The 45,377-nt window shown below is 67.1% G+C and carries 45 protein-coding genes; 25 read left to right on the forward strand and 20 right to left on the reverse strand.

Features of this window, described 5'->3' with window-relative positions; genetic code table 11:
* Positions 1-166 precede the first annotated feature (166 nt).
* The 6 genes from ACFHVL_RS24570 to ACFHVL_RS24595 form a co-directional block, all read right to left on the reverse strand.
* Positions 167-454: a hypothetical protein gene (locus ACFHVL_RS24570; protein WP_416630793.1), complete on the reverse strand. Its 288-nt coding sequence runs from the start codon at positions 452-454 to the stop codon at positions 167-169.
* A 225-nt stretch (positions 455-679) separates the two neighbouring features.
* Positions 680-1,327: a hypothetical protein gene (locus ACFHVL_RS24575; protein WP_416630794.1), complete on the reverse strand. Its 648-nt coding sequence runs from the start codon at positions 1,325-1,327 to the stop codon at positions 680-682.
* Between the two features lie 13 nt (positions 1,328-1,340).
* The gene (locus ACFHVL_RS24580; protein ID WP_416630795.1) at positions 1,341-2,231 is read right to left on the reverse strand and encodes a carbohydrate kinase family protein; all 891 of its coding nucleotides are present in this window, start codon (positions 2,229-2,231) and stop codon (positions 1,341-1,343) included.
* Between the two features lie 4 nt (positions 2,232-2,235).
* On the reverse strand, positions 2,236-2,670 hold the full coding sequence (locus ACFHVL_RS24585; RefSeq protein WP_416630796.1) for an NUDIX hydrolase: 435 nt from the start codon (positions 2,668-2,670) through the stop codon (positions 2,236-2,238).
* Complete coding sequence (locus tag ACFHVL_RS24590; RefSeq protein ID WP_416630797.1) at positions 2,634-3,878, reverse strand: radical SAM protein; 1,245 nt, start codon at positions 3,876-3,878, stop codon at positions 2,634-2,636. The genes ACFHVL_RS24585 and ACFHVL_RS24590 overlap by 37 nt, the downstream gene beginning before the upstream one ends.
* An 11-nt stretch (positions 3,879-3,889) precedes the next feature.
* On the reverse strand, positions 3,890-4,570 hold the full coding sequence (locus tag ACFHVL_RS24595; RefSeq protein ID WP_416630798.1) for a hypothetical protein: 681 nt from the start codon (positions 4,568-4,570) through the stop codon (positions 3,890-3,892).
* A 681-nt stretch (positions 4,571-5,251) separates the two neighbouring features.
* Here ACFHVL_RS24595 and ACFHVL_RS24600 point away from each other — a divergent pair.
* Positions 5,252-5,581 carry a hypothetical protein gene (locus tag ACFHVL_RS24600; RefSeq protein ID WP_416630799.1) on the forward strand — a complete coding sequence of 110 codons (330 nt, stop codon included), beginning with the start codon at positions 5,252-5,254 and terminating at the stop codon, positions 5,579-5,581.
* Positions 5,582-5,702: 121 nt separating this feature from the next.
* On the opposite strand, the gene ACFHVL_RS24605 is transcribed toward ACFHVL_RS24600, so the two are convergent.
* The 7 genes from ACFHVL_RS24605 to ACFHVL_RS24635 form a co-directional block, all read right to left on the reverse strand.
* The gene (locus tag ACFHVL_RS24605) at positions 5,703-6,521 is read right to left on the reverse strand and encodes an NYN domain-containing protein (protein WP_416630800.1); all 819 of its coding nucleotides are present in this window, start codon (positions 6,519-6,521) and stop codon (positions 5,703-5,705) included.
* A gap of 245 nt (positions 6,522-6,766) precedes the next feature.
* Complete coding sequence (locus tag ACFHVL_RS24610) at positions 6,767-7,243, reverse strand: PPC domain-containing DNA-binding protein (protein ID WP_416630801.1); 477 nt, start codon at positions 7,241-7,243, stop codon at positions 6,767-6,769.
* Positions 7,236-8,309, reverse strand: a complete 1,074-nt coding sequence (locus ACFHVL_RS24615) for an asparaginase (protein ID WP_416630837.1) — start codon at positions 8,307-8,309, stop codon at positions 7,236-7,238. The genes ACFHVL_RS24610 and ACFHVL_RS24615 overlap by 8 nt, the downstream gene beginning before the upstream one ends.
* A 57-nt stretch (positions 8,310-8,366) precedes the next feature.
* On the reverse strand, positions 8,367-9,962 hold the full coding sequence (locus tag ACFHVL_RS24620; protein ID WP_416630803.1) for a helix-turn-helix transcriptional regulator: 1,596 nt from the start codon (positions 9,960-9,962) through the stop codon (positions 8,367-8,369).
* Between the two features lie 440 nt (positions 9,963-10,402).
* Positions 10,403-10,777, reverse strand: a complete 375-nt coding sequence (locus ACFHVL_RS24625) for an Imm1 family immunity protein (RefSeq protein ID WP_416630804.1) — start codon at positions 10,775-10,777, stop codon at positions 10,403-10,405.
* Positions 10,764-11,630: a DddA-like double-stranded DNA deaminase toxin gene (locus ACFHVL_RS24630; protein WP_416630805.1), complete on the reverse strand. Its 867-nt coding sequence runs from the start codon at positions 11,628-11,630 to the stop codon at positions 10,764-10,766. Before ACFHVL_RS24630 ends, ACFHVL_RS24625 begins: the two co-directional genes overlap by 14 nt.
* Positions 11,631-11,887: 257 nt before the next feature.
* On the reverse strand, positions 11,888-12,442 hold the full coding sequence (locus tag ACFHVL_RS24635; protein WP_416630806.1) for a hypothetical protein: 555 nt from the start codon (positions 12,440-12,442) through the stop codon (positions 11,888-11,890).
* Positions 12,443-12,735: 293 nt separating this feature from the next.
* Here ACFHVL_RS24635 and ACFHVL_RS24640 point away from each other — a divergent pair, with 293 nt between their 5' ends.
* From ACFHVL_RS24640 to ACFHVL_RS24660, 5 genes are all read left to right on the forward strand, one after another.
* Entirely contained in the window at positions 12,736-13,110 is a 375-nt protein-coding gene (locus tag ACFHVL_RS24640) for an RNA polymerase sigma factor (protein ID WP_416630807.1), read from the forward strand.
* Positions 13,111-13,251: 141 nt separating this feature from the next.
* A complete protein-coding gene (locus ACFHVL_RS24645; RefSeq protein ID WP_416630808.1) occupies positions 13,252-14,202 on the forward strand; it encodes a hypothetical protein in 951 nt (316 codons plus the stop codon).
* Between the two features lie 1,543 nt (positions 14,203-15,745).
* The gene (locus ACFHVL_RS24650) at positions 15,746-17,587 is read left to right on the forward strand and encodes an RICIN domain-containing protein (RefSeq protein WP_416630809.1); all 1,842 of its coding nucleotides are present in this window, start codon (positions 15,746-15,748) and stop codon (positions 17,585-17,587) included.
* A 147-nt stretch (positions 17,588-17,734) separates the two neighbouring features.
* Positions 17,735-18,901, forward strand: a complete 1,167-nt coding sequence (locus ACFHVL_RS24655; protein ID WP_416630810.1) for a hypothetical protein — start codon at positions 17,735-17,737, stop codon at positions 18,899-18,901.
* A gap of 177 nt (positions 18,902-19,078) precedes the next feature.
* Entirely contained in the window at positions 19,079-19,507 is a 429-nt protein-coding gene (locus tag ACFHVL_RS24660; RefSeq protein ID WP_416630811.1) for a hypothetical protein, read from the forward strand.
* A 41-nt stretch (positions 19,508-19,548) separates the two neighbouring features.
* On the opposite strand, the gene ACFHVL_RS24665 is transcribed toward ACFHVL_RS24660, so the two are convergent.
* Together ACFHVL_RS24665 and ACFHVL_RS24670 are read right to left on the reverse strand one after the other, a co-directional pair.
* Entirely contained in the window at positions 19,549-20,079 is a 531-nt protein-coding gene (locus ACFHVL_RS24665) for a hypothetical protein (protein WP_416630812.1), read from the reverse strand.
* 81 nt (positions 20,080-20,160) lie between these two features.
* Positions 20,161-20,316 carry a hypothetical protein gene (locus tag ACFHVL_RS24670; protein ID WP_416630813.1) on the reverse strand — a complete coding sequence of 52 codons (156 nt, stop codon included), beginning with the start codon at positions 20,314-20,316 and terminating at the stop codon, positions 20,161-20,163.
* Positions 20,317-20,393: 77 nt separating this feature from the next.
* Between ACFHVL_RS24670 and ACFHVL_RS24675 the strand changes: the two genes are divergently transcribed.
* Entirely contained in the window at positions 20,394-20,921 is a 528-nt protein-coding gene (locus ACFHVL_RS24675; RefSeq protein ID WP_416630814.1) for a hypothetical protein, read from the forward strand.
* A 228-nt stretch (positions 20,922-21,149) separates the two neighbouring features.
* Here the strand turns inward: ACFHVL_RS24675 and ACFHVL_RS24680 are convergent, their stop codons facing one another.
* Positions 21,150-22,199, reverse strand: coding sequence for a DUF6545 domain-containing protein (locus tag ACFHVL_RS24680; protein ID WP_416630815.1), 1,050 nt, complete (start codon positions 22,197-22,199; stop codon positions 21,150-21,152).
* Between the two features lie 458 nt (positions 22,200-22,657).
* Between ACFHVL_RS24680 and ACFHVL_RS24685 the strand changes: the two genes are divergently transcribed.
* Entirely contained in the window at positions 22,658-25,141 is a 2,484-nt protein-coding gene (locus ACFHVL_RS24685) for an EAL domain-containing protein (RefSeq protein WP_416630816.1), read from the forward strand.
* Between the two features lie 343 nt (positions 25,142-25,484).
* Here the strand turns inward: ACFHVL_RS24685 and ACFHVL_RS24690 are convergent, their stop codons facing one another.
* The gene (locus tag ACFHVL_RS24690; protein WP_416630817.1) at positions 25,485-26,315 is read right to left on the reverse strand and encodes an SAM-dependent methyltransferase; all 831 of its coding nucleotides are present in this window, start codon (positions 26,313-26,315) and stop codon (positions 25,485-25,487) included.
* A gap of 53 nt (positions 26,316-26,368) precedes the next feature.
* Positions 26,369-26,821: a helix-turn-helix domain-containing protein gene (locus tag ACFHVL_RS24695; protein WP_416630818.1), complete on the reverse strand. Its 453-nt coding sequence runs from the start codon at positions 26,819-26,821 to the stop codon at positions 26,369-26,371.
* A gap of 361 nt (positions 26,822-27,182) precedes the next feature.
* Here ACFHVL_RS24695 and ACFHVL_RS24700 point away from each other — a divergent pair, with 361 nt between their 5' ends.
* The 10 genes from ACFHVL_RS24700 to ACFHVL_RS24745 all read left to right on the forward strand — a co-directional run bounded on the left by ACFHVL_RS24700 (position 27,183) and on the right by ACFHVL_RS24745 (position 36,039).
* Positions 27,183-27,377, forward strand: a complete 195-nt coding sequence (locus tag ACFHVL_RS24700) for a hypothetical protein (protein WP_148083807.1) — start codon at positions 27,183-27,185, stop codon at positions 27,375-27,377.
* A 582-nt stretch (positions 27,378-27,959) separates the two neighbouring features.
* Positions 27,960-28,661, forward strand: coding sequence for a DUF981 family protein (locus tag ACFHVL_RS24705; protein ID WP_416630820.1), 702 nt, complete (start codon positions 27,960-27,962; stop codon positions 28,659-28,661).
* Positions 28,662-29,176: 515 nt separating this feature from the next.
* A complete protein-coding gene (locus tag ACFHVL_RS24710) occupies positions 29,177-29,893 on the forward strand; it encodes a hypothetical protein (protein WP_416630821.1) in 717 nt (238 codons plus the stop codon).
* Positions 29,894-30,122: 229 nt separating this feature from the next.
* Positions 30,123-30,719 carry a hypothetical protein gene (locus ACFHVL_RS24715; RefSeq protein ID WP_416630822.1) on the forward strand — a complete coding sequence of 199 codons (597 nt, stop codon included), beginning with the start codon at positions 30,123-30,125 and terminating at the stop codon, positions 30,717-30,719.
* Entirely contained in the window at positions 30,713-31,579 is an 867-nt protein-coding gene (locus ACFHVL_RS24720) for a hypothetical protein (protein ID WP_416630823.1), read from the forward strand. The genes ACFHVL_RS24715 and ACFHVL_RS24720 overlap by 7 nt, the downstream gene beginning before the upstream one ends.
* On the forward strand, positions 31,576-32,253 hold the full coding sequence (locus ACFHVL_RS24725) for an SAF domain-containing protein (RefSeq protein ID WP_416630824.1): 678 nt from the start codon (positions 31,576-31,578) through the stop codon (positions 32,251-32,253). The genes ACFHVL_RS24720 and ACFHVL_RS24725 overlap by 4 nt, the downstream gene beginning before the upstream one ends.
* A 21-nt stretch (positions 32,254-32,274) precedes the next feature.
* Positions 32,275-33,009 (forward strand): hypothetical protein, encoded by a 735-nt coding sequence (locus tag ACFHVL_RS24730; RefSeq protein ID WP_416630825.1) that lies wholly within the window; start codon positions 32,275-32,277, stop codon positions 33,007-33,009.
* Positions 33,006-34,316 carry a CpaF family protein gene (locus ACFHVL_RS24735; RefSeq protein WP_416630826.1) on the forward strand — a complete coding sequence of 437 codons (1,311 nt, stop codon included), beginning with the start codon at positions 33,006-33,008 and terminating at the stop codon, positions 34,314-34,316. Before ACFHVL_RS24730 ends, ACFHVL_RS24735 begins: the two co-directional genes overlap by 4 nt.
* 2 nt (positions 34,317-34,318) lie before the next feature.
* Positions 34,319-35,170, forward strand: coding sequence for a type II secretion system F family protein (locus ACFHVL_RS24740; RefSeq protein ID WP_416630827.1), 852 nt, complete (start codon positions 34,319-34,321; stop codon positions 35,168-35,170).
* Positions 35,167-36,039, forward strand: a complete 873-nt coding sequence (locus ACFHVL_RS24745; protein WP_416630828.1) for a type II secretion system F family protein — start codon at positions 35,167-35,169, stop codon at positions 36,037-36,039. Before ACFHVL_RS24740 ends, ACFHVL_RS24745 begins: the two co-directional genes overlap by 4 nt.
* Before the next feature lie 166 nt (positions 36,040-36,205).
* On the opposite strand, the gene ACFHVL_RS24750 is transcribed toward ACFHVL_RS24745, so the two are convergent.
* A complete protein-coding gene (locus tag ACFHVL_RS24750; RefSeq protein WP_416630829.1) occupies positions 36,206-36,721 on the reverse strand; it encodes a DUF6985 domain-containing protein in 516 nt (171 codons plus the stop codon).
* A 434-nt stretch (positions 36,722-37,155) separates the two neighbouring features.
* On the opposite strand from ACFHVL_RS24750, the gene ACFHVL_RS24755 reads away from it, so the two are divergent.
* The 6 genes from ACFHVL_RS24755 to ACFHVL_RS24780 are packed head-to-tail and all read left to right on the forward strand — an operon-like array spanning position 37,156 to position 43,286.
* Complete coding sequence (locus ACFHVL_RS24755) at positions 37,156-37,356, forward strand: hypothetical protein (protein WP_416630830.1); 201 nt, start codon at positions 37,156-37,158, stop codon at positions 37,354-37,356.
* Between the two features lie 2 nt (positions 37,357-37,358).
* On the forward strand, positions 37,359-37,808 hold the full coding sequence (locus ACFHVL_RS24760) for a TadE/TadG family type IV pilus assembly protein (RefSeq protein WP_416630831.1): 450 nt from the start codon (positions 37,359-37,361) through the stop codon (positions 37,806-37,808).
* A gap of 11 nt (positions 37,809-37,819) precedes the next feature.
* Positions 37,820-38,278, forward strand: coding sequence for a hypothetical protein (locus tag ACFHVL_RS24765; RefSeq protein WP_416630838.1), 459 nt, complete (start codon positions 37,820-37,822; stop codon positions 38,276-38,278).
* A complete protein-coding gene (locus ACFHVL_RS24770; protein WP_416630832.1) occupies positions 38,275-38,718 on the forward strand; it encodes a pilus assembly protein TadG-related protein in 444 nt (147 codons plus the stop codon). The genes ACFHVL_RS24765 and ACFHVL_RS24770 overlap by 4 nt, the downstream gene beginning before the upstream one ends.
* 30 nt (positions 38,719-38,748) lie before the next feature.
* Positions 38,749-41,856: a BTAD domain-containing putative transcriptional regulator gene (locus ACFHVL_RS24775; protein WP_416630833.1), complete on the forward strand. Its 3,108-nt coding sequence runs from the start codon at positions 38,749-38,751 to the stop codon at positions 41,854-41,856.
* Positions 41,853-43,286, forward strand: coding sequence for a hypothetical protein (locus ACFHVL_RS24780; RefSeq protein WP_416630834.1), 1,434 nt, complete (start codon positions 41,853-41,855; stop codon positions 43,284-43,286). Before ACFHVL_RS24775 ends, ACFHVL_RS24780 begins: the two co-directional genes overlap by 4 nt.
* Before the next feature lie 282 nt (positions 43,287-43,568).
* Here ACFHVL_RS24780 and ACFHVL_RS24785 read toward each other — a convergent pair whose 3' ends face one another.
* Entirely contained in the window at positions 43,569-43,706 is a 138-nt protein-coding gene (locus tag ACFHVL_RS24785; RefSeq protein ID WP_416630835.1) for a hypothetical protein, read from the reverse strand.
* Between the two features lie 771 nt (positions 43,707-44,477).
* On the opposite strand from ACFHVL_RS24785, the gene ACFHVL_RS24790 reads away from it, so the two are divergent.
* The coding region (locus ACFHVL_RS24790; protein WP_416630836.1) for a tetratricopeptide repeat protein at positions 44,478-45,377 on the forward strand (900 nt) is incomplete at its 3' end.

Raw genomic sequence — 45,377 nt, forward strand, 5'->3', positions numbered from 1 at the left:
CTGACAAAATGCTCATCCCGGCACTACTCAAAGCAGTCAATTAGTGACTAACCGACTTTGCTTTGGCTCTGGGCCCGGGGCACTCACGGCCTCAGCTTTCTTATCGCCGACTGGGGTCGGTCAACTGCTCTACTGGCAGCTGGGTTTGAGTGATAGTCAACCCGGCTTACATCGATTCCCGGAATACAGGCCAGCGGTTGTAGCCAATTGACGGATCATTTGCCCGAAGGCTCCTGATGAACTCAACTTCCCGTTTGCCCACCTCAGCGTTCGAGGCAGTATCGGACTCCCAGAGGATTTCTTTTCGGATGGTGAAGTCTCGACGTTCCTCGTCAGTGAAATCTGCTTCTATGAGTCGACTGTTGGCACTTCCGTAATAATTCAACGTTCCTGTCAGGTCCTTGCCCACGTAGATTTTCCCGTTTGGGTAGGTGATCCGGTAGATGACCTTCACGAGCGCCGACCTCCGACGAGCGGACAGGTCGTCAACGTAGCTGGCGGACTGCCGGTTTCGGAACCACACGAACGGGCATCGTCCGTCGCCGTCCGCCTGCCGCCGATCCGCCCATCGGGGAGCGAGGAGCCCGGCCCCAGGGTCGCAAGGTGAAGAGCTTCGCGTGTGCAGGCACAACCCGGGCGGCGATGTACTGCGGCGGGGCCACTGGTCCGGGTTCCGGCCTCAACTCAGTAGGCCCAGCTCGGTAAGGTGGCGGACGCGTGCGGTCGCCTGGTCGGGGGTCATTCGTTTGCGGGCTGTCTCGGCGGGGTCCTCGTTGGCGGTGCCGTACTGCCACCAGGCGTGGCCGGTGTGTCGGTCGGTGACGACGAACCGGTCTTTGACCGCGGGTCCGCGGACGATCAGTGAGGTGGTGTAGGGCTGAGCCACCACCGAGTGGATCATGGTGTGGTGCAGGGTGTAGGTGTCGCCGGGCTGCTCGGTGCGGACCATGCGCGGTAGCAGTGTGGCGGGGTCGATGGTGTCGCTGATGAGGTCTTCGGTGCCGTAGAGGGTGTGGGTGTAGCTGCCGTGCAGGATGCGGCTGACGTAGCTCCACCGGTGGTTGTGGGGTCGGTCGAAGTAGCCGGGTAGGAAGATGTGCAGTCGTAGCCGCCATCCGGTTGGGTCGTCGTGGATGACGATCTTGTCGAGGATGTCGTAGTGCTCGCACAGCCGCAGCAGTTTCGGGTCGGCGAGTGCGTCGTCGATGAGCCCGCGGAGCAGGTCCCGTTCGGTGTCGAGGCGGGTGAGCAGGATGTCGCTGGTGGTGGTGACGGCGGTGAGGTCGGTCCAGTCCAGTTTGCTGATGTCGGCGAGTAGGTCGTCCATCGCTGGTTTCCCTTCAGGCGGCGGGGCGCTGTGCGAGCAGGTGGGGTGCCAGTGCGGCGGAGGTGACGCAGTGGGTGGTACCGGCTTCGCAGCCGGCGCGCAGGGCGGCGTCGGTGTCACCGCCGACGAGAAGGGCGTGGATGTAGCCGGCGGAGAAGGACGCTCCGGCGCCGTGGGTGTGGGTGACCGGTCCGGGTGGCGCTGACGTGCGGTGTCGGCGGTGTTGGGTGCGGGCGATGGCGCCGAGCCGGCCGAGCGTGACGACGGCCGCGTCCGGGCGGATCCGTTCGTACAGGTGTGTCGCGAGTTCTTCCGCGTCGTCGGCGTCGGATTCGTCGAGGCTGGTCTGCACGGCCAGCACCCGTTCCCCGTGGGCGGCGTCGGCGATGGTGTCCGCGAGGGGGTCGCCGCCGAGGTTGAGGACCAGCCCGGTGCCGTGGGCGGTGGTGATCGCGTGGGCCGCGAAGTCGGTGAGGACCTGGTAGCAGTCGATGTATCCGATGCGGGCCTTGGCGAGTGGTGTCAGGTCGGCGTGGTGTAGGTCGGCGTAGGCGTGGTGCAGGGCGGCGAACCAGGTGCGGGTGTCGTCCTCGTCGGCGATCACGGTCAGGTGCGGGGTGGGGACGTCCGGGTCGGGGTGCAGCGCGTGGCGGACTCCTGCGGTGGTCAGGGCTGCGAGCAGGTGGTGGCCAGCGGGGTCATCGCCGACCCGGTTGGTGACCAATCCGACGGTCAGGCCGGCTCGGGCGGCGGTGACGGCGGTGAGTGGACCGTCTCCCGCGACGGATGCGGCGATCGCGTTGACGACCGTGCCGCTGTTGGCGCGTGGGTAGGCGTGGACGTGGAGGAGTTGCGCGGCGGCGAGGTAGCTGACACAGGCGAGGTCGAGGAGTCGGTCCGCCACGGCGTTAGTCCCGCCAGCCGCGTTCGGAGTAGGACTCGCCCTTGGCGTAGCGGGCGAGTGCCTCGGCCGCGTAGTCGATCATCTGTTCGGGCAGGCCGGACAGGGGGAACCATCGCCAGCCGGCGCACTTGTCCGGCTCGTTGTTGACCGGTTCGCCGGTCCAGCGGGTGACCTCGAAGAAGAGCGCGGCCCGGGCGGACTCGGTGTGGTGGTGCAGCAGGTGGGCGAACCGCACGTCGGCAGGATTGATGTCGACGCCGATCTCCTCCTTCGCCTCGCGGACGAGGCCGGCGACTGCGGACTCGCCGTCCTCGCCGTGGCCGGATGGCAGGTGCCAGCGGCCGTCGCCCCAGCCGGTGTTCTGCCGCTGGCCAAGCAGGATGTCCTCGTCACGGCGCAGGATCAGGTGCAGGTCGAGCTGGGCGCGTTGCTTGCCCATGGGCTACTCCTCACATTCGATGGCGCTGTCGGCTCGGCCGGTCCGGCCGACGCTGCTGTCCAAGGGCATGGTGTGGTCATGCGTCGGCTTTCCAGAGGCGGCACACCGGCACGATGTCCGGCACCGTGCAGGAGGCCGCACCCATCACGAGTTCCTCCGCCGCCGCAGCCGTCGGTGACGTCACAGCCGCCGCAGCTTGGGCGGCTCAACACGCGTGTGAACAGGTCGAACTCGTTCGGCCCCTTGCTGATCTCGATTCGGCCGTCGATCATGTTCGCGTAGTGCAGGTCGGTGTCGAACAGGTACGAGCAGACGTAGGCGCGGCCGTCGGGGAACACCGAGATCCGGTCCAAGGTGCGGCCGATGCACCCCTGGTAGCCCTGGGCGGCGTAGTGGGCGATGCGCTCACGCCGCGCGTAGGTGGGTTGATACCAGGTGCGGGTGCGGTAGTTGGGAGCGACCTGTTCCAGGTTCTCGTAGAAGGCGATCCACTCGTGTGGTGGCATCGCCATCTCCGTCGAGGTGTGGCCGATGCCGATGGTGCTGAACACGTGGTACTTGACCAGGGACACGCCGAGGTCGTCGGCGATTTGCAGCAGCCTCAGGCTGTCGCTGGCGTTGGCCCGATTCACGGTGCAGATGATCCGTACGTCAAAGCCCCTCCGTGCGAGGGTAGCGACATTGCGTAGCGTCTCGTCGAAGGTTCCCTTTCCCCGGATGCGGTCGTGGCTGTCCGCCGACCCACCGTCGAGACTGATCTGCACGTACGAGAAGTCGTTCGGGCGCATGTCGGCGAACTTGCGCCGTGCCGGTTCCAGTCCGTTGCTGGTGGTGATGACGTGCTCGAACCCGATATCGGCGGCGGCGCGGATGATGCGGATGTAGTCCGGGTGCAGCGTCGGTTCGCCGCCCAGGATCGTCAGCTTCGAGCTGCCCATCCGCCGCCACAACCGCAGCGTCTCGATCACCTGGGCGTAGGGCATCTTCTCCGCCGAGTCGAGCCGATCGCCCATGTAGCAGTGGGCGCACCGCAACTGGCAGCGGTTGGTGATGTAGACGTAGAGGTTCCGGAACCGGCCGTACTCGATCCGGTCGATCCGTTCGGGGGTGGTGTCGTGTGCGCCGACGGGTAGCCGGGCGTGGCCGTAGGGGTCGGCCCCGAGGCCGGTTCGGCGCATCGTGGGGATGCCGACGCGGACAGGTGTCATGACGGACTCCTTCAGACAGACGAGGACTTGGTGACGACAACTGAGTGGCCGAGTTTCAGGACGGCCGCCGCCACCGCCTCCCGACAGGCGTCAGCAGCCTGCGTCGCGTCGACCCTGCGGTACGGCAGTCCCTCCTCCTGCGCGAGTGCGCGGATCCCCGGGATTCGGTCCCGGTACCGGCGTAGTCGCGCGCTGAGTACGACGGGGTCGTCGCTGCGTCGAGGGACAAGGAGGGTGTGGCATCGTCGGCAGCGGCCAGGCGACGTTTCGCTGCCGACAGCGGGCCGGTGCGGGTCACCCTGCGGGTCAGCCTCACAGGCGGGACAGACCCGGCGCCCGCGCGAGCGGGTCTCGACAGTCAGGTCGTCCGCCAGCAGCTCAACACCCACCACCGATCCACCCAATGCAGCGATCTTCGCGATCATCTGAAGCTGATTCGCGTTGCCGGGAAGGTTCTCCAGCAACACGACGCCACGATCGGCGTAGGCACCATCGACGAACGCTGCGGTCAGTAGGAGCTCGACGGTGCTGTCGCCGTACCAGCCCAGTGGATCGTCGGTGTCGAAAACCCGGGGATCGAACCGGCCCTCGCTGCGACAGCGGTAGGCGAACTCCCGCAGCCGGAAAACACTCGCACCGGCCGCAGCCAGGAACGCCGAGACGGTCGACTTTCCGGCAGCGGGTGGACCCACCAAGGCCACCAACGACAGCGGGCTAGCGGCTGGAGGAACACGGGAGCCGGTGTCCTCTCCCGGCACCGACCTGACGTCGATCACGTCTCAGCCCTCCCACCATGTCGGCTTTGGAACCCAGTCAAGGCCGGTGAGCACGTGTCGAACACCCTCGACCCCAACTTCCGACACCCGTCAACAGACGTAGCGACAAGGCGGACACCAGCAGCCGCCGACTCGCGCCGGGTGCAAACAGGAGATTCACGGCCCGCCGGACACGCTGTCCGACGTCCACGTCGATAGCCGGCGTAGCGTACGTGTCACCTTCCGCACTCGCTGTGCGGGGGATGTTCACATTCCGATCGCACCGTATGATCAGACACCACTCGGGCGTAACCGACCGTCTGTCCCGACCGCCGGGTCAGCGGCCGTAGCCGCCCCTACCGGAGTGACAGTGACCTATCAGTGTGGAAATCCGCCCCACGCAGAACCCCCGATCGATCAGGCGTTGGAGGACCTCAAAGCACGCGGATTCACTATCAGGTGGCGGGCACGGTGGTACAAGGTCACCTGCCCCTGCCGGGAGCACGCCCGACAGGTCCACCACAACCCCAAGCATCCATCTGACTACGCTACGGAATTGATGCGCTGGGCGTTCTTCCTCCCCTGTATCGTCCGAGCCGATTGGAGCCAAGGCCAGGCATGCGGGTACGCATCCACGTGCAGTTCGCACCCGCAGGACCAGACGGACAACAACTCCCCGGGCGCGAACTCGACGAGCGAGCTGAGATCCTCATGGATCAACTGCTCACCTTCGAGCAGGGTCAAGATCCAGAACTCACGAATGTTGCAACAGCGCATGATGGGATTCTCGGTGTCATCACCGCCGAGGGAACGCTGGATTGCCCAGACATAGAGATTTTGGTCGCAATCGACGTTTTCAGGAAAATCCTCGAACGCGCGATCGGAAGCACGCAAAACTTCCCCCCGGTCCGCATCAGACGGATCCTCGCCGAAGAGCTCACAGGCTGAACAGTTGTTCCCCCTGGGGCGCGGACAGGAGCCGCCTCGGCGGCTCACCGGGCGTGCAGCCCACTGTGACGGCTGGCTGTGATGGCGCTGCCACGCGGGCGAGATCGCTGCGGCCTCCGCTTCAGTCAGCGGTCGTCAGCGGTAGAGGGCTGTCGGTCGCGGGAGCCGAGCGGGACTTCGGCGTCGTCGCTGATGAATGGTGTTTGTCGCGGACGTAGATGACGCCGGGCTTGCCGCCTCCGGGGTTACGTCGCTCAGTGACGAACAAGGCGGTCGCGGTGACGAGGTCGCTGAGTTTGCCGTAGCCGTAGCTTCGCGGGTCGAAGTCGGGCCGCTGCTTGAGGATGATGTTGCCGACGTTGGCCAGGTGCGCCCAGCCGTCGTCATCCGAGGCGGCCTCGACCGCGTTGCGCAGCAGAGCGACCAGAGCCGGGTCGCTCTTGGGATGAGCTGCCACTGGGGTGGTTTTGGTCGGTGTGATGTCCTCTGGCGAGCGGGTACTGGCGTAGTTCAGGTTCTCGGTATAGACGAACTTGTCGCAGGCGGCGACGAACGGTTTCGGGGTCTTGCGTTCGCCGAAGCCGTAGACAGTGAGCCCAGATTCGCGCAGCCGTGACGCCAGGCGGGTGAAGTCGCTGTCGCTGGAGACGATGCAGAACCCGTCGAAGCGTTCGGAGTACAGCAGGTCCATCGCGTCGATGATCAACGCCGAGTCGGTGGCGTTCTTGCCTGTGGTGTAGGCGAACTGTTGGATGGGTTGGATCGACTGGGAGAGCAGCAGGTCCTTCCAGCTTCGGAGGCTGGTCCCTGTCCAGTCGCCGTAGGCGCGTTTGACGTGGGCGGTGCCGTACTTGGCGACCTCGGCCAGGAGCGCCTCGATGGTCGTCGGTTGGGCGTTGTCCGCATCGATCAACACGGCGAGCTTAGCGGCGGTGTCCATCGCGTCCTCGGTTCTGAAGTCTCTCAGGCGGGCTCTTTCCACGTAGGCCCAACGCCGTCACCCTGGCGGTTGACCCACTGGTGACTCACCGAGCCCGCCCGCAGCCGGTCCAGCACGACCTCCCGCCGGCTCCGCACATCATCTTCCCACGCGATCCCGGGAAGTCTGCGGTGGCAACGCCGCGAACAGGCTCGCCGCTCGCCCGGCTTCACGGTGGCAGACCAACAATCTACGGTCATGCTCGATCAGCTGCCGTGCCCTGCCGGTCCGAGGTGTAGTTGCGGTACGTCGTAGAGGTCGGGGTTCGGTAGCCGACGCATGGTCGGTGCGGTGACTTCGATGATGAGCATTTCGGTGAGGAACTGGACGGTCGCGTCGAGGAGGTGGCTGGTGTGGGCGGTGGCGCTGTGTTCCTTGAGTCCGGCGGTGATGTGGATGTGGGGTGTGATGGTCCCGGTGGTGTCGTCCCAGGCGATGGTGCCGCCGCCGAGGGCTTCGATGTTGGTGAGGTCGACGTGTGACCAGACGGGTGCGTCGGGGTTGTCGAGGCGTTGGCAGGTGCCGACGATCTTCGCCTCGCTGAGGCCGGCGATGAACATCGGGATGTAGCCCTGTCTGAGGTTGTGGGTGCGGCAGGCGTCGGTGAGGGCGGTGAAGAAGTCGTCGCCGTGGTCGAAGACGACGCCGATCATTCGGCCGGGGGTCAGGTCGTGGCTACGCATCCGTACGGCTCGTTCCCAACCGGTCGTCGCTGGTGGTGGTCCAGGGCCAGGTGGTGGGTTCGGTGAGTCCACCGGCTGTGGTGACCGCGGCCGTGATGTCGTGTGGTTTCGTGTCGGCGGCGAGGAGGGCGCGGAGCAGGACGCGGGCCTTGTAGGGGTGGAGCCAGCCGGCGGGGATGAGACCACGGGCGATGAGGTCCTGCTCGGAGCCAGGGAAGCCGTAGGTGCGGGTGAGGGTGGGTCCGGCGGGGGTGCGGGAGGCGAGGAGGACGGGGATTCGTCCGGCGAGGGTGGTGAGGGTGTCGACGAGGGGTTCAGGGACGTGGCCGACGCCGAATCCGGCGATGACGAGGCCGTCGCAGTGCCGGCCGATGGCGTCGAGAATGGTGGGGTCGTCGTCGAGGGTGACGGTGTGCAGGGCGACGGTCGCGGTGTCCGTCGGCTGCGGGGCGGGGATGGTCAGCCGGTGCGGCACCCGGTTCAGCATCCGTACGGTGCCTTCGAGGACGTAGCCGAGAGGGCCGGTGTCCGGGGAGCGGAAGGTGGCGCCGCTGGTGGAGTGGGTCTTGGTCACCCATCGCGCGGCGTGGATCTCGTCGGCGAAGGCGACGAGGCAGCCCTGGTCCCGCGCCTGCGGGGAGGCGGCGGTGTGGATGGCGGCGAGGATGTTCGCGGGGCCGTCGGCGCCGGCGAGGGTGGGGTTACGCATCGCGCCGGTGACGACGACCGGTTCGGGGCGGTGGTGGAGCAGGTCGAGCAGGTAGGCGGTTTCCTCGATGGTGTCGGTGCCCTGGGTGACGACGACACCGGTCGCGCCGTCGGCCAGGGCCTGCGTCGCGGCGGTGTGCAGCTCGGTGAGGTCGGCGACGGTGAGGCTCGCGCCGGGGCGGCGGCGGAAGTCCACGACGTCGACCGCGATCCGGGCGTCCGCGAGCCCGGGTACGGCGTCAACGAGCTGCTGGGCGGTCAGGGCGGGACTGACCGCGCCGCCGCCGGTGCCGCTGGTCATGGCGATGGTGCCGCCGAGGCCGAACACCACCACCCGTGGCGTGGGCGTTGCCGGGATTGAGGACACCGGGTTCCTTCCGTACGGACGCTTGTTCGTGGTGGTGTCGGGAGCCTATTACGGCAGGGAGCCGACGAATCGGCACGCCCGGTCGATGCCGTCGAGGCAGAGCAGGCGGCTGCGGGGTTCGGCGATGCCGGCCAGGCCGTGGTCGCCGAGTTCGGCGCACCGGTGGCGCAGGCGGGTCCAGTCCAGGTTCAGGTAGTCGGCGAGAGCCTGCATGCGGGAGCCGGTGGTGTCGCCGGCGATGACGGAGTGGGCCTGTACGTGTGCGGCGGCGTCGCGGTATTCGGCGATGGCGGCGCGCTGGTCGGTGACGTCGACGTGCCATACGCCGTCCGCGCGGAGCCAGGTGGCGACGATCGCCCGCTGGGGGGTGAGGACGAGGCCGGGCAGCGTGCCGTACTCGGGTTCGTCGGTGACTGCGGTGTCGATGCCGAAGGATTCCATCAACGCGATCGCCAACAGCAGGAGTATCCGTTCCGACTCGGTGGAGGTTTCCACGGCGGATCGGGGGACGCAGAACATCCTGGTCGACCGTTGGGAGCTGGAGCTGGTAGCGGACCGTTTCGCGGTCGCTTGCAGGTAGCGGAGCTTGTGGCGGAAGAGCAGCCAGGTGCTGGCCTCTTCACCGGTCTGTTCCCGTGTCCAGAAGGTGGGGGTCTCGGTGAGCCGGTCCCATTGGCGACTGATGTGGTCGGCGCAGAACGCCGAGCCGAGCCACATCCGTGACACGGTGTCCAGGTCGTCGCCGATGTCTGCGCTGACGGCGGACCGGGCGAGGCTGCTGTACTCGGCTGCGGCGGTCCGGGTGGTGTCGAGTCGGGCGTCGTCGAGCAGGAGCGACTGGTCCAGGTTCGCCACGGCCCACAGCACCGCTGCGGTGATCGCGTCGAGCTGGTAAGCGCGGGGAACGAGCAGGCGGACATCGTCTCCGGTGTCGACCAGCCGCTGGCACGCGTGCCGGGAGTCCAGCCCGAACAGCCCGTCGCTGGTGGACGTGACGGCCCGGCCAGCGACGATCCGGCGCTGGAGAGGATGCCGCCACTGTCTACCGGCATCGGTGCGGGGGATCGTCGCGACGATCCGGCCGTCATCGATCGCCGGGTAGATCTCCGCCTCGACGGACGCGCCGGGGAAATGCCGCCCGCCCGGTGCGGGAATGGTGTGATCCGCCCTGGCTGCCTGGAACGGCTCGCCGATCGTCGCCGCGATCATCGAAATGAGATCGCCGCCGGCCTGTCCGACGGGAGCTAGCCTCGGGTGGACCGACAGGGTACTGGAGCCTGGTGGGCGGTCCAGGGCTGCCTCGGCCGCCGCACCCCACCGGTCGCGCAACGCCGCTTCGGACCGCTGCGTCTGGTACTGCATCTCCAACCGGCGGTAGGCATCATAGGCGTCGAGCAGTCCACCGCCACCGTTGAGGATCGTGTCGCACTGCTGCCAGAACACCCGGTCGGCCACCTGCCGGCCGGCTTCCACGTTCGCCACGGTGCTGCGAGTACTGAAGACCCGGCGCGCGACATCCTTCTGCACGAGCCCACGCGCCGTACGCAGCTCGCGGAGCTTCCGGCCGAGCGCACGCTTCGCGTCCTGCAGGTGTCGTCGCTCGAGGGTCGCGGAGTCCTTCCTGCCGTGGTTGGCCCCGTCCACTGGATAACATCCCGTCTACCGTCGATGGTGCCTGGTGAGCTGACCGTAGTCAGCTGTGGGGCGGGATCCGGGGCTGGAGGACCCCGCCGTCTTCAGCTGTCCAGTCCTGGATCAACCTCGAGACCTCCGTTCAAGCCGCCGGTCCCGGATGTCGCGGAGCCCGTGCGCGACGGTCCCAGACGGCGGTAAGGCGGCGGAGCACTTGAGATTGGTCGCATCCACTCAACACCAGAGTGGCGATGTCGAACACCCTCGACACGGAACCTTGACAGCCCCCGGCCTGCGGTCTTCGAAACCTACGCACCGGCCATGCTGCATGACCGTCAGCATCCGCGCGATGATCGGACGCGCCGCTGAGCACCCAGCCGAGGGTGGCATTGCCGCCTACGCCTACCTCGCCGCAGCTGACGGCAGCACCTTCGACGTCAGGGCCTTGTACGTCACTGGCTGCCCGCGGTCCAGTCGAGCGACGGCTGCTGGCCGGTGCGGAGGAACTCGCGGGCGGCCTCGCAGGCGCGGTGCGGGCTGATGCGGGTGCGGTCGGGTGGCACCTCGCTCCAGTCTCCGTAGAAGTCAAAGGCGATCGACTCGGCGGCTGGATCCAGGTCCGGGTCGATGGCGTAGCGGTTGCCGCTGCCGTGGGGTTGGCCGCGGTCAAGCCAGTCGACGAAGGACCGTTCGTGGTGGCCCAAGCCGATCATGATGGCGCCGTGCCGGCCAGGTCGGTGGATCTGGACCGCGTAGGGCAGGTCCTCGGCGGCCGCTTGCGCGTGGACACGGTCGAGGACCAGGTCCAGTTCCTCAACCGTTGACACCGCGACCTCGTTGCCGCGGTGCGGCTCCTCGGCGGAGGGGCCGTCCCAGGAGACGGTGTAGCTCACGAGGCGATGCCCTCCCTGTGCCGGTGTAGACCTTCAACGGTCTGGTGGTCGCTCCGTCGGACACGTGTACCGCCAGTCGGCTGCCCTCGGGCAACATACCGGGTAGCACCTCGTCGCAGCCGACGTACTCACCTCGGCTGACGCAGGTCGGTTTGTTGACCACCAGGACCGCGTCCTTCGGTGCACCGGGCTCGCGTAGCAGCGCCGCGGCGTGTGCCTCCACGTGCTCGCGGGTGACCTGCGCCAGTGGATGCCAGTCAGGTCGGAGTCCGTCGCGGGCGCCGGGCGCCGCGCCGCTGCGGAGAAGCCCTCCTGACTGGGTGAGCGGTGTTCCGGTGAGCGGGGTGCCGTTGCCGTCGGAGAGCAGTCCGTGGGTGGGGCCCTTGCCGCCGGGGCGGCGCGGCAGCCGGCCTCCGGCGTCGTCGACCCATGGCGAGAGTGGAGACGCCTCGGCTGTGGCTGGTGTCTTGGTTGGTCCACATGTCGGGCTGATCTCACTGTGCGGCTGGCCGGAGCCGGCAATGGTGAGGCCCATCGTGCGGGCGTACCCCCTGGCCGCCTCCACTGCCTGGGCCGCGAGGTCGTCGGACTCCCGAACACGGTCGATCGCCGCGGCGACCGCGCCCAGCGCCCGCATGGCAAGCGGATGGCGACTCTCCCGTACCGTCGCGGCAAGGCGGTCGCGGCTGCTCTGGAGAGCAGCGGCCACCCGTGCGGCGCGCTGGCGTTCACGCTCGATGCCGTCGATGACAGCCCGCAGGGCGGTGCCTACGTCGGCAACGCTCACCAGAACCCGCCCTTCACCACTGCGGCGGTGAAGTGTTTCGATTAGATCTGCGTGTCTGCTGTCCTGGTAGTCCTCCCCACGCACGTGGGCATGTTCCGGGGGGTTGAGCGCGGAGGGACGGCCCGGTTTCGGTCCTCCCCACGCACGTTGGGGTGTTCCGTCGATCACCCGGTTCAAGGCGTTGGCCCGCTGGTCCCCTGAACTACCCCCTGCTCTGATGGTGCGTCAGGACGCGGAGAGTCGCCGTAGCGTTGTGATCAGCGGTGGCGGCCAAGTGCGGCGAATGCAGCTGCCATCAGTAGGTCCTGGCATACCTGGTCGGGGTCCTGCGTGCCGTCGACAGGGACGGCGCCGAGGCGCCGCCAGGTCGCGACGAATGCCTGGTAGCTGGCCATCGCGGTGGCCAGTGAGTCGTTGGCCCGGCAGACGCCGCCGCTCTGTTCGACGTCAGTCAACCGCCTCCGCATCGTGGTCTGGTCGATTTCCAGCAGCAGGCAGGCGTCGAACCGGTTTCTGAGCTCTGAGGCGTTGGCGGCCTGGCCACACAGCCACAGTGTCTGTACGCCGTCACGGTGGGCGGTGGAGATGATCTCGTCGAGTCGGTCCGGGTTCCACGTTCGCCGAAGTGGCGGCGGCGAGGAGCTGTTGTCCTGACGGCCGGGCTGCCGGTCCTGGGGACCGGCGGGGTGTGGCCAGGAGCAGGTGCTGTTGTCGTCGTCCAGGCTGATGCTGGTGTGGCCCAAGTCGGACAGCTTGTGCGCGACGGTCGACTTGCCGGCTGCAGGCACGCCGGTCACTAGGAGCACCAACACGGATCCACTTTCGCATACCCGGTCGACCTGCGGTGTACCTCGGCCGCCCCGGCGTCGCTGCCGGTAACGCTCTGGACACGAATCGGGGTACTTGTCGTCTTCGGGTGGTGCGTGGCCGCTCTTTCCTGCCGGGGAGTTCAGGGCTGATGGAAGTGGTTTCGAGAAGGAGGAGTGCAGGTGCGCCACGTGTTGCTGGGGGCGGCAGGTCCTGGGTGGACCGCGGTGTCGGTGTCGCGCTGCGGTGTGCGATCCGGTGCCTCGACCGGTGTTGCTGGTGAGCGGCGGTTCGCCGGATGAGTCTTTCGCGTGAGGTGGATGAGCAGTTCACAGCGTTTTTCCGGCGGTGGCGGGATCCGTTGCGGCGGGCGGTGGTGGCGTGGACGGGGGATCGGTTTCTCGCTGATGACGTGGTGCAGGAGGTCATGTTGGTGGTGCGTCGCTACTGGGGCCGTTACGAACGTCCGGAGGTGCTGATGTACCGGTTGGCACGTCAGCAGCTGACTCGTGAGGGTGCCCGGGTGGAGTCGTTGGAGGCGTGCCGTGGCGAGGTGGAGCGGATCCCGGCTGGCGAGGGCGGTCGGGATCTGGCCGCGCACGTGGATGTGCTGCGGGCGGTGCGGATGTTGCCGCCGCGTCAGCGGGAAGCGACGACAGACGCAGGTGTGTGATCTTGACGTCGGGGCTGTCGCCGAGATCCTCGGTATCGGTGAGTCGACGGTCAAGACTCACCGGTCGCGGGGTCTGCGCAGGCTGCAGGGGTTGTTGTCGGGACGGCTGACCGTCGTTGACCGGGCGGGAGGTGGGTTGGCGTGAGCATCGGTGATGTGGTGCGGCAGGCGGTGGACGCGGTGGACGCGCGATGGCCGGTCGGCGATGTGGAGGACGAGGCGGCCGCGTTGTTGGACCGGTACCGCCAGCGTGCCGCCGACCCGAGGGAGCGGTTGTTCATGGAGTTGCAGGCGGCGGACGCCGAACTGGGTGTGGCCGCGTACCTGTTAGGAGTTCATCTGCAGGTTCATGATCATCCGGATGCGTTGCGGTGGTTGCGGTTGGCGGCGGAGCGGGATGTGGCGGACGCTGCGGCACGGCTGGCCTTGTTGTATGAGCTGCGGTCGGTGGTGGAGGCGAACTGTGGCCGCGGCGAGGGCGGGGCGGATCTGGACGCCGCGCGGCGGTGGGCCGCCGTGGCTGCGTCGGCGGGGTATCCGGGCCAGGGCGATCGGCTGGATGATCCGGCGGCGCCGGTGTGCTGTGCGCGCGTCGAGTCGGCCGCGGCGGTCCGGGAGGCTGAGCAGATCCGTGTTGAGGCCGCGCGGGAGCGGGACCGGATGGCGCGTCAGGCGCGGGCGGATGTCCAGTTGGTGGTGGACGCCGCTCGGGCTGAGGTCGGTGAGCTGGCGCGACGGTACGCCGAACTTGAGGTGCGGTTGCTGCAGCTGAGACAGGTGGTCTACGACCTGGCGGCGATCACGCCGGCGCGGCCGCGTGGTCTCGCGTGGAGCCGAAGGCATCGGGCGGCGCGGCGGGTGGCCGCTGCACGTTCGAGTGACGATTTTTGGGAGTCGCTGCTGGATGAGGTCCGGGAGCGCGCCGTGACGGCGGGCTGTGAGCACCTGCTGCGTCCGTTGGTGGCTCGGATCATGATGATGGTCGACGAACCGTCGACATCGGCGGGGTCGCGCTCCGGTCCGGAACGCCAGCGAGGGTCGGCGAGGGGCAACCGGAGGAAACGGGTGGTGTTGCGTCCGCGGACAGGTTGAGGATCTCCCGCGCCGACGCCCATTTGTGAATGCTGATCGTATTTGAATCGCCAGCCAAAGTGTTCCGATCCTATCGGCGTGTCTCGACCAAATATCTTGCTATGCGAATCTTCCTCGTCTTGCCTAATGCAACTTGCAGCCAGCAAGGGAAGTCGCAGGTCAGCGACGATCACTGTTGGCCTGGCCTGGATGCGGTGTGTTTCTCGATGGTGAGGCGGGGTCAGGGTGGCCCGAAATGGCCTCGGAAATCACAGAAGGCGATGGTCCTTCGTGGTTTGATCCTGGCGGCCGAACATGTGGCCGTGTAGTGCGGGACGGCATCCGTTGCAGCGGATGCCGTCCCTGTGCCTTCCCCCGGTTGTGTAGAGAGGAAAGGGAACCGTGAAGTTAGCAAGTAGGTGGCCAAGATCCAAGGCGCGCGGCAAGGCCCGCCGTGGGCGGGGTGTCAACCTGGGTGACGTGGCTGCGGTCCTTGGCGGCGTGGCAGCGGTGATCTCCGCGATCGCCACAGCCCTGGCCGTGTTCCGCCAGTAGCCCAGTGGAGCGTCCGGGTGTGGAGCCGGTGCTCGGCCGACTCCACACCCCGGACGCCGAGGTCGCCCACGTACGGTTTTGATCACGCGGTGGCCGAGGCACGCCGCCTCGGTAATGGCTGAGCTGAACCCGCGACGAAAGAGGTCGATGGCTCCTGGCGGGGCTGCCCACGGGTGGCTGAACTCGGTCGAGGGTGTCGCTCGCCGTCACCGGCCAGTGTTTGGCGCCCTCATGGTGCCGGCAAAGGTCGTCCGCCTCCCGGACGCGGTCGATCCCTTCGGCGACCGCGACCAGCGTTCGCACGGCAAGCGGATGGCAACTCGCCCGCAGCGTCGCGGCACGGCGGTCTGGCTGTGGTGACGGCCAGGGCGACGGTGTGGGTGCAGCGAGCAGGTAGGGCCCTACCGCCCCGAGGAGCACGGCGGGCCAGCTGGCGGCGCCGAGGGCGGCGAGGGGACGTCTCCCATTCCCGTGGTGCCTGCGGCGACGGCGAGGATGCGGGTTCGAGGCGGAGTACGCCACCGGCGGTGAGCGCGGTGATCAAGCAGCTCGGGTCGGGGAGGCAGCCACGCGCCCGTGTCGCGGTCGCCGGCTACCGCCGCCGCGCCAGCTCCCGACCCTGACCTAGCTAGACATCGCAACTCCCTCGATCAACTCAGGGGTTGCGACGACCCCTTTGAACCCGAGCAGCCAGCTGCGTCCACATTGCACCACATTACCCGCATCCCACCAGGTCAGACCACAATTGGCGGCTGCCTTGCTGCCGCTCTCTTCGCGTGGTGGGGGTAGATCCATTCCTCGGCAAGTAGCAGGAAATCGATGCATCTGAAATTTTGCCCGTGAAGCCTTGATCCTCTCCGTAGTCGACCGATAGCTTTAGGTGCATCGGCTGAGGCGTCCACGGGGGATGCCACACGGGACGCCGTCGATTGGCGACTACCACTGTCGCTAATCTTGCTGCCGTTCCTGCCCCCTCGGCGTCATCAGACAACCACCGAGGAGGCGGCGTATGACAGATTGCAAACAGTTCTATGGGAGTGCCCGCAAACGGGTTGCGGCCAGTCTGGTACTGATCGTAATGGCTAGCGTTATCTCGGTCCTAACAGGCCAGGCGCGCGCACTTGCGGCAGGTACCGATGCGATTGCCATCGGCATCTATGACTACGATGAGTCAGACAGGCGGGTTCTTGAGGTCACCGGCACCGCTAACGGCGCGAGCGTCGCGGCCGTGACCTACCGGGTGGGTGCCAGCGGTGCCGGTGTTGACAACCAGCGTTGGATTGTGGAGTTGGAGGTGATTGTCGATGTAGACATAACTCCTGTCTACACAATTCGCAACGTTCAGACGGGAAAATGCCTAACGAAGGCTAGTGCGAATACCAACAATGCTGCTGTCACTATCCAACCATGTGCTGGAACTATAAATCAGATGTGGACGACACCGTGGGGTGGGGCATGGCAGGGAGTGGAACTTCTGAGCATGGCCGACTACCGGTGTCTTGACCTAGGTGGCGGGTCATCAGCAAACGGGGCACTGGTGCGGGTGAGCAACTGCAACGGTAGCTGGTACCAGCGATGGAAGCAGCGGTATGGAGCCTTCAACTGCGATCGATACAGCAGCCAACGTTTTCTCACGGGCCTCTGCGTCAACACAGGCAGCCAGCCTATGTTCGGCCTCTTCGGAACTTTTCGTAACCAGCAAATTTCGTTTGAGCCCGAGGCCTCCACGCTGCCGAACACCCTTGTGAACTTCATCGAACTACGCAGCCTCAACAATCAACTGTCGGACAGCGCGGTCGACGGCGTCGAGTTCGGTCTGCACGCCTCCTTCAATCCGAACGATGGCCTGCAGGAGTACTTCCCATACTGGGTGGAATGGGGCGAGCAGACAGAGGAGTATCACGGAATCAGCGGCATGCCCAACGGGAGTATCGCCGACGGTCGGCTGCACCATTACCTACTCCTCGCCAACGGTGACCGCACTCAGTGGGATGTGTTCTACGACTATAACCTCGTCGGAACTACGCGGCTCCAGGAAGGAGCACGATTCCAGAACTCGTACGCAATCACATCCGTGATCTACCCAAACGTAGTCTCTACCTCAGAGCCTTTCGAGAACCGAGTGCAGGTCTCGGACGGAAACGGTGTTTGGCGACGTCCTTACCTTGGAGAGGCAAGCCGATCCGAGCCAAAATCCTGCCACGCGCTGCCAACGGATGAGGACCTTCTATGGGACGAGTTCAACCTCCCGCCATGGTGTCTGACCACGGCGCTTGGCACGGTGACCGGCTCCAGCGGGATGGAGGTTCAGTACCTCCGAGTGGGCAAGCCGAATGCCCTGCTTATGGGACCCGTGGCCTCCGCAGCCCCGCAGGGCAGCACCAACGGAGCTGTCAACGGTGTCGACCAACGTAAGCTACGAGCCTGCCTAGAAGCTGAAACCGAACCCTGCCTCGACACCGTGCCAGGACTGCGGGAGTGCGTTGCGGCCCGCAAGATCTGCTACGCCGCCTCCCTCACCCCTACGTCTGCCCGACAAACCGCGCTCATGACTCCTAGGCAGGCACGTGACGCGGCTGGACGGCTACTCGCCACCAAGTCCGCCCTTCCCGCGATGGCAGACAGCAAGGCGAAGGCGACGACCGCCGGGGAGCTCAACATGCAGTTGCGGGAGAGGATGGAGTCCGCGGTCACCGGCAGCACCCCCGTCAACGTCGTCACGGGCCGTGCAACGACCCCTGGCCTGAGTAGCCAGGATTACGACTACGATGGCTACACGCTGATTTTTAACGCCGCGACCACTGGACTCATCTATGCGTGCCTGGGTCGGCAGTGTCCCGCTAGTGATTGACTGCGTCCTCGATGACATCTCCCCGAGCTTCAGCGTGTCGCTAGGAGTGGTTGCCTCCACCGGCCGCCGGATCAGGAGTATCCGAGCTCAGCACTTAGACGGTGCAGGACTATGCACCATTAAACGCACTACTCAGGTTAGGATCCCATGAAGCATAAGAATTGGGCTGCGCTTGCTGTCGCCTTATCTTTGATCGGTGCTATCACCCTACCCGCCGCTGCTGCCGCGCAGCCGCCGGCCGCGCTGAACTTCTTTGCAGACTCGGACCTATCCGAGGCCTGCAGGCAACAGGGCGAACTCCCAAGCCGACAGCAGGGTTGGACACGCAACCGCTTCGAACAATGCCATCGGAATGATGACGATATTAATCTATACACCGCCACTGGGGCCAAAAAAGGCGAACTCAAGTCCGTGTTCGAGATGCTGACTTTCGCGAACTACGCGGACAGGCGCATCGATGTCATCCTCAGTCTGGAAGGAGTTGAGTTCGACAGTGCGCTCTTTCGCAACGATTGGGGTTTTATCACAGTCAGCGTCGATGGTTGCACAGGTCTTTCGAATGTGACCTGCGTCGGCGAGACCTACCGGACCGACGATGTCGACGCATGGGCCGCCCGCCCTCTCCTTAACCCCATTATTATTACCTCGCCGCCGAACTCTGGTGCCACCCCCTACTACACCGTGAACATGACGATAAGCGTCAAGGTGACGGTAGAATACCGCGACGGAAGAACGGTACCGTGGCAGGGAGTGATGGCGATCAGCAACCTACGTTTCGATTCCGCAGGACAACCAATTGGTAGTGCCCCACAACATGGCTCCGTCATTCTAGACCACATCCCTACCCAGGAACTGGACGGCCGACCTGGCAGTGATCATCGGCAGGAAGCCGTCCACGTCGACGATGCGCTCCGCAATCCCGCCCGTACCTTTCCAAGCTTCATCGGCAAAGCACCGCCGGGCGCGGTAGGCGGCAGTCCCCTGCGCCGGCTGATGGGTCCCCGATCAGACGTGAACCGCGCCGAGTCCCACAAGGTCTGCATTGACGTTTGGGGTGCGAACTACAGCGCAGGCGGCCTTCAGTGCGACGAGTATCCCTACGCTAGTACCTATGAGGGGGCGGCGACCGCCACGGCCGGCATCTCATGTGGAGATGGCCGAGATCCTGACGGCAAGAACTGGCGTATCTGGCATGGTTCGGCTCGGCCTATTGACGGGACGGAGAACCAGAGAGGTGGTACCCTCTTGTCAGCCTTCTACCGCCTGAACAGGATGCTGGATTGTGACGAGTTCTATGTACAAGTGATTCGCTAGGATCCGAATGGCATGGGGCCCCGGAAGCGGATCCGGGGCCCCATGGCAGTCGCCAACCCTTCACTGTCTATAACCATATCGAACATGATCCCGGAATTTCCCCAGATGCCTGAGATTACCAGATCGTTCTTATTCCGACCCGAGTACGGATACTTTATAGTTAGAGATTGTACGCTCGTGGATCGGCCAGGATTTGAAAATGCGCTTCGCATAGCCAACTCACAGGTGGCTGCCACAAATGGTGAAGAGGTCATGGTGTCATGTGCGCAAGACATCCTCAAGGTGCGCGTACTGGTAACCGTCACGTCCCATGTCTCCGGACATCCACGATCATCGAATATTTCGTCGGTCGGCCTACGCTTTGTTCTTCCGTTTCCATCCGCACGACTGCATGTCGGAGATGCCTTCGGAAACGCACTACTTATCGACCTTCCCGCAGTCGGCAGTTACAGCGTCGATATCCATCATCGAGGGCGCGAGGAGGCCGAATTGAAACTGAGGGAGCTTAACGAACGGCTCGTCGCGATGTCGGCAGTCGACGATATGGCTCATTTGGAGCAGTTGGCTGGGATCGAACAATACGAGATCAGATTGGCAATGCGGTGACAAAATGGACTCATGATAGGCGTGCCGGCTGCACTCTGCATCTATGCTAAATTCTTACCGCGCCGCGCGCCGCCAAGTAGCAGCAAGGCGATGGCTAGCCAGCAGAGGAGCAGTGCTATGCTGACAAAGCTCGGCTTCGGCAGGGGCAAATTCGCAATACGGTCAACTGCGACACTGACGTCCTGCGCTCTCGCAGCCGAGTCCTCTGGTCTCAGTTGTTGCATGCCCGAAATTTTTTCCTTAGCCCCTAACGACCAGCACAAAGCGACGAATAGAGCAGCACTTCCGGCGGTGAACCAGTGAAGCTTCACCATCCAATCCGACGGCTGCCACACCTGCCTGGCCAACCACCACAGAGCGCCAACAGTGACTGTAACAGCTAGGATGGTTAATGAGAACAGGAACCATGCGCGCGTCACCGTGTCGTTGACGCCGGAAAACATTTCTTCAAGGTTCTGCCCTTCGCGCAAGCTGCTTGCGCGGTGACTGATCAGAACCCATCGCAACAAGACCGTGAGAATCACCACAAGGCAACAGCAGTAACCCAACACCTTAGCCCGCGTTGCTGACACTGCTCGCCCTCCTGTACATCCAAGCCGGCAGAACCGCACCGTACCATTGGGCTGAACCCCTAGTACGGCAGCCGCCATTCGCTAGTTGACCAGGGCGTAGTCGCGGTTGAGGCGGGTGCGTTGATGGAACCAGCGGGCGCGGGTCTGGTGTCGGCGTCGCCAGGTGAGCCAGTCGACGGCGTGGTCGGTGTGGGTGCCGAAAACCTCATCCATGCTGGCCACAGCCGTCTTGATCACCGAGACAAGGAGGCTGGTGCCGACTCTCGGCTGGATCGCGACGGTGCTCTCCGTCGAGCACTGCGCGACGATGGGGTGTGCTGTTTCGACTGGCCTACCTCGGCGTGACCAACGCCCTCGCTCTGCTGCGGCTGCTGCCGATGAGCGACCGCGACAAGGACGCCGAAATCCTCGCGCTCCGACACCAGATCCTGGTCCTCGAACGACATCTGCACGGCGAACGGGTCCAGTTCACGCGAGCGGATCGGGCCTGGCTGGCCGCCCTGCTGCACCCGCTACCACGAACCGTACTGAACCGTCTGCGGCTGCTGGTACGCCCGGAGACGGTGCTGCGCTGGCACCGGGACCTGATCGCCCACCGGCATGCCCGGATCTCACGGCCCCGTCGGGTCGGGCGGCCACGAACGATCCGGTCGATCCGCACGTTGGTGCTACGCCTGGCCAGCGAGAACAGCACCTGGGGATACCGCCGCATCCACGGCGAACTGCTCATCCTGGGCGTCAAGGTCGCCGCGTCCACCGTCTGGGACCGACTCACCCACCTGACCATCCACCGGCGCGACCGCCTCGGCGGCATCCTCCACGAGTACGAACGTGCCGCCTGAACTGCCCGGATGACATTTTCGGCAGGTACAACGTCGGCAGCGCCGTCGGCGGCGGAGGCGGTTCTCTATATGCAGCGATCCTGCAAGCAGGTTGATTCGTTGATATTAATCTCTGTCTGGCGGCGTTCGCGGCGGGTGCGGTCGCGGTAGTCGAGGATGTCGCGGAGCATGACGCGCCGGTGCCGGCCGCGCATCGTGTGGGGCATCTCGCCCCAGGGAGGTGCTGGGTCACCTGAGTAGGTCGATGCTTTCCTCTGTCTGTGGCCTGGGAGTTGGGTTGATGGTCAACACGTAGGGGGAGCTGGTGAGTGCTTGCGCTGTGCGCGCGAGGTGGGCTGCGATCGTGTCCAGGTCGGTTGTGGTGGTGGGCACGAGGGTGCCGGGTGGGGTGTGATGGGGTGGTGCGCCGATGGCGCGGGAGTCGAGGGCCGCGCGTACAGCAGTGGCTGCGGCGATCGCGTCGATTTCGGCTTCGGAGAGGCACGCGCGTCTCGCGCGGTGTCGAGCTTGATTGAGGATCGCCGGGTCGATGTAGGCGCTCAACCGGCGGAGTCCGTCGAGAATCTCGATGGTTCTTCTGTGGTAGGCATGCGGAAGACGCGTCAGGGGGATGGGGTCGTCGAGTGGAAAGCCTTCGTGCCATACGGGTGCGCTCAACCCGGTTGGCAGCGTGGTGGGTGTGCTGTGGTGGAGCGCGAGCCAGAGTGGACGCATCTGCCAGTGGTACTGGCAGCGGGTCCACCATCGGGCCAGACGGGCGCGGAGGCCGCTGCCAAGGTCTCCGGTCGGGTGGGCGGACGTGGGCGGTGGTTCCTTGAATGGGGACGGTGTTTCGGAGCGTGATCGTGCCCGGGTGAGACGGGCAGAGAGGATGTCGGCGGCTTGTTCGGCCTCGTGTTCTTCGGTCAGGTCGCCGGCGTGGTTGTCGGCGAGCCGTACCCCTCGGTGACCGAGGATGATGTGGGCAAGTTCGTGAAGGATTGTCTGGTTTCGTGCTAGCGGAGACAACGCTATATCGACAAAGATGAGGTCGGTGGTTGTCGAGTCCATCCATACGCCTGGTGCTTCATGCGCGGGGATGGTCAGGGGCACGATGGTGATGGGTCGCGCCCGGGCGGATCCGATGGCGTGGCACCACGCGTCAACGGTGTACGGCGGAGGCGGCGGAGGCAGGTGCAGCCGGCGTAGGCGTCGTTCAAGGCGACGCCGCTGGTGCCAACCGCCGCTCGGAACTGGCTGCGTGTGCACCTGGTCTCCGGATTTCCGAGTTGGTGCCACCTGGATGATGCTGGTGGTACGTTCAGCCGCTGACCGGCGGGTGCGCCGCAGCTGCCGTGGGCGAGGTCATCCGATCATCATGCCGTTCATCGACGCCGGTCGGCTACTGGTTCCAGGGTTGTTGCCGGAGCAGGCAGCGGGAGGCCATCCTGCCGGCCATGCTTCTCACCTGCTGTCCGGGCTGGTCATCGTGATGTCCGAACCAGATGTGCGCAGGCCGGTCCAGGTCGAGATGTACCCAGAGCCGAGATTGCCTGATTGCACTAATTGCTAACTATGTCTGATGTGGGGTTGGATTCGACGGCCGTATTGCCTAGCTTCGGGCTGAGAGCGCGTGAGAGGAGGTGAGCATGAACGGTAAGGGCTACGACTGGAACTGACCGCCGTCGTTGGCTGTTAACCTGGGCTGCCGGAACCGGGCGGAGCTCCCGACAGGTGCGACGGGATTGGCAGCAGGCATGGGACGACAGGACCGCCGGCTATGGGCACTGACGCTTGCCGTATGCGTACTCGCCGGCTCCTCGGTAGCGCTTGCGGTCACCCGGCTTGCGCTGCCGAACGCTAACCTGTGGATGTACCCCGTCACGGCAGCCACGCTGATCGCGGTCGGTAACGCATGCTCGGTGGAGGTGCCGGTCCGGTCGGGGGTGCGGTTGACCCTCGCTCCGACAGCGATCTTCGTCAGCGCTGTCGTGCTGCCGGCACCGTGGCTCGTCCTGGCCACCGTGGTGGGTGTCAGTATCGCGAAGATAATCACCCGGTATCCGACGAGCGCGGCGGTACACAAGGCTATCCACAACACGGCGAAGGACACGGTCGCGGCTACGGCGGTGGGTGCTGCTGTCGGGGTTGCAGGAGTTCATCCTGATTTGGGAAGCGAGGTTCTGCCTGCGACAGTGCCGTCCTATCTGGTGGCATTGGCGTTGTCCGTTCTGGCGTTGGTGCTGGTGGAAGAGACAGTGACCACGACGACGGTGTCCGTCGCCACCGGCAGAGCGTGGCGTGCCGTCGCTGGTACGGCAGTGGATTTGAGGCTCGCGGTCGTGCTGGCCGAGTTCGTGGTGGCGGCGGTCTCGATCGCCTTGGTCAAGGTGGATCTGCGGCTCATGATCGCAATGCCGCTGGCGATGCTGCTGGTCTACGCGGTTTACAACCATCGCATGTGGTTGCGAGCGGAGCGGGAAATCTGGCAGCGGCTTGCGGGTGTCACGGATACGCTCAACACTGCGGATCCGACGGGTGTGTTGCACACGGCGGTTCGCGGAGCCGTCGGGTTGTTCGGGGCTCGGCAGGCTGAGGTGGAGGTCACCCTGCCCGCCGCGGGCCGACGTCTCGTCCGAGCGTGTCCGACTTGCGTGTGCTTCGATGGCCCGCCTGACGGTGTGCCTCCGCTGGAACGCGCCGATGTCGTGCAGCCCCTGACGACGGGCAACGCAGACTCAGGGGCCGTCCGCATCGTTCTACATGGTCCACGTGACGTGCTATCCGGACGGGAAAAGGCCGCTTTGCGCGCCTTCGGTGCCGCGTTGTCGACCTCGCTGGACAACGCGGTGACCTATTCCCGCCTCGCCGCTGACGCCAGGACGCACGCCCACCTCGCTACCCATGACGGACTGACGGGTCTAACCAACCGGCACGCCTTCACCGCTACCGCTGGCCCGCGCTGCGCCGACGATCCAGCCGGCGTCGCTGTGTTGCGTGTACGCCTGGTGGGATTCGCTGGCATCGCCGCCACTCTCGGTCATACCGGAGGTGATCATCTGCTGGTCGAGGTGGCGACGAGGTTGAAACGCGCGGTCGCCGCAGCGGGGTACCTCGCCTGCCGGCTCGGCGTGGACGAATTCGCGGTCCTGCTGACCGGGAAGACCAGCGTCGCGATGGAAAGTGAATCATTACGGATTGCCGGGGCGCTTCGTCGACCGGCGGACGTAGGCGGGGTCTTGGTCGGTGTGCAGATCGGCGTCGGGCTGGCCGCGGGTAGTGCAGGGGTGGGCGTCGAGGAGCTTCTCCGCCGCGCAGACGCCGCGCTTCGCCGGGGCGGAGCGAACGGGCCGGCGAGGCTAGCGGTGTACGACCCGCAGAAGGATCACCACGATCGGGAAGCTCAGCTGGCAGAACTCGTACACGACCTGCCTGCTAATCTGCACGCTGGCGGCATCCATGTCGAGTTCCAGCCGGTCCTTGACCTGACAACGGGCGTCCCTGTCGCCATCGAGGCCGTGGCGACGTGGCGGCATGCGCGCCACGGGGCTCTTGAGGCGCAGCGGTGGCGCGGGGTCGCCGAGTCTGTGGTGCCACCCGTATCGATCACCCAGGTTGTGCTGGACGAGGCACTGGCCGGGGCGACTGCGTGGCGCGATGCCGGCTTCGACTTGCCCGTCGCGGTGACCGTGTCCGCGCCCTGCCTGCTCGATGCGCGATTCACCGGCCTGCTCTTCGGCAGCCTCCTGCGCCACGACGTGGCACCGGATCGCCTGATCCTCCAGATACCCGAAACGGACCTGCTTGGCCCGGGCGCCCTCGTCGAGACGCTGACCGAGGTCGACAAGGCCGGTGTCCTGCTGGCGTTGGAGCGCTTCGGAGCGGGTCCCGCATCGCTGGCGACCCTGGCCACGCTGCCGATCCGCGGCCTCAAGGTCGATGAGACGTTCATCGACAGCATGGCGAGCCGTCAGTCGTCGGTCGTGATCCGAGCCGCAGTGACCCTCGGAGGTGATCTACGAATTCCAGTCTGCGCGCCCGGGGTGCGCAGCCACGAGCAGCGGCAGGCTCTGCGTGATCTAGGCTGCCGAGTTGGCCAGGGCGATCTACTCGGTCCGACGATGGAGCGTGACCAACTACTCAGCGCGTTGGGACGCGGCGTCAACGGCGTACCCGGGCAGCTGGCCGCCGCGTTGGAGGAGGTACGCGTGCTGCCGCTGCGATCCCGGCATGCCAGCTGAGCGCTGCTGCCGTGACCCGGAGACGGCGGCGCGGTGTCGGCGTACATGATCGAGCACAGAGAGAAGGTAGCTGCAAATGTACCGCTCTCAGCTCAGCGCCTTGCCGCCGACGGCTTCGACCTCCGCGACGCACTCAACAGCGACATCCCGCTTGGGCCGTCACCGCACAAAGATTCTCCGTTGGACGAATCGCCGACAAGTCCACCCTGAGCGGCGCCGCTGGGGCCGGAGGCCGATCGGACTCGTCCCGGCCTGCTTGGCCTGCTTGCGCTCCGGCTGCGCAGCGTCATATGGGCTGTCCAGCCCATATACGTCCTTCCCTGACGGGCCGCGCCTCTGTCTGTCAGTCTGGTCTGCGGCCAAGACCCGCATGTGCTCCCGAACCGACCGGGTCGTCGGCGAAATCCTCCGCTGGTCCGGGCCGCCATTCGGGCAGCCAGACGATCCCGGGCTCTTGGACCTCGTAGTTGGCGAAGAACTGCGCTACCTGTTGGCGTGATCGTGGAGTAGGTAGTGGTGCCGATCGGGCGCCGTAGGCAGCAGCGACGCGTTGTGCTTCCTGCGGGGTGTACGACTCTGAAGCGCCGTGGCTGATGGCCAGGTAGCTGCCGGGAGCAAGCTGGTCGCGTAGATGTCCGACAGCCTGGTACGGGTCAGCGTCGTCAGGGATGAAGTGCAGCACCGCGACGAGGAGCAGTGCGGTGGGTTGCGCAAGGTCGATGACTGTCTGCACGTCGGGCCGGTTGATCTGGCCGAGCAGCTGCTCAGGCCGGCGAAGGTCTGCCTCGATCGCGGTCGCATGGGGGTTCTCGGCCAGTATCTGGTTGGCTGTCATCACGGCTACTGGGTCGATATCGACGTAGAGGACGCGTGCGTCGGGTGCGGCATCCTGGGCGATGTCGTGGACGTTGCCGGATGCTGGGATACCCGATCCTATGTCGAGGAACTGTCGGATACCCAGGTGCACAAGGTGCTTGACCATTCGTTGAAGGAAGGCTCGGTTGGCGCGGGCCTGGCGCGGCACGTTCGGTGTGATGCTGACGACGGCTTCGGCTGCCTGGCGATCGGGCGGTAGGTGGTACCTACCCCCGAGGAAGTAGTCGTAGACCCGGGCCGCGCTGGCCCGTCCTGGGTCCACGCCGACAGTCCACGCCTCGTCCGCGTCCGCGTCCACGTCCTCGCCTCCATCGTTGGTTGCCTCGTACGTCCGGGGATCTATTGTCTGGCTCAGGACGGCTCGGGTGTCTCTTCAGCGGGTTGATCACCGTTATGGGCTGCCTTGCCTTCGATCTTGCGGGCGAGGTCGGCCATGGTGGCAAGCGTCTCCAGCGACGGTGTCGACAGTCCTGCCGCTCTGAAGGCCAGCCGTGCGACGCCAGCGTCGTGTAGCAGCGCGACCCGGTCCATGACCTCGTCGACGTCGTCGGCTGTCTGCGGATCGAGGAAGTAGGTGACCGGGACAGCGAAGAAGGTAGCGAGCGCGATCAGGACCTTGATGGTGGGGTTGTCGCTCTTGCCCTTGTGGAGCCGCCAGATGTAGGTGTGGGTCACCCCTACACCTTGCTGTGAGCGGATCGCCTCGGCGACCTGCTCGTAGCTGTAGGGCTTGCCGTCAGGACGGCGGATCTTGTCGAAGAGGTGATCGAGGCGGCTGGCTAGTGATCCGTCAACGCCGGCCATGCCACGTCCCTCCATGCCTCGGTCGGCTGTCACCGCAGCGGCGCCGATCACCGACGTCGCCGCGTGCCAGATGAGTTTATGCTTCTGGTTGGTAGTTATCAACCACGGGTGACAACGGGCTGGTCCGGGTCTGAGCCCCATGGGTTCAGCACGGACTGCTTGCAGTCGCTGCTCACGTCGGGTGGCGCACATGCTGACCACACAAGTGTGCCCAGCGTCAGGCTGGGTGCCACGGGGAGATTCGGTGGGAGGAACCGTGCTGAGCAGTTGGAATCAGCCATCGCGCAGCGATCGGACACGCAGCCCTGGTCGGCTGATCCGGCGAGCCCGGATGCAACGTGGATGGACGCAGGTTCGCCTGGTGAAGGCCATGCAAGACGAGGCTGCGCGTCGGGGCATGGCGCTGGCCAAGAGCGAGTCTCTCCAGGCCAACCTGTCGCGCTGGGAGCGGGACAGGCAGGTACCTGATCAGCTGCACAGACGGGTGCTCGGTGCCGCGCTCGACGTCCGTGTCGAGCACCTGGGGCTGGACGTCGACCCCGACTTCCCCTGGTAGCAGGGCACGGTCCGCAGACCTGATCACCCCATCAACCCTCGTCGGGTGGCATCCGGTCACGTCCAGTCGCGTCGTCTTTCGGGATGTGGCCGCCATCCGGCAGGGTCTATTCGTCAGATCCCGTGTCGAGTGGGGTGGAAAGTGAACGTCGACGAGCGAGCCAATGCGGTGGTACAGCCCCAAGGCCTCGATAGGCAGCCGCAGCCTTATGCGGAAACGCTGCAGATTGTCGCCCGACGACTCCGCCAGTTGCGGCGCCTACTGCGGGTCGCCCGTACCGTACAACCGACGGAGCATGACCGGGCGCTCCGAGAGCTGTATGGGACCACGCGGGCGATATCCATGTCTCTCAACCGCGCGCTCGACGACGGTCGAAGCGGTGATTCCGACGACAGTCCCGAGGTCGCCGTCCAGCCGGAGCTCGCTACGAACGATTGACATGCCGCGCGGTACCGAAGCTCCCTTCTAGACGGCAAGAACGACCAACGTCTCCGGCCAGCAGATCCGGGGCCGACTCGTGTGATTAAGGCACAAATATGTAGGTACAAGGATCAGTGGAGTGATCAACATATGCCGATAATCATGTTCAACAACCTGATGGGCGTCTGTGCTGGGCTGTCGTTGCTGCTCGTTCCGAGATTGTGGGCAGTGATCACCAATGATCGACCCCCACTGCTGCTGTTTACTCCGACGGGTTTCAGCAGGTCTGGGTGGAGTGCGACCTTCGGAATTCTCGGCACCATCCTGACTCTCCTTGGCTTCATCATGACGATCGCACATCCGTTGTCGAGAGCAAAGCCATACATTGATTCGGTTTTCGGAGAACCTTGCCTCCTTTTGGGTATTGTGCTGCTTGCTGCCGCCGTATGGCTCGCATGCACTCCCCAGTCGCAGACGTTTGACGAGCAATACGTGCGAGCCTCCCTGGCCCCGATCGGTTGGATCATTTTCGCTACCGGAATCGTTCTTCTCTGGTGTACGTTGGCGATCGTCCGGTTCGACCTGATCGGCTCCGCGCCGCAGCACGAACCGATTACCGGACTCCTTCACGGTTATCCCGTGGAGAACGTCTTCTTCGCCGTCGTCCTGTACGGTCCATCGGCGGTGGGTTGCCTGCTTTTTCCTGCCGTCATCCGGGGTGGAGGCCGGACTTCATGGCTTGTCCTCTACTGGTGCTGGACGGTCGCGGGAGCTGCCTTTCTGCTCTTCAGTGCGATCAACTACTACACCCACGCCGGGATGCTCGTCAACGAGGTGTCCGACGGGACCGTCCTCCGCTGGTGAGTCACCGGCTGACGCGTTATTGGAAGTCGCCGAGACCAACTCCGTCCCCAAAGAATTGTAAACCACCTTGATCGCCACCAAGATGACTTTGCCCATGGTATCGACAGACCTGATCAGCTCGCTAGCGAGTTGTGCGAATGCCAGTTGGATCCGCACCTTCGGCAGTGGCTAGCTCGGGACCCCCCGAGAATTCTATGCGCAGTGCTTGCGTCTGGCGGCTAGGCCACGACCGCCAGTGTCTGCCACCGCCCGCATAGGCATAAATGAATCAGACGATGATCGGACGGCTTTGCCGTGTTGAAGGGCGTCGGGTAACCGGAGGTTGTGCATTCATTTTCGCCAAATGAGATCGGAGAGACCTTATGATTCGCAGGCGTGAAGGATTCCTTGTTGGCCGGAGTGGCCGGCTTGACCCTGAAGTAGAGCTGGCTCGCGGATCAAGTCTTGGGAAGACTGGGTTGGGGAAAAGTCGTAGGGTCAATCGACAAGGGTGGAGTCGTGGGTTCAGGATCACCATGGCGATACTTGGCGCGGTCTCCCTTGCCGGCCCTGTCCCGGATATGGGTGGTAACGGCAACGGGAATGTCGACTGCAGCGCCGATCCGAGCGCGCCTGGGTGCGAAGCCATTATCGGTGCGCCGGATGACGATGACGATGGCAGGGGCGGTGACGGGTTGAGCTCTGTGGTGAACCGTCGGCTTATGGCCTGTTTGGTTGGGGCATTGGCGCTGTTTGCTACGGCGTGTGGCTCCGACGAGACCTACGAAACACCGTCTACGTCGTCGCCTGCGACGGCATCGGGCACGCCGAGCCTTGACCCAGCCGACGAGGCAGAGCGAGACGCCCTGAGGGCGTACCGGGGCATGTGGGATGCATTGGTGGAGGCGGGCAAGGTGTCGGATCCCGACGCCCCCGACCTGCGTAGGCACGCCTCCGATCAGGCGCTGAGGTTGATCGTCAAGGCGCTCTACATCAATCGCGAGCAGGGTGAGGTTGTCCTCGGCGAGCTGGTACTTGACCCGGAGATCACGGCTCTCGTGCCTGCCACAGATCCCACCACGGCCACGGTCCTGGATTGCGTGAACGACGAGAACTGGTTGCAGTACAACGTATCCGGCGGTCCGGTCAACGAAGAGCCCGGAGGCAGACACCGCATGACCGCCACCGTCAATCGGACCGCCGAGGGCTGGCGGGTCAGCTCATTCCTCCTGGAGGAGACCGGGACATGCTGACCCGCGGACGACGACTCGCGACTCTCGCCATCGTCGTGGCGGCAGCCCTCGTGGTATCGCACTCAGTCGCGGACGCCGGCGGCGGTACCGGCGGTGTGCACTGCAGCGGGAACGACACTCGCCCGGTCTGTTAGGAGGTCGATCCAGGCATTCGTTCGTGAATCTTCCACGAAAAGCGGCCGCGAGTCAGCGCCGCTGACGCCACGAACCGTAAGGAGGCAGGACAGATATGACGATCCGTAGCAGACGGCAGACGTCCACCGCCCAACCGCGAGGCCGCCGGCTCCGTGTAGCGGGCTCGATGATCGGCCTGTGCCTGGCGGTCGGCGCAGGAGCATGCGACGCCGGGGACACCGGGCAGAAGCCTTCCTCCACCGTCTCCATCGCTGTGTCGGCGCCCAGCCAGGATCCGCGCGGTGCCGCCGAGAATGCCGCGCTGGACGCTTACCGAGGCATGTGGGCCGCTTATGCGAAGGCAGGGCTCACTGCCAACCCCGACGAGCCGGATCTGAGCCGATTCGCCAGTGACGGTGCGCTGGAGACGCTGAGACGCGGTCTGGCCGCCTACCGGGGCAAGAAGCAGGTACTCAAGGGCGAGTACGTCCTGAATCCACAGGTGGCCGAGGTGGTGCTGACCTCGTCACCCGCGACGGTGACGATCACCGACTGCATCGACGACAGCAGCTTCCTGGTCTACACGCAGTCGGGTGAGCCCATCAACGACGTGCCCGGGGGGCGGCAGGCCGCGCGCGCCACGGTCACGAACCTCGACGTCGGTGGCTGGAAGGTCACCAGCTTCGGCGTCCAGGACGTGGGATCATGCTGACGCGCCGTACCGTTCGATGCCTGATCGCCGCCAGTGTGGCCGCGATCGTGCTGACGCACGCGGGTCCGGCGGGTGCCGACGGCGGCATCGGCGGGGTCAACTGTAGACAGAATCCGTCGGCTCCTGAGTGTGAGGTCAGCGCTGGCACCCCCGGCGGGCAGGGCGACGCCGCTGGTGGCGGCCAGGGCCGTGGTGGTTCCGGTGACGGTTCGGGCGGCGGCGGTGACGGCGGCTGCTACTGGGCGCCGGTCGACGGGGACCTTCCTCCTCCGCCAGGAAAGGGGCCGCAGGGCGGCTGGTATGCGTGGACCTGCGTGGCCGACGGGCTCGGGACGCAGGACCCTCCGGTGTGGCTGGACCAGGCGCCGACGGTGGACCTGGTGGCGTTGGCGCAGACAGCGCGGTCGCGGCTGCGCCTGCCCTCGCCGCAGATCCGCACGAATCCAGCCGCAGCGCCGTTCGTGCTGGTGCGGGTGCCGGTGTGGCTGTGGGTGGATCCGGCGACGTGGGGCGCGCGGTCCGCCACGGCGTCGGTGCCAGGAGTGTCGGTCACCGCGACGGCGACGCCGACGCAGGTGGTGTGGTCATTCGGCGACGGCAGCGACGATTTGGCCTGCTCCGGGCCGGGCGAGCCGTGGAAGCGGGGCACGGACCCGCTGGCGTCCTCGCCGTGCGGGCATACCTACACCTCATCATCCGCTGTCGCGGCGGGATCGGCGTTCCAGCTGCAGGCGACGGTGACGTGGTCGGTCACCTGGTCCGGTGCCGGCGACGGAGGCACTCTCGCCCCGCTGACGACGACCTCGACCGTGTCCGTGCGGGTGGCGCAGTCCCAGGCAATCGTCGGAGGTAGCCAGTGAGCGTCACGACGGACCGCCCCCGCGCGGCGAACACCTCCACCGCGGATCTGCCGCCGTCACCCACCGGTACGCGGCGGCCGGGGCGGCGCAGTGGCCGGCGCGTCGTGGCCGGGGTGCTGCTGGTCCTGGCGACGGTGGTGACGTTCTGGCAGGTGGACCTGCGCCGGCACATCGACGAGCAGTTCCTCGCCGTCGCGCGGGATGTGCCCGCCGGGCAGGTCATCACCGACGCGGACCTGCGGGTGGCGCGGGTAGCGAACCCGTCCGGGCTGGCACTCGTCCCCGCTCAGGACAGCGGCGGGATTGTCGGGCGCACCGCGACGGTGCCGTTGGTGGCGGGGAGCCTGCTGGTGTCGGCGCAGGTCGGCCCGGTGGCGTGGCCCGCGGAGGGGGAGGCGGTAATCGCGGTGCCAGTCGCGCCGGGCCGGGCCCCGACGAGCCTGACCGCCGGATCGCGGGTGGTGGTGCTGGTCGCCCCAGCAGGCGGCGGGCAGCTAGCACCGCAGCAGGACGACGGCGTGCGCCGGGCGGTGGCCACGGTGGTGTCGGTGACGGCGGCCGCCGACCAGGTGGGAACGCAGCTGGTGACGGTGCTGCTCGCCGCAGACGAGGCGGAAGCGGTCGCGTCCGCCGCGGGCGACGTGACGCTGGTACAGCTCGGCCCGTCCCAGTGAGATTTCGAGGAGGCGTGGGAGATGTTGGTGGTGGTGGCGTCGGCGTCCGGCGCGCCGGGCGCGTCGACGGCGGCGTTGGGGCTGGCGGCGTTGTGGCCGGGCAGGCCAGGGCTGCTGGTGGAGGCCGACCCGACGGGTGGGGTGGTCGCGGCGCGGTTCGGGCTGGCGCAGGAACCCGGGCTGGCGTCCCTGGCGGCGGCGGCCCGCCACGGCGGGCACGCTGGCGGGGCGGCGCCGTACGTGCAGCAGATACCCCTGGGCTTGCACGTCCTCGTCGGGCCGGGTGCGGCCGAGACCGCCGCAGGTGCCGTGTCGGTCCTGTCCGGCCAGCCCGACGTGGTCGCGCGGTTGGCACCGGTGGTGGTCGCCGACGCAGGCCGCCTCTACGCCGCCAGCCCCGCGTCGGGCCTGCTACGCTCCGCCGACGCGGTCGTGCTGGTCGCCTCGGGGTCGACGGAGTACCTGGATCATCTGGACACCCGCCTGCCGGCGCTACGCGCCACGGCACGACCGGATCGCGTCGGCCTGGCGATCTCCGGCAGGTCCGCCTACACCCCGCAGGAGATCAGCGGACGTCTCGGCGTCCCGGTGTGGGCGCAGCTGCCCACCGACCGGTGGGGAGCTGGCGTCCTCGCGGGGCGGATGACGGGACAGGCGTGGACACGCACCCGCCTCGCCCAAGCCTTGCGTGCCCTCGCCGCGTCCCTCGCCGCAGGCGGGCAGCCGGCCCGTGCGGCGCTGGAGGTCGCGCGGTGACCGCCCCGGCCCTCAACGGCGGCACAGCCACGGCCGCGCCGGACGTGGTGGCGCGGCTGCGGGCCCGGGTCAGCGACCGCCTCGCCGGCCACGGCGCGCAGCTTCCCGACAGCGAACGTCACACGGTGATCGCCGGCTACATCGCCGAGGAACTCCTCGCCCACGCCCGCGAGGACATCGCGGCCGGCCGTGTGCCGCTCACTCCGCAGGCCGAGGCGGCCCTGGCGCGGGCGCTGCGTGACAGCTTCACCGGACTGGGCGGCCTGCAACGGCTGATCGACGACCCGCGGGTGGAGGACATCTTCGCCAACGGCTGCGACAACGTGTGGATCCGCACCACCGACGGGCAGATGCATCGGGTGCCGCCGGTCGCCGCCTCCGACGACGACCTGGTCGCCCTCGTACGGACAGCGGCGGCGCGCAGCGGGCAGGAGGAGCGCCGTTTCGACCGCGGCTCTCCTGGCCTGTCCCTGCGGCTGCCCGGCGGGCAGCGCCTGTTCGCCGTGATGGCGGTGGCGAAGCGGCCCAGCCTGTCGATCCGCCGCAACACGCTGCACCGGGTGAACCTGGAGGACCTCCGGGCGCGGGGAGAGATCACCGTCGGGCTGCGGGAACTCATCGCGGCGCTGGTGCGGGCCCGCAAGAACATCGTGATCTGCGGGGGCGTCGGCGTCGGCAAGACCACCATGCTGCGCGCCGCCGCCGGGGCGATCAGCCCGCTCGAGCGGATCGTGACCGTCGAGGACGCCTACGAACTCGGCCTCGACGAAGACATCGACGCCCACCCGAACACCACCGCGCTTCAGCAGCGCGAGCCGAACCTCGAAGGCGTCGGCGGCATCGACATGTCGACGATGGTGCGCTGGGGTCTGCGGATGCGCCCGGACCGGGTCATCGTCGGTGAGACCCGCGGCGCAGAGGCGGTGCCGATGCTGCTGGCCATGTCGCAGGGCAACGACGGGTCGATGTGCACCCTGCACGCCTCCTCATCGAAGCAGGCGTTGACGCGGTTGGCCATGTACGTCATACAGGCACCGGAGACGCTGACCTTCGACGCCGCGAACGTACTCATCGGCCAGGCCGTCGACTTCATCATCCATCTGGACGTCACCACCGACGGGACCCGCGTCGTGTCCTCCGTCCGCCAGGTCCTGGAGACCGACGGCACGCAGGTCCCCTCCAACGAGATCTACCGACCCGGCCCCGACCGCCGCGCGATCCCCGGCGCGCCGATCCGCGCCGACACCCTCGACGAGCTCACCGCCGCCGGCCTGAACCCCGACCTCCTGCACAGGGACCGGTGGTGAGCATGAACCTGCTGCCGATCCTGCTCGGTCTAGGCTGCGCCGCCGGCCTCGTCCTCATCACCGACGGGCTACGCCGCCGCCCACCCGGCACCCCCACCACCCGCGCGCGCAGGCCGTGGACATCGCCCGACCGTACCCGCCTCATCGCGGCCGTCACCGCCGGATTCGCCGCCGCGGTGGTCACCCGCTGGCCGGTCGCGGCGCTGCTGACCGCCGCCGGAGTATGGGCGTTACCCCGCGTCCTCGGCCCTGACCGGGAACACACCCGCGCGATCGCCCGGATCGAGGCCATCGCCACCTGGACCGAGCTGCTGCGCGACACCCTGTCATCGGCCGCCGGTCTGGAGCAGGCCATCACCGCCACCGCCCCGGTCACACCCCAGCCCATCCGCCCCCAGGTGCTGGCACTCGCAGGGGCGGTACGCGGCGGGGTGCGACTACCCGACGCGCTGCGCGCGTTCGCCGCCGACCTCGCAGACCCCACCGCCGACCTCGTCGTACGCGCCCTGACACAGGCCGCCGGCCACCACGGCGGCCAGCTCACCGAGAGCCTGACCAGCCTGGCCGCCACCGCCCGCGAGCAGGCGCAGATCCGGATGCGGGTCGCCACCACTCGGGCCACCACCCGGACCGCGGCGCGGGTCATCACCGGCACCTGCGTGGTCATGGTCGCCGGCCTCATCGTGCTCAACCGAGGCTTCCTCACCCCGTACAGCACCCTCACCGGGCAGATGGTCCTCCTCACCGTCGGCAGCATCTACGCCGCCGGATTCTGGTGGCTGGCCCACGCCTCCCGCATTCCCCAGCCGCCCCGCATCCTCGACGGCTCCAACCCGGGGCCGGCGTCGACATGAACGGCAACGTCCTCATCGCGGGCGCAGCAGCTGGGCTCGGGTTGCTGCTCATCGCCACCGGCCTGTGGCCCGCCCGACCGTCCCTCGCACACGCCCTCGACACCCTGCGCCGCCCGCCCACCCCCGCCAGCGAGCCGCTGCCGTGGCGCACCCGGATCCTGTCCGGGCCATGGACGGCACTCGGGCTCCCGACCGTCCGCACCCGCGCCGACCTGGAAGTCCTCGAGCGGCCCACTGCCACGCACCTGGCCGACCAGACCATCGCCGTCCTGGCCGGTCTGCTGCTCCCACCCGTCGTGATCGCGCTGCTCGCCGCCACCGGCACCACCATCAGCGCGCAGATACCACTGTGGGCATCCCTCGCCGGTGGTGCCGGCGGATGGTGGCTGGCCGAAACCACCGTCCACGCCGAAGCGCAACGACGCCGCGACGAACTCCGCCACGCCCTGTCCGCGGTCCTCGACCTGGTCGTCATCTCCCTGGCCGGCGGCGCCGGCCTCGAACAGGCCCTCGACGACGCCTGCGCCGACACCAACGGCTGGGCCGCCAACCGCCTCAACCGGACGGTCGCCACCGCCCGGCTGCTGCGGATCCCACCCTGGCAGTCCCTCGGCCAACTCGGTGAGGAAACCGGCGTCATCGAGCTGCAGGAACTCGCCGCGACCATGGGGCTCGCCGGCGCCGAAGGCGCCCGCATCCGCACCTCACTCGGCATCCGCGCCGCCACCATGCGCGCCCACCAGGCAACCGCCCTCGAAGCCAAAGCCAACTCCGCCACCGAACGCATGAGCATGCCCGTGATGCTCCTCGCGATCGGCTACATGATCTTCCTGCTCTACCCGGCCGTCGCCGCCATCGACACGTTCTAACCGGAAAGCCGTGGGTTCAGCAATTCCGAAGCTTCGTCAGGCAGGAACCGAAGGGAGGTAAGCAGTGATAAGGCTAGTTGATGGCTGGGGTTCAGGAACTGACGGCGGCGGCGTCCGCCGATCACTGGTGGTGGACGGTGGGCGAGGGCTACCCGCACGGGACCCGTCACCACCGGTGGTAGATGACGCCTTCGAGGTCGTCGCGGTGGAAGGCGGCGGCGTTGGTGAAGTGGCCGTCGTACGGGCCGACTTTCGTGACCTGCCGTCCGGCTTGGACAACGATCTGGAGTCCATGTTCCGGCTCCCAGTCGCAGTCACATTCCACGACGACGTACACGTGCCGGTCGCGGAAGCTGTCCCGCGCGACGGTGACCTCGACCGGGCGGATGTGCGCCCAGACCTGGTCCGGGTGGGAGATCGACACCGGCATGGAGCCGTCGGTGACCTCGGACGCGATGTCCTGGTAGTAGTCGAAGATCGCCAGCGCGGCGGTCAGAACAGACTCGTCGATGCTGAGGAACGCGGCGATGGCGGCATGGAACTCTTCCTTGGCCGGATCGTCGTCGTATCCGTCGATCATCAGGGAGCAGGTGCCCCCACCCAGGGCCGGCACGGTGACAGGCTCGCCGCGGTACCGCCCGTCGACGTCCTCGATGACCGATCCGAGACCAGGGATGTCCATCCGGACACCCTACGGCGACAGCGATCCGGTCGATGGTCCCGCTGGTGCGACGCCGGTGACCCCACGCCGATCAGCGGTTCGCGCTGGCCCAGCGACGTCGCCGGTCAGCGGGTGCGCGCGCCCACAGCGGGAGCGCCGGCCGCACACCGGACCCAGGCCCCATGCCCGGGTGTGGTCGGCCCGCCTGCCGCATCGCACGACAGACATCAATCCATCAGCGGGTTTGTTCCGCCCGCTCGTCTCGAAGATCACCCGATGTCGGCAATCCCGACCGTCTTCGGCCCACGGCGGCGACGTGACAGGCCGGCCCTGCCCATCACTTCCGCCCTGGGCGGCAGGCCGCGTGGACACATCGTGGAACAGCTCATGGACCGACGGTCTGCCGTCGTACGCGAACAGCCTCCTCCACCCACAACAACCCCGGGAGCAGTCCAATGACCAGAGCATTCGCCATGCTGACCATCGTCCGCCTCGCGCTGACCGACCGGATGCGGGAAATATGCGAGGACGGCGACCGTGGTTCCGAAACCACCGAGAAGGTCCTGTGGATCGCGTTCCTCGTGCTGCTCGTCGCCGGGGTGTACGCGATCTTCCAGTCCAAGATCATCACGAAGATCACCGGCATCACCCTGTGACGATGGCCGCCACACACCCGCCCCGACGCCGACGCCGCCCTGGTGGTGACCGTGGCTCGACCACCACCGAGGTGGTGCTCTACGCCCCGCTGCTCATGTTGCTGGTCCTGCTGGGGGTGCAGTTCGCGACCTGGGGCCTGGCGCAGTTGGCCGTGCAGCACGCGGCCCACCACGCGCTGCAGACCACCCGGGTGCAGGGCGGCACTGTCGCGGCGGGCCAGGCCGACGCCGACGCCGTGCTCACCCAGATCGCCGGCACTCTGGTCAGCGACCGGCAGATCCAGGTGACCCGCACCGCCGACACCGCCACCGTCCGCATCAGCGCCGCCGCACCCCAGGTCGTGCCGTTCCTCACCCTCGGCGTGTCGACCACGGTGGCCGCGCCGGTCGAACGGTTCCGCCCCGACCTCGACACGCTGGGACTCGGTCTGTCCAGAGGAGGCCACCGGTGAGAAGAACGCGGGTGCCAGCGGGCCCCGATCGTCTACGCACTCGCCGCTTCGTCAGGTTGCGGGAGGATGAGGGGTCGGTATCCACCGAGATCGCGCTGACCTACGTGCCATTGATGGTCCTCGCCGCTCTGGCCATCGTCGCCTGCCTGCGGCTCGCCTCGGCCGACAATGACGTGCACGCTGCGGCTGCGGCCGCTGCTCGCCAGGCGTCCCTCGCTCGGACTCCCGCCGGCGCGGTGGCCGGTGGACGAGACGCCGCCGCAGCGACCCTGCAGGGCCGGGCCATGACGTGCCAACCTCACAGCACGTCGGTCAGCACCGGCGGCCTGGCCCCGGGCGGTCAGGTGTCCGTCACCGTAGTGTGCACCGTTCACCTGGAAGACCTGTTCGGCCTGGGTCTACCCGGGTCGGTGACGTTGTCGAGCACGGCGTCGCAGCCCGTCGACCGGTACATCGGGTCGACACCATGAAGCGCCTGCGTACCGCGCTGCAGAACGCGTCGCGAAATGACCAGGGTCAGACCACCCCGTGGACGATCGTCGGCGTCGTTGTCGTCTTGATCCTCGCCGGCCTGGTCCTCGACCTCGGTCTGGGCATGTCCGACAAGGTGCGGATGCTCGATGTCGCCCAGGCCGCCGCCCGGGCCGGTGCCCGCGAGATCGACCTCGCCACCTACCGCGCCAACGGCACCGTCCAACTCCAACCCGCGCAGGCCGCCGCCGCGGCGAGGGCGTTCGCCCAGCAGACCGGCGCCGGTCAGGTCACGGTGTCCGCCACCACCACCACCGTCACCGTGACCATCACCGGCACCCGGCAGACCCAACTTCTGCACCTCGTCGGTATCACCAGCCTGCCCGTATCGGCGACGGCGACCGCCACCCCGCTGACCGGCGTCACCGCACCCCTCTGACCGAACCCCCTCGCACGACCGGGAGCACCAGTGTTCGCATTCCTCGCCGCCACGGCCCGCAGGCTGGCCGGACTCGCGCTCCTGGTCCTGCTCACCGCCGGCGTTCCGTACGCACTGATCCGCTACGTCGGCTGGCCTCTACCCGCCCAGGTCCCCACCATGCAGGACATCGGCACGGCCCTGACCTCGCCACTGACCGACACCATGCTCGGCAACCTCATCGTGTGCCTACTCTGGGTGGCCTGGGCGGCGTGGGTCTGGTCACTGATCGCGGAGCTCTTCGAGACGGTGGCGGGTATCCGCCTCCCCCAGCCCGCCGCCATCGCGCCCGCCAGGGGACTCGCCGCACTCCTGGTCGCCGCGATCACCGGCGGCGTCCTCGCCACCGCGGCCCAGGCCGCGCCGACCCTGACCCGGGCCGCCGAGGCGACCGGTCACAGCACCAGCGTCACCGTGTCGACCGCTCCGGCGGCGAACACCATCTCCAACACCACCTCGGCAGCGGTGTTCGCGGAACCTCTCCGTGTCCGAGCTGAGCAGCCGGCGACCCTCGCGCGGCTCACCCCCACCGCGGCGGGAGAGACCGTGTCAGCCCAGCTGGTGGCCGGCCAGATGACGCTCGTCTCGGCCGGGCAGACCTACACCTGCGAGGTGAAACATGGCGACACCCTGTCGGCGATCGCACAAGAGTGGCTCGGTGATGCCAACAGGTGGCCCGAGATCTTCGCCCTGAACCGGGGCACCCACTTCAGCGACGTCGGCGGCACGCTCACGAACCCGAACCTGATCTACCCCGGCTGGACCCTAGAACTGCCCGACGACGCCACACCACCAGCCGGCGCGCCGTCACGGACCGGACCGCCACCTGCCGACCCCGACGCCACGGGACCGCACCAGCCAGCACCCGCTACCGCCCCTCCAGCGTCGACACAGCCCCCGTACACCGACCAGCCACCATCCGCGAACCCGTCCCCCAGTTCCACCGCTGCGGTCCGTGACGGTGATGACGGCGTGGTGGAACCCGAGCCGCCGGCCGCCCCCGCCGCGCCTGATCCCTCACCAACGGCTGGAACTGCGGCGGCCACCCCCGAGACGCCGTCCGAACAGCAGGCTCCCCCTCCGGGGCCGGAACCATCGCCGGGTGTCTTGATCGGCACCGGCAGTTGGCTGGACCTGGGACTTGTCGCCGCGATCCTCGGAGCCGTCGCGCTCGTCTGGGCGCACCGCCGTCGCCGCTACGCCCCTCGGCCGCCCGCTGCCCGGCTGCGCCTGGATGACCCGACTGTCGAGCCGATGCCCGAGGTGGTCACCCGGATCCGTCGCGGCCTGCGCCGCCCGACGCCGACCCGGGAGGCGGTCGCGGACACTCCACTCGACGAACTCATCACGCATCCCGACGCGGACGAGCCGGACGCGACCGACGGCGTGCCCGCAGCCGCCCAGACGGCGACCCCGCCGGAGCCGGTCACGCCCGCGCTGGCCAGCCCGGTGATGGAGGTCTGGCCACCCGCCGGACTCGGTCTGACCGGACCGGGCGCCGAGGCGGCGGCGCGAGGCTTCCTGGTGTCCGCCCTCGCGGCCGGAGGGCTCGACGAGCCCAACGGGCGCGGCTACGTCGTCATCCCCTCCGGCACCCTCGCCACCCTGCTGGGTGCCGCCGCCGTCACCGTGCCGGACACGCCCCGGCTGACCGTCACCGGCGGGCTCACCGACGCCCTGATGTTCCTCGAGGAGCAGACCCTGCACCGCACCCGGGTGTGCTTCGACTACGAGGTCGACACCATCACCGGCCTGCGGGACGCGGACCCGATGGCCGAACCCCTGCCGCCGCTGGTGCTCATCGCCGACACCACCGCCGCCCACGAACGCGCCCGCATCGCCGCGCTGCTCGCCCAGGGCCAGCGCCTCGACATCCACGGAATCCTGCTCGGCGCCTGGCCCGACGGTGACACCGTCGTCGTGGCCGACGACGGTGTCACCAGCCCCGCCGAAGGCGACGCGAACCGGCACGGCCGGCATCCCGCCGACGTCGGCCGCCTCACCGTCATCGACCCGACCGAGGCCGCCGACCTGTTGCGAGTTCTCGCCGAGTCTCACACCGGCGAACCCCAGCCACCGGCACCCGCCGAGCGTGCGGCACCGCCCACCCCCGACGCCGAGCCGGCCGACGTCGGCAACGCGACGGTCCACAACGACGACGAGACCGCCCCGCCCACCGATCCGACCGAGCCCGACGACGCACCAGCCACCACCTCACCCCCCGATCATCGACCCGATGACGGCGCGGTCGTCGAATCACCCGCCGACGACGACCGCGTCGAACCCGAAAAGCACGCCACCGCCCCACCCGACGACGGCGACGACGCCGCAACCGGGCGGGTCGAGGTCCGAGTGCTCGGGGACGCCCACGTCGTCGACATCGACACCACACAGCCGTTGCGTGGCAAGTCCCTGGAACTACTGGTCTACCTGGCCGCCCGGGGAGGTACCACGAGCCAGGAGGCGATCCTGGAAGACCTGCTGCCGGAGGCCACGAGCAGCAAGGCCCCGCACCGGCTGCACACCTACGTCTACAACCTGCGCCGGGTCCTCAAACGCACCGGCGGCCCCGCCACCTACCTGTCCCACCCCGGCCGCCGGTACATCCTGCACCGCGACACCGTCGACGTGGACCTGTGGCGGATGAGCGACGCCCTCGACGAGGCGAACAGGGCCGCCGACCCCGCCGACCGGACCTCCGCGCTGCGTCGCGCCGTCAACGCCTACCAAGGTCCGCTCGCCGACAGCAAAGAGTACGAGTGGATCGAGCCGTACCGGGAGGCCGTGCAGCGGCAGGCAGTCGACGCCGCCCTCGCGCTGGCCGAGGAACTCGACGACCAACCCGCCGACGCGCTCGCCGTCCTCACCACCGCGATCGGGCACAGCCCCTACGCCGAGACGCTGTACCAGGCTGCCATGCGCGCCCACGCGGCGCTCGGCGACCCCGCGGCGATCCGCGACCTGCAGCGTCAGCTCGCCCGGTCCCTCGACGAGATCGACACCGAGGCCAGCGACGAGACGACCGCCCTGGCCCGCGCGTTGGTGAACCGGCTGCAGCGCGGCCCCCGCGTGGGCGGGGAGGGCAAGGCCCCGCCATGATCGACAGCTACATGGGTCCGGGCCGGGCCAACGGCACCACCTGGCACCCGCCGGCTCCCGTCCGGCAGGCCCCCGCCGGGGCTCCGCCCACCCGAAACGGTCCACCGGTCGAGGAGCAGCCCGACACGCAACTAGAGCAGGCTGTCCGCCGCGCCGGGCAGATGCGGGCGGTCTTCTACGTCGTCGTGCTGCTCGTGGCCCTCACCGGGCAGGTCACGGGAGCGACGCAGAAGCTCGACATCCACCTGCTCCTTGCGATCCCCGCGGTCGGCGCGCTGGAACTGGGCGGCGTCGTGGTGATGGCCAACGCGGACGTGCGACGCCGGCTGGGAGAGCGCGCTATCGCCTCCCGGATCCTGTCAGCCGCCATCGCGGCCGGCGCGGTCACGTTCAACTGGCTGGCCCACGACAACCACCTCCTCGGTGGCTTCTTCGCCGGCATGTCGCTGCTCGGGTACCTGGTCTGGTTGATGCACGTCGAGAACGTGCGACGGGACCGGCTGCGGGCCATCGGCGCGCTTCCGCCGACCACACCGGCCTACGAGATCGTCGGGCACTGGCTGCGCCACCCCCTGATCACCCACCGCGCCCGGTCGATGGCCAAGACCGACCCAGGGCTCGGCCTCTACGGGTCACTCGACGCGGCACGCGCCGCACGACGCCGCGAGCGGCGTGACGCCGCGATCGCGAAGGTCCTCCGCCGCAAGATCGCGGCGACGGTCGACCCGACCACCGCCACGATCGCCGTGCACGTCTACGACCTCGACCAGATCGCCGCTCGCCTGGCGAACACCGCCGACTACGACGGCCTCACCAACCTCATCGCCGCCGACCTCACTCCCACACGGATCGCCACCCCAGCGAAGCGACCCGTGCAGGTACGCCTCGGCCGATGGCGCACACGAGCCGGGCGCCCCAGCCCCGCAACGGAGCCGCTCCCCCGCCCGGACGAGCCACCGGGCGACCCGTACGTCGAACCGACGCCGCGTACAACCGCCGATTCCGAGCGGGACCGGCCAGCCACCGACGACCTTCCCGCCCACGGTCAGCCCACGCCGTCCGCCGAGCCGGCAGAAGAGCACACTGGCGACGGCGCGCAGCCACCGCGATCCGGTCCGGACGGGTCAACGCCAACGGCCGTGGGCGCGACTCCCACCGATCCCGAGCCGCCGCCGCACGCTCCCCAGGCCCGGGCGGACGGTGGCGACGAGCCACCAACACCGGCCGACGACGACCCGCCGACGCCAGGAGACGACGGCGAGCCGCCCGAGGTCCCGGGCGAGACAGCCGCCGCCGTCGCCTACTGGCTCGACGTCGACCCGCGGATGGGGTACGACGAGATCGCACGGCGGATCGGCCGGACGGAGCGAACCGTCCGCCGTAACCTGCCTCCCGGCTTTCGCCGGCCGAGCGTGCGCGGACGAACATAGGTTCGCGAGCCTCGACCGGACGCGGTCACCGCGACCGCGGAAGCAGCCGGTGCGAACAAAAAAGGGCCACCGTTCTCACTCGGGCAGGCGGGGCACCGCGAAGTGCCCCGCCCGTCATCCGGTGTGCTGTCGGCCGCTAACCGCCGTCGCACGGCGCTGGCCGGAGCGTAATCGCGGACCGGGATGCCTGCTGATCGGGTTGCGGCTTCCAGTCATCCGCATCCTGTTGTGTAGTGAATGGACCGACGGCCACCAGACAACGGTGTGCTCGATCGAACAGGATCAGACAGGTCGCGGCGCTGTCGGCCGGGCCAGCGGCGACCATACAGCGACGTCGAGGTGCTCGGGGGCGATCGCCAGCAGGCGTTGGTACGCGCGGTTGCCGACGTCGAAGGCGTGTTGGGTTGCCGTATCAGACATGGGATGTTCCTGACGTGAGAGTTCGATGCGGAGGCTTCCCGCGCGGCGGCTTCGGTCCGCGACCGGCTCGTGTGGGCGACAAGCCAGTGAGGGCGGGCGGCGGAGATGGTGTGTCGACCGCCGGTGACGCCGTGCTTCGGGCCGCGAGTGCGGATCGGTGGTGTGGCGGGGGTAAGGGGTTGGTGCCGCCGCCGGGGTAGGTGGGGGCGATCAGGCGGCGGAGCAGGGTGATGGCTCCGTTGTCGCAGGGGTCGACGACGGTCGCGACAAGGCCTTCGGCGGTTCCCGGCATGCGGGTGAGGACGTAGACGGTGCCGTCGGTGTCGACCGCGTCGATGCATTGGACGTCGGTCGGTCTCGACCTACGCACGGCAGCTGACCCCGCGGCATGGCGACGGTCAAAGTTGGTGACGTTGCGTGACGGGTGTTGCTGAGTCGGCCGTTTCCTCGACGTGCTGATCTGCCGATGAGCGGATGGGCTACTGGATGATCGTCCCTGTGCTGCTTTGATCACAGTCAGTATCGTGAGCGAGCGTCCTGCTCTGGTCGCTGGTGGCGGCGGTCGGGTAGCGGCCACAGCTAGTGTCGGTGGTAGATGCTGGGGTGGTCGACGACGAGGTCGGGTTGATGCTCGTCGCGGCAACGGTTGCGATCGGTACGAGTGGGGGGGTACCCACTGATAAATGCGGAAGGGAGTCAAACAATTTCATGCCAGATGATCGATCAACGCCAAGGATAGCGGCCTCCGGTGACCGATCCGTAGCCGCCTCAGTGAACTACGGTTTCGTCAACACCGGTTCGTCGGCGGTCTTCGTCGGCAGAGACATCGTTGCCTACAACCACGGAAGGTTTGATTCGGCACACGGAGACATCGAACAAAAGAATCTACTATTGACTGAGGCGGAAGCTGCGTTAGGGCCCGATCACCCAGAAGTCGCCGAACGCCTCAGCGACCTAGCAACGGCGTACAGAGACCAGGGACGCACCTCGGAAGCGATTCCCCTCCTGCAACGAGCGATGACAATCAGTGAAGCTGCGTTAGGGCCCGATCACCCAGAAGTCGCCGAACGCCTCAGCGACCTAGCAACGGCGTTCTATTCAATGGGCAAGGCAAGCGAAGCTTTGCCCTTAGAACGCCGAGCACTCGAGAGCACTGTTACAGCTTTCGGCGAGCATCATCCTCAGGTAGCGATTCGACTTGGAAATCTTGCGGCTATCCTCTATTCCTTGGGACGGGAATCCGAGGCACTTCCGCTCGAGGAGCGCGCCTTACTTGTGAGCCAGGAAATATTCGGTGATCATCATCCCGATGTTGCTACGAGGCTTAGCAATCTCGCAGTTACCCTCCACGCCCTAGGTCGCGCTTCGGAAGCAATTCCGCTGCTGCAACGTGCGGTAAGCATCAGCGAATCCACGCTCGGAGGAGATCATCCTGATTATGGTGCAAGGCTGAGCAATCTGGCGGCTGCGTATAGGGATCTTGGCCGGGCGGCCGAGGCAATCCCGCTTCTGCAGCGCGCGCTTGCCATTACAGAGTCCGCCCTCGGACCCGATCATCCCGACACTGCCATCCGTCTCAGCAACTTAGCGGCTGTGTACCGGGATCTTGGCCGGGCGGCCGAGGCAATCCCGCTTCTGCAGCGCGCGCTTGCCATTACAGAGTCCGCCCTC

The sequence above is a fragment of the Micromonospora sp. LOL_023 genome (assembly GCF_048060115.1).
GTDB lineage: Bacteria > Actinomycetota > Actinomycetes > Mycobacteriales > Micromonosporaceae > Micromonospora_E.

Bases quoted from the DNA above. Each gene is read 5' to 3' on its own strand.
- ACFHVL_RS24575 (WP_416630794.1), bottom strand. From the start codon at position 1,327: ATGGACGACCTACTCGCCGACATCAGCAAACTGGACTGGACCGACCTC.
- ACFHVL_RS24585 (WP_416630796.1), bottom strand. From the start codon at position 2,670: ATGGGCAAGCAACGCGCCCAGCTCGACCTGCACCTGATCCTGCGCCGT.
- ACFHVL_RS24590 (WP_416630797.1), bottom strand. From the start codon at position 3,878: ATGACACCTGTCCGCGTCGGCATCCCCACGATGCGCCGAACCGGCCTC.
- ACFHVL_RS24600 (WP_416630799.1), top strand. From the start codon at position 5,252: ATGCGGGTACGCATCCACGTGCAGTTCGCACCCGCAGGACCAGACGGA.
- ACFHVL_RS24605 (WP_416630800.1), bottom strand. From the start codon at position 6,521: ATGGACACCGCCGCTAAGCTCGCCGTGTTGATCGATGCGGACAACGCC.
- ACFHVL_RS24610 (WP_416630801.1), bottom strand. From the start codon at position 7,243: ATGCGTAGCCACGACCTGACCCCCGGCCGAATGATCGGCGTCGTCTTC.
- ACFHVL_RS24640 (WP_416630807.1), top strand. From the start codon at position 12,736: ATGAGTCTTTCGCGTGAGGTGGATGAGCAGTTCACAGCGTTTTTCCGG.
- ACFHVL_RS24650 (WP_416630809.1), top strand. From the start codon at position 15,746: ATGACAGATTGCAAACAGTTCTATGGGAGTGCCCGCAAACGGGTTGCG.
- ACFHVL_RS24655 (WP_416630810.1), top strand. From the start codon at position 17,735: ATGAAGCATAAGAATTGGGCTGCGCTTGCTGTCGCCTTATCTTTGATC.
- ACFHVL_RS24685 (WP_416630816.1), top strand. From the start codon at position 22,658: ATGGGACGACAGGACCGCCGGCTATGGGCACTGACGCTTGCCGTATGC.
- ACFHVL_RS24695 (WP_416630818.1), bottom strand. From the start codon at position 26,821: ATGGCCGGCGTTGACGGATCACTAGCCAGCCGCCTCGATCACCTCTTC.
- ACFHVL_RS24705 (WP_416630820.1), top strand. From the start codon at position 27,960: ATGTTCAACAACCTGATGGGCGTCTGTGCTGGGCTGTCGTTGCTGCTC.
- ACFHVL_RS24710 (WP_416630821.1), top strand. From the start codon at position 29,177: ATGGCGATACTTGGCGCGGTCTCCCTTGCCGGCCCTGTCCCGGATATG.
- ACFHVL_RS24715 (WP_416630822.1), top strand. From the start codon at position 30,123: ATGACGATCCGTAGCAGACGGCAGACGTCCACCGCCCAACCGCGAGGC.
- ACFHVL_RS24720 (WP_416630823.1), top strand. From the start codon at position 30,713: ATGCTGACGCGCCGTACCGTTCGATGCCTGATCGCCGCCAGTGTGGCC.
- ACFHVL_RS24730 (WP_416630825.1), top strand. From the start codon at position 32,275: ATGTTGGTGGTGGTGGCGTCGGCGTCCGGCGCGCCGGGCGCGTCGACG.
- ACFHVL_RS24740 (WP_416630827.1), top strand. From the start codon at position 34,319: ATGAACCTGCTGCCGATCCTGCTCGGTCTAGGCTGCGCCGCCGGCCTC.
- ACFHVL_RS24745 (WP_416630828.1), top strand. From the start codon at position 35,167: ATGAACGGCAACGTCCTCATCGCGGGCGCAGCAGCTGGGCTCGGGTTG.
- ACFHVL_RS24750 (WP_416630829.1), bottom strand. From the start codon at position 36,721: ATGGACATCCCTGGTCTCGGATCGGTCATCGAGGACGTCGACGGGCGG.
- ACFHVL_RS24755 (WP_416630830.1), top strand. From the start codon at position 37,156: ATGACCAGAGCATTCGCCATGCTGACCATCGTCCGCCTCGCGCTGACC.
- ACFHVL_RS24760 (WP_416630831.1), top strand. From the start codon at position 37,359: ATGGCCGCCACACACCCGCCCCGACGCCGACGCCGCCCTGGTGGTGAC.
- ACFHVL_RS24770 (WP_416630832.1), top strand. From the start codon at position 38,275: ATGAAGCGCCTGCGTACCGCGCTGCAGAACGCGTCGCGAAATGACCAG.
- ACFHVL_RS24780 (WP_416630834.1), top strand. From the start codon at position 41,853: ATGATCGACAGCTACATGGGTCCGGGCCGGGCCAACGGCACCACCTGG.
- ACFHVL_RS24785 (WP_416630835.1), bottom strand. From the start codon at position 43,706: ATGTCTGATACGGCAACCCAACACGCCTTCGACGTCGGCAACCGCGCG.